We start from the raw sequence: 54,099 nt of genomic DNA on the forward strand, positions 1-54,099 counted from the left end.
AGCCTTGCCGCTCGTACCAGCGCTTCAACCCAGGAAATCGCCGCGATGGTCGCCCGCATCCAGAACAGCACCCGGGAGGCGGTCAGCAGCATGGAGGCAGGTGTGGCTCAGGTCGACAAGGGCATGGCGGTCACCGCCGACGTCGAACGCGCCATCCGAGAAATCCTCGAGGCCACGTTGAACACCACACAACTGGTCAACGACATCACCCGCACCATCGGCGAACAGAGCCAGGCCAGCAACGAGATTGCCCATCAGGTGGAGATGATCGCGGGCATGTCGGAGGGCAACAGCAAGGTGATCGGCGAGACGGCCAATACGACGGATGAGTTGTCGAGCCTGGCGGGGAGGCTGGCGCAGTCGGTGGATCGGTTTCGGTTGTGAAGGTTTCTGGAGAGCGCAGTCGAGCGGTGCCGGGAACCCTATTTGTAACAAGGGAGCGTCAGGATTCTGGATTGGAAGGAGCGGTCAAACGGCTGAAAGGCTCAAGCCAGAGCCGCTGATGGGGGTCATGTTCGGCCGCTGGCGGCCGATAAGTCCTTGAACGGATAAAGACTATCGAGTCGGGAACAGACGCGCGGGTTTGTCCTGACGTGATATTCTTCGCCCCACTTGGTTTGACCTAATTCAGTCTGGCGCGCTTTCTGCGGGCCGACCGAACCCCTGTCGCTCAAGTAGCTGAAGCCAATAATGATAAGAAGTCAGTTCAGAAGGGACATATAACTGAGGTCGACGCAGCCTGTCGGCCTTGTGTGCCCACCCGTCAAAATTGAAGTGTGCCGGAACCCGCGACGCTGGCCTGAGTGTCGCGAACAAGGGGAACTCATACGTACAACAGCGGCGGGCGGAAGGCGTTTTATCATAGGTGCAACAGATGTTTAAAAAAGTGAACACAGCCTTGCTGGGGCTGGCTTTGGCGATGGGGATGTCGTCTGCCAATGCCGAAGAAGCAAAGAAAGTCGACGTTCTGCTGATCGGCGGCGGCATCATGAGCACCACCCTGGGTGTGTGGATCAATGAGCTGGAACCGACCTGGTCGATGGAAATGGTCGAGCGCCTCGACGGCGTCGCCCTGGAGAGCTCCAACGGCTGGAACAACGCCGGTACTGGTCACTCCGCACTGGCCGAACTGAACTACACCCCGGAAGACGAGAACGGCAAAGTGTCGATCCCGAAAGCCGTCGAGATCAACGAAGCGTTCCAGGTCTCGCGTCAGTTCTGGGCCTGGCAGGTTCAGCAGGGCGTCCTGAAGGACCCTCGCTCGTTCATCAACACCACTCCGCACATGAGCTTCGTGTGGGGCGATGACAACATCAAGTTCCTGAAAAAGCGCTACGAAGCCCTGCAAGCGAGCCCGCTGTTCGCCGGCATGCAGTACTCCGAAGACCCGGCTGTGATCAAGAAATGGGTTCCGCTGATGATGGAAGGGCGTGACCCGAACCAGAAAATCGCGGCCACCTGGAGCCCGCTGGGTACCGACATGAACTTCGGCGAAATCACCCGCCAGTTCGCCGGTTACCTGCAGACCAAGCCTAACTTCAGCATGAAGCTGTCGAGCGAAGTCCAGGACATCACCAAGAACGCCGATGGCACCTGGCGCGTCAGCTACAAGAACCTGAAAGACGGCACCAAGACTGAAACCGACGCCAAGTTCGTGTTCATCGGCGCCGGCGGCGGTGCTCTGCACCTGCTGCAAAAGTCCGGTATCGAAGAAGCCAAGGAATACGCTGGCTTCCCGGTTGGTGGCTCGTTCCTGGTGACCGATAACCCGGCCATCGCCGAGCAGCATCTGGCCAAGGCCTACGGTAAGGCTTCGGTTGGCGCACCTCCGATGTCCGTTCCGCACCTGGACACCCGTGTCCTGGACGGCAAGCGCGTCATCCTGTTTGGCCCGTTCGCAACCTTCAGCACCAAGTTCCTGAAGGAAGGTTCGTACCTGGACCTGCTGACCAGCACCACCACCCACAACATCTGGCCTATGACCAAGGTCGGCATCAAGGAATACCCGCTGGTCGAGTACCTGGCCGGTCAACTGATGCTGTCGGATGAAGACCGTCTGAACGCGCTGAAGGAATACTTCCCGAACGCCAAAGCCGAAGACTGGCGCCTGTGGCAAGCCGGCCAACGCGTGCAAATCATCAAGCGTGATGAAGCCGCTGGCGGCGTGCTGAAACTGGGCACCGAAATCGTTGCTTCGAAAGACGGCTCCATCGCCGGTCTGCTGGGCGCATCGCCAGGCGCATCGACCGCTGCACCGATCATGCTGAGCGTGCTGCAGAAAGTCTTCAAAGACAAAGTCGCTACCCCTGAGTGGCAAGCCAAGCTGCACCAGATCGTTCCAAGCTACGGCACCCAGCTGAACAACGATCCAGCCAAAGTGGCTGAAGAGTGGGCTTACACCGCCAAGATCCTGCAACTGCCAACCCCACCGGTGATTGGCCAGGCTGCAGCTCCGGCGGCAGAAGCGGCTGACAAGGCTAAAGCTCCGAAAGAAAACGCTGCACGTGACATGGCTCTGTAATTCAGACGCCTGACACACAAAGCCCACTGAACCGGCGACGGTCAGTGGGCTTTTTTGTGTCCGGGTTTCAGGCTTTGGCAGCGGCCAGATAGGCGCCGAGTCGCCGCCCCATCTCCTCACCCAACGCCTGCAACCCACTCAACGGCCGCACCATCACCTCGAACTCGACAATCTTCCCCTGTTCATCGAAGCGGATCATGTCGATGCCCTTGAGTTCTTTCGACCCTACCTTTGCACTGAACTCCAGCACGACATTCAGACCGTCAGCCGTCGCCAGTTCACGGTGGTATTTGAAGTCCTCAAACACTTCGAACACGGTGTTCAGGATCATCGCGACCACGGGCGCGCCGGGGTAGGGTGTGTGGGCCATCGGCGAGCGGAATAGCGCTTTGGGATCGAGCAGCTCGGGCAGGGCCTTGAGGTTGCCGGTACGGATCATCTCGTGCCAGCGGTTCAGGGATTCGGCGGCGTTGGGGTGCAGGTTCAGGTCGGACATGGTTTCACTCCTGTATTTTTTGTTGTTCTTTGCGCGGCGCCAATGACTCTAGATCAAAGCGGCGCAATGGAAACCTTCTGTACCGATCTGAATGTCGACACATGAGTGGGCCAAATCCATCTGATCCGCTTTTTCCTGTTGAATCTGCATCTGTAACCATCTCAGCCATAGGCCCAAAATACCCTTGCCGTTCGGCCACACGCGACGAGCTTCATTCCGAAGCGCCCGGTGCGCCGGACATTCAGTATTCAGGAGGCCTTCATGGCTAAGATGGCGTTTTTCCTCGGCGGCTTTCTCGTGTTGACCATCATGATCGGCGTTCTGGCCACGATTTCTCCGGTCTGACGATCAGCAGTTGAGTACCGGCATGTAACGTTCTTCATGCTTTTTGAAATGGATCGGCGCTGTCGGGATTTTCTCTCCGTTCAGGAAGAGCTCCGGCAGCGTCAGGATGAAATCGTCCATTTCGCCGCTGCCCAGGGGTGTTCCGGGGGAATATGGATTCAGCCCTTTTTCACGCGGGTCGAAACCGGTTTTCAAGCGTTCGATGCTGACCTGGTACGACTTGCCATTGGCCAGTTGCACGGTGGCCATCGGCGAAGCCGCGCTGATCCACAGGGCCGGTTCGGGCGTGCTGTAGGCGGTTTTCCACTGTTCCGGTGTATTCAGGTTACGCATGTACGGGGGCGTATAAAAAGACGCGTACATACGCACTTCGGTATCGGTGCTGTGATGATAGTTAGGTCTAGTCGGCGTCCCCGGCAGCGCTGCATACACCAGAAGTTGCACCCAATCGAGCTCTTCTGACGTAGTCGTGTAGCTCATTGCCTGGTGAGGGCCGGGGCACGTTCTGATCAGCAACGCGTTCTGACCGACAGTCGATTGCGGGTTCAGGTAAGGGCCCGTGCTACAGGCCGAGAGCAGGGGCAGAAGCAGATAGCAGGCTAGACGTTTCAAATAATCGACTCCGTGATTGGCTGTATTCCCTTTCAAACCACCGCAGATTACCTGAAGCAGCGCCCCTGTTGCGTGTGATCTAATGCCGGGCTTTTCATCCAGCAAACGGACTTCACCCCATGGCCGAACCGCGTATCCGCGCACTTGCACTGTGTGTCTTTCAGCACAACGGCAAAATTCTGGTTAACCGCTTCCACGACCCGGTCGCAGACCAAACCTTCTACCGTCCCATTGGTGGCGGCATCGAGTTTGGCGAAACCAGTCGCGAGGCCATCGTGCGCGAAGTACAGGAAGAGTTGGGCCTTTCAATGAAAGACCTGCGCCTGCTCGGTACACTTGAAAGCCTCTTCGTCTACAACGGCAAACCGGGACATGAAATGGTTCAGGTGTATGACGCACGCTTTGACGACGCGCAGGTCTACGAGCAATTGCAGATCGTCGGTCACGAAAGCGACGGTTCTCCATTCACCGCTAGCTGGCAGGACGGCTCAAGTTTCACTGAGCAATCACCGCTGGTGCCTGTCGGTTTGCAGGCGTTGCTCAAGAACGCCGCCATCCTCGACTGAGTGCGCGAAGTCACACGATCACCCAGACAAAACCGCATTCGGTATTAGACTCCACCCACGATCTGATACCGGAACGCCTTGCCATGTCTAACCCTCCATGGACTCGCTGATCAACGCCGCCGGCCGCGCATTGGCGGCGGGGGATCCGTTGGCGGCGCTGAATTTCGTGGCCCTGCGCGAAGACCCTCCGGCCCTGGCCTTGCGCGGGATCGCCATGGCCCAGCTCGGCGATTTGGCGCGGGCCAAGGCATTGCTGCAGCGGGCGGTGAAAGCATTCGGCGCCAACGAGCCGTTGTCTCGGGCGCGCTGCGTGGTGGCCGAGGCCGAAGTCGCGCTGGCGGCGCGGGATCTGGGCTGGCCGGTGAAGGCGCTGGAGGCGGCGCGGCGGGCCTTGCACGATCACGGCGACTGGCTCAACGCGGCGCACGCGCGCTATTTGCAGATTCGTCGGTTGCTGTTGATCGGGCAGTTGGACGACGCAGATGCGCTGCTCGAAGAACTCGACCCTGCACCTTTGCCGCCAGCCCTGTACGGGGTCCATGAACTGATGACCGCCGGAATCGCGTTGCGCCGGGTGCAGGCGCACAAGGCGCAAGCGGCGCTGGCTCGTGCTCAACGGGCGGCGCAGATGGCGGCTATTCCGGCGCTGTCGGCGGAGATCGAACACGCCCGGCAAATCCTCGAAGCACCCGCTGCCCGAATGATCGTAGCCGGTCAGGTGCAAGCGGTGACACTGGCGCAGGTTGAAGCGTTGTTTGCCTCGCCGACGCTGGTGATTGATGCCTGTCGCTATAACGTTCGTGGTGCAGGAATGACGGTGGCGCTGGCCACACGGCCGGTGCTGTTTCACCTCGTTCGGCTGCTCGCTGAAGCCTGGCCCGGGGATGTGCCCCGAGAGACACTGGTCGCCAAAGCCTTTCGATTGAAACTCGATGATGAATCCCACCGCGCCCGTTTGCGGGTCGAGATCGGCCGGTTGCGTGCAGCGCTGCAACCGCTGGCCGGAATCACTGCGACTTCCCGTGGCTATGCGCTGGTTGCGCAGGACGTGGCGCTGCTGACGTTACCGCTCGAAGACAAACACGCCGCGCTGCTGGCCCTGCTCGCCGACGGCGAGGCGTGGTCGAGTTCGGCACTGGCGCTTGCGCTGGGCAGCAGCCAGCGTCAGATACAGCGGGCGCTGGAAACGTTGGCGGCGCAAGACAAGGTCCAGGCGTTCGGTGTCGGCCGTGCGCGGCGATGGCTGACGCCGCCGGTGCCGGGTTTCGCGACGATCTTGTTACTCCCGGTGTCGCTGGGCAGTGGCTAGGCTGGACTCACCCACTCAACGAGGTAGTCAGCATGAAACACGCAAACGCAGAAATCCTTCGTGAATACGGCCCGTTCGAAGGTATCGACGGTGTCCACGGCGTGACCTTTGATGGTCAGCAAGTCTGGTTCGCCAGTGACGGCCAGCTCAATGCGCTGGACCCGGCCAGCGGCGAAACCGTGCGCACGATCAAAGTCGGTGCCGATGGCGGGACAGCGTTCGACGGCAAGCACCTGTTCCAGATTGCCGACCGCCGAATCCACAAAATCGACCCGGCCACCGGGCGTGTGCTCCACACCATTCCGGCGCCCGGCGACGGCGGCGATTCGGGCATGGCCTGGGCCGAGGGCACGTTGTGGGTGGGGCAGTATCGCGACCGCAAGATTCATCAGATCGATCCGGAAACCGGGAAAATCCTCCGCACCCTCGAATCAAACCGCTTTGTCACCGGCGTGACCTGGGTCGACGGTGCGCTGTGGCATGGCACCTGGGAAGGCGAAGAGAGCGAGATCCGGCGGATCGATCCGGGCAGCGGCGAAGTCCTGGAAAGTCTGGCGTTGCCCGCCGGGATCGGCGTCTCCGGACTGGAGGCCGATGGCGGTGAGCGCTTCTACTGCGGCGGTGGCAACAGCAGCAAGGTGCGGGCCGTGCGTCGGCCGAAGTGAGGCGCTCAAGGCGCCCCGAACAGCATCGTCCAGTACACACCGTTATCGCTGCGGGCCTCACTGGCAAAACCGGCGCCGACCTGGGTGAACATCGGGTTCATCAGGTTGGCGCAATGTCCGGGGCTGGCCAGCCAGCCGGCCATGGCCTTGCTCGGGGAGCTTTGCCCGGCAGCGATGTTTTCGCCGATCTGTCGGCCACGGTAGCCGGCAGATCGGGCACGGTCGGCCGGCATATCGCCGTCCGGGTCCTGGTGAGCGAAGTAGTTGCCGTAGGCCATGGCCTTGCTGTGCCCCTGGGCGGCGGCGCCGAGGGCCGGGTTCCAGCTCAAGGGACGAGCGGCGGCGAAGCGCTGACGCCCGCACATTCGTGGCCGGGCACGGGCGGCGTTGACCTCGGCCAGCAAGGCTTTGCCGACACTGCGGTTATCGCCCATGCGGCTGTCGATCACTGGGCGCGCCAGTACCACTTGCCATTCACTTCGGGCGCGGCTGATGCCGATATCGGCGTATTGCGCATCCAGCAACGCGCCGCAATGTTCATTCTGCAATTGATCAAACGCCTCTTCGGCATCCTCGGCCCCGACGATCCGGATGCTGCGCACCGCGACCGCTGCATAACCGGAGGCCTTCAGTTGCTCGCGCATCCCGCCGCCGTATCCATAACCGATGGGCAACGCAATGTTCTGCTTCAGCGCGAGTGGCGCCAGGCGTTGTGCCGGACGCCGGTCGCAGCGTTGCGGATGGGCACGAAGGTCATTGATGGCGGCGGCCAGTTGCCGTTCTGCGCCAGCGTGGGCAGAGGAGGTGAGCAGGGGAGAAAGGATCAGCAGGCACAGCGAAACGAAGCGAGACGAACGGACGGCGTGGCGCATGGGACGCAAAGCTCTGAAAAAAGATAGCGCTGATAGGGAGTTAGCCGCGAAAGCGGCGCGAGTAGGACTGGCCTTTTTGCACTTGGTTCAGGAGGCGCCTCAGGCTTTCGCTGGTCGCCGACGAAGTGCGCAGGTGTCACTCACCGGTTCAACACATCCTTCATCCATTGCAGGTATTGCGGCCGTTCGGATATCGAGTTGTGCGCCGAGTCCTTCACCACTTTGAGCGTCGCCACCCCGTCGGGGAAACTGTGCAGCAGGCGTTCGGTGCTGGCCCGTGAAACCACCTCGTCATCGCTGGCCGCCAGCAGCAGCGTCGGCACGCTGATGTGCGCCGCATATTTACCCGACTCGAAACGATCCTTGAGCAACCACTTCACCGGCACCCACGGGTAATGCTGGACGGCGAGTTCGACAAGGCTGTTGTAAGGCGTGACCAGAATCAGCTGGGCCACCGGCCGCTGACTGGCCAGCCGCACCGCAACGCCGGAACCGAGGCTGCGTCCAACCAGTGCAATCTGTGGATGCCGGGCATACACCTGATCGAACAGTGCCAGCGCATCTTCGGCGATTGCTTCTTCGGATGGTGATCCACCGCTGCCGCCAAATCCCCGATAGTGCAGCAGATACACCGCGTAGTCGGGAAACGCCTCGGCCAACGCCGGCAGATTGCGCGACACGTCCTCGGCATTGCCACCGAAATAGATCAGCGCTTTCGCCCCGGAATGCTCGCGGACACTGACGCGGATGTCGGCGTCGGGCATCGCCAGTGTCATGCGCGATTCCGCCGTATCCATGGAGCCGGACGGCGGGAAATAGATCAGCGAGCGCTGAAAAACGAACAGCGCCGCGCACAGGATCAGGTACACGGCAACGATCAAGGCGACGAGCGACATCAGGGTTCTGGACATTCGGCTAACTTTAACGGGGTGTGAAGGTGCTCAGTCGCAGTGTAGTTGAGCCTTCCCGAGTGACCGCCGCCGAACACAAGGCGCAACAGATCCATCAAGCAGAGACGCGAGCATGAGCCACACTGAGGGTTGTTCCCGCCGCCGCCTGCTCACGCTGGCTGCCGGGGTTTCGGCGGTTTTCACGTTTGACCGGGCGTTGGCCACTGCCACGTCGCCGAGCGCCTCAGGAGGCCAGACCATGCAGACCCGCGCCATTCCTTCCAGCTCCGAGCTGCTGCCCCTGGTCGGGCTGGGTACGTATCGCGGTTTCGATGTCGCGCCCGGCGATCCGGCCTATCGGCCATTGGCGGCGGTGCTCGACGAGTTGTTCAGAAAGGGTGGCACGCTGATCGACAGCTCACCGATGTATGGCCGCGCCGAAGAAACCACCGGCGAGCTGTTGTCGATCCACGAACCCCGTTCACCGGCCTTTCTGGCGACCAAGGTGTGGACGCGCGGGCGCGAGGAGGGCATCGCGCAGATGGAAAACTCCTTCCGTCTGCTGCGCACCGAGCGCATCGACCTGATGCAGATCCACAACCTGCTGGACTGGCAGACTCATCTGCCGACCCTGCGTGAATGGAAAGAGCAGGGCCGCATCCGTTACATCGGCATCACCCATTACACGCCCTCGGCGTATGAGGAAGTGGAAGCGGTATTGAAGGCCGAGCAGCTCGACTTCCTGCAGATCAACTACGCCCTCGATGACCGGGGCGTGGAGAAGCGCATCCTGCCGTTGTGCCGCGAGCGCGGGGTGGCGGTGATCTGCAATCGCCCGTTTGGCGGCGGCGAGCTGCTGGCACGGCTAAAGGGCAAGCCGCTGCCGGGCTGGGTGTCGGATGTGCAGGTCAACAGCTGGCCGCAACTGGCACTGAAGTTCTTGCTGTCGAACACGGCGGTCACCTGTGTGATTCCCGGCACCGGCAATCCGCGCTACATGGCCGACAACGCTGGCGCCGGGTTCGGGCCGATGTTGACCGATGCGCAGCGCCAGCAATTGATTGCGCTGGTGGGTTAGCAGCGCTCACCTCTGTCTTGCAGGTGGGGCGATGAACGGTCGTTGTCGCCCTGTGAATCATCGTTCGTTTCCCCGGTCGTATCTGCGGCTGCGCGCACCTCGCCATTTCGGTGTGGGCTGCGTTGACCGTTTCCGTCGTCAAGACCTTGGTTTTAGGGAAATTCTGAATGATGCGTGCAACAACGCTGCTGCTGACTGTTTCCGCCGCCGTATTGCTGGGCGGCTGTGTGGCGGACTTTGATGATGACTACCGACATGGCCGCCATTACGACCGTGATCATGGCCGTTACTACGATCATGATCGGCGTTGGGACGACCGCGATTACGATCGCCGCGACGGGCGTCGCTACCACCGTGACCGGGATGATGATTGATCAACGCTGGACAGGCAGGTTTTGACGGGATGGACGCAGTAGTGGCTATTCAGTAGCATCGCGGCTTTTCCCGGCCTTTCCCTCAAGGATGAACATGCCAGTCACTTCGCTCCTTCGCCGTTCTTCGGCGCTTTTCGGCTTGATGGTGTCCCTCTCGGGGCTTGGTGGTTGCGCGCTGACGGGGACCTATCAGGACGCCACCGGGCCAGACGCTGCCAAGATGCGTTTCGTGGCCAACACTGACAATGCCACCGTCAATTACTTCGACGCCGAGCATTGCGACGGCCTGACCACTGGCATCCTGAACAATTTATTTGTCAGAGACAGTCCGCGGCGGGTGGGCATGACCGTGGCGCCTCCGGAAAAGGCCCGTGGTTATCTTGAAGTGAAATTGCCGCCCGAAAAGGAAGTGTTCCTGCAGGTCAATACCCAGGTGGGCTATGGCGTGTGTGGCGCGGTATTCGGTTTCAGACCCGAGCGCGCAATGGAGTATGAACTCACCTTCGAACTCAAGGGCAACCAATGCTTGACCTTGATGCAGCGCCTGCAACGGGTTGATGGCAAGGATGTACGTACGCCCGTCACCATCAGGCGCGATGGATTTGCCGCTTGTGAGGGCCGCAGCCCGATCTTTCCGAAACCACCCGCGCTGCTGCCCGATACGCCGGAGCGCACGGCGATGATGGACCGCATCATTGCCGGCAGTACGTTCGTCCGGATGACCTCCGACACGACCAGGGACAAGGTCGCGGGCAACTCGCCGGAAAAAATCGACTCACTGATCAGCGAGCGCAAGGCCAAGCTGGGCTTCAATCTGCCGGACGAATACTGGACGTTGTATCGCCAGAATCTTGAGGCGTTCGATCAGGATTTCGCCGCCAAGAAGACGCAGGTGATGCAACGCTCGACCGACGAATACCGCAAACGCCTGAGTAGCGCGGACGACAAGCAATTGAAGGCGTGGACAGGAACCGGCGAAGCCGCCAAACCCATGAACTCGGCGCCGGCGGAGCTGGAAAAAACCATGGTCATGTTCTATTTCCAGACAGACAGAGCCGTGACGGTCGAAACCATCAATCGCCACCTCGACCGCATGGCGAAAATGGAGCAGCAGTACGACGTCTGCTCGCGCTACGCCGATTGCTGGAAGCGTTGACAGTCCGTCGGCGCTGACAAAAAAGCCCACTGAGCCAAATTGGCCAGTGGGCTTTTTCATGGCCATTCCTCAAGGGAACAGCAGGTGCAGCGATTAAAAATGAGCGTTCGCCCGGACGCTGGATCGCGCAGGCACGGAGGCCTCGATGTCCAGCAAATGGGTGGCGAGTATGTCGCTCAGAAAGCGGAACTGATCGTTGAGGCCCACCACTTCATTGCTGAAATGATTGCTCGCGGCGGGCATCAGCAGATCTTCGAAATCTTCGTTGAACACCAGCGGCTGTGTCTTCAGCGACACCACGTGCTGGTCGTAATAGTTGTTGCCGAAGACCGGGAAACTCACGGCGAGGGTGACGGTATGACTCATGATGTGAACTCCTCGTGGTGTTTGTCTCGGATGGGTAAATCCTGCGCCAGACGCGTTTGATGCGGAAGGCAATCGTCGTAATGGTGAACATCGACGTCAGTGATGGTTGGGAAGAATGTTGAAATCGCCCGCCAGAATCGCAGCCTCCTACAACCGGACAAACGGCTGAAACCCGCACCTATACTCAAACCATTACCTCCAGATCTGATCCACAAAAGGACACCGCCACCGTGAACCTGCGTGCGCTGATCGTCGCCGCACTGATGTTGCTGGCCGGCTGCGCGACGACGGCGCGGGGCCCGGCGAGCGCGCCGCCGGTGGCTGTTTCACCGGCTACCTGGCAGCAGATCGACCGGGACATCGTTACGGCTTCCCGACAGTCCACCGAGCAGGTCAAGGTTTTCGCTCGCGGTTCAATGGAACATTGGCGCATTCGCGTCTATGAGCAAACTGAAGAAAAATTCATCCCGTGGTTCAGCAGTTACTGGACCCAGGAATGGCTGTCGATGAAGGTCAGTTGGTACACCATCAGCGCCGGCGGCGAGCAGGATGCTTCGTCCAAACGCCTGGCCGCCTATTTGCTGGAGCAGTATCAGGAGCGAGTCCTGGCGCCCGTCGCGGCGGAAATCGACCCGGACGCGATCCTCGGCCAGTCCACCGCGTTCTACGCGCAATTGATGGCGCAGCAGATGCCGGTCATCGCGCAGCGCTACGGCGTGCCCATTGCCCAGCTCAACGGGCACTTGCAGAAAATCCCCGCCATTGCCCTCGGCCCACCGCCGGCCCGGGATGCCTCGCTGTATCAGATCGTCAGCACTGAACCGCTGAACACCTTGCCAGCCTACGCGGCGTTGATTGACAAGATCCACATCGAAGGGGGGGCCAAGGGCATCGCCTCGACCGACGCGGGCATGGCCCCGGTGGCCAAGCGTGCCAGCCAGCGCATGGAGGCGGAAATGGCCCCGCGTGGCGCCGCCAGCGCGGTGGCGGCTGCTGCCGGCAAACTCGTCGGCGGATTGATTTCGGCCGGTGTGGCAGGCATCCGCGCAATTCTCCAGGCCAGCGATCGTCCCGACAGCGAAGCGTTGATCCGCAGCAGTCTGGGCAACACTTTCGACAAGGCCTGGCTGAAGCTGGTGCAGAACCCGACGACCGGCGTGATGGCCGGCACGCTGCACATGGCGGCGCAGGTCGAGGGCAATCTGGGCGGTGGCGATCAACCGTCGGTCGGACTGGGCGCCAATCCTGTCGAATGGCGGCCACCCGAGTCGACTACTCAGCAGATCGACCCCTAAACCCGCAGGAGAACGACCATGGCTTACATCGATGTTTTTGTCGCACCCGTGCCGAACGCCAACCGCGAACAGTACAAAAAACACTGCGAAATCGCCGAGAAGCTGTTCAAGGAATACGGCGCCCTGGAGGTGGTGCAAGGCTGGGGCGATGACGTGCCGGATGGCAAGGTCACCTCATTCCCGATGGCGGTGAAACTCAAGGAAGGCGAAACCGTGTCGGCCGGCTGGCTGGTCTGGCCGGACAAAGCCACCCGCGACGCCGGCATGGGGAAAATGATGGAAGACCCGCGCATGCAGCCGGACGTCAATCCGATGCCGTTCGATGGGCAGCGGATGATTTTCGGTGGCTTCAAGAACATTCTCGAGTCTTGAGGCAGAACGGCCGGATCACTCCGCCGACGGGGTGATCCGGCAGCCTTTACGGTTGCGAATCTGCTCGTCCGTCGGCCGCTCGCGAACAAACTCGAATCGCGGCTCACCCTCGCTGTAATGCACCAGCCAGCCCCATTCCAGTTCGTTTTCATCCTGTCCGGGATTCGGTGGCCGAGCCCACCAGGGTTCTTTGCTGAGGATCTCGCGCATGACGTCCTCCGGTTGATGGCAATCGTTGAACTATAAACCCCGTGCCGAGAGTCGCCAGGATTGGCCGTGTAGAATCGACGGATCGACACCGATAAGGGAGCGGGGCCATGACGGATGACAAACACGGCGAACAACCGTTCAAGCGGCTGTTCTTTGCCCTGGACTGCCCGCCGGCACAGCGCAAGGCGATTGCCCAGTGGCGCGGCGAACTGGGTTTGCGTACCGGCAAACCGGTGCCGGCAGACAATTTCCACCTGACGCTGCTGTTTCTCGGCGCAGTGCCGTTGGCGCAGATTGGTGAAGTCTGTGAGGCGGCGTCCAAAGTGAGTACGCCGGGCGAGGCGCTGAGGATTTCGCTGGATCGCTTGCAGGTCTGGCGCCGCGCCGGGGTGTTGTCGCTGGCGCCGGAGCAGGCACCGCAGGGATTGCTGCGACTGGTGTATGCACTGGAGCAGGCGATGTTGCCGTTCGGGTTTGAAGAGGCGACGCGTGAGTATCGTCCGCACCTGACGCTGGCCCGCGACTATCGCGCGCCGGAACCGGAATCTGCCACGCCGCCGGAGTTCTTCCTGCACGCTGAACGCTTTGCGCTGTTCGAGTCCCACAAGGGTCGCTACCGCTCGCTGGCCGATTGGCCGCTGATCTGAGCCCACAAAAAAAAGCGCCCGAGGGCGCCTGAATTCACCTGAACCGAGGAAGCCAGGTGAGGCCGTTCAGAGCAGGGGGCAGCGGTGGTAAGGCGCTGCGTGAACGGAAACTTTCAAGACTGATCGCTGACTGTCTGATCGTTCCCACGCGGACGGTTCGACGCCTCGACGTGGGAACGATCACGGTAAGGTTTATTTGCCGAGTTTTACGCGGGTCCAGCCCCGGGTCATGATCCGTTGTGTGGAAATCGGTTGATCCGGCACCGCATACAGCGTGGCCATCACTTCCTGCGACGGGTACGAGCCCGGGTCGTTGCGGATCGCTTCATCCACCAGGGGCGTCGCCGCCGAGTTGGCGTTGCTGTAACCGTTGCTGTTGGTGATTTCGGCGATGATGTCCGGACGCATCAGGAAGTCCATGAACAGGTAAGCGTTCTCGACGTTCGCCGCATCGCGTGGAATGGCGACCATGTCGTAGAAGCTGCCGGCACCTTCCTTCGGAATGCTGTAGTCGATCACTACGTTGTTGCCCGATTCCACCGCGCGGGCCTTGGCCTGCAGCACGTCGCCCGAGTAACCGACGGCGACGCAGATGTTGCCGTTGGCCAGGTCCGAAATGTATTTCGAAGAGTGGAAGTACGCCACGTTCGGGCGAATCTTCATGAACAGCGCCTCGGCTTCCTTGATGTGCGCGGTGTCCTTGTCATTCACCGGATAGCCCAGATAGTGCAGGGCAGCCGGGATCATTTCGGTCGGTGAATCGAGGAAACTGATGCCACAAGCCTTCAGCTTCTCGGCGTTCTCCGGTTTGAACAGCAGGTCCCAGGAGTTGGTCGGCGCGTTCTTGCCGAGCACTTCCTTGACCTTGGCCGGGTTGAAGCCGATGCCGATCGAGCCCCACATGTACGGGAACGCGTGGGCGTTGTCCGGATCACTGGCGGAGGCGTTTTTCAGCAGCACCGGGTTGAGGTTTTTCCAGTTTGGCAGCTTCGATTTGTCCAGGGTCTGATAGACCCCGGCCTTGATCTGCTTGGCCAGGAAACTGTTGGACGGCACCACGATGTCGTAGCCGGATTTGCCCGCGAGCAGACGCGCTTCGAGGGTTTCGTTGCTGTCGAACACGTCGTAGGTCACGCGGATGCCGGTCTCGTCCTCGAACTTCTTGACGGTGTCCGGGGCGATGTAATCCGACCAGTTGTAAACGCGCAGCACCTTGTCGTTGGCCTGGGCGCCCGTGGCGATTGCGCCCAATAAGGACAGTGTCAGCAGAGTCCTGCCAAACATTTTCATCGGTACAACTCCATTCTTTTTATTCAAAAGCTTTATTCAAAAACACAAAGCGGAATTTCAGTGAATCGGTGGCGGGGGAGAGGCTCCCTCGCCACCCGGTACTCAGGCCGTCGCTGCCACTCGTTGAGGTTGCGGTTGCTGCCACGATTCGTTGGCGGTCTGATCCATCGCTTCCTGAATCGCACGCTTGCGGTTGGCTTCTGCCTTGCGGCCGAAGTACCAGACCAGGAAGGTCACCAGCGACACCGCCAGCAGAATCAGGCTGGCCACGGCGTTGATCTCGGGCTTAACGCCCAGACGCACGGCCGAGAACACTTCCATCGGCAGGGTGGTTGAGCCAGGCCCCGACACGAAGCTCGCCAGCACCAGATCGTCCAGCGACAGGGCGAACGACATCATGCCGCCCGCCGCCAGCGACGGCGCGATCATCGGGATGGTGATCAGGAAAAACACCTTGAACGGTTTCGCGCCCAGATCCATCGCCGCTTCTTCGATCGACAGGTCCAGCTCACGCAAGCGGGCGGAGACTACCACCGCCACATAAGCGGCACAAAACGTGGTGTGGGCGATCCAGATCGTGACGATGCCACGCTCCTGCGGCCAGCCGATCAGTTGCGCCATCGCCACGAACAGCAGCAACAGCGACAGACCGGTGATCACCTCAGGCATGACCAGCGGCGCGGTGACCAGTCCACCGAACAGCGTACGACCCTTGAAGCGTGTCACGCGGGTCAGCACGAAGGCGGCGAGGGTGCCCAGCGCCACGGCGGCAATCGCGGTGTAGCAGGCGATTTCCAGCGAGCGCACCACCGAGCCCATCAGTTGCGTGTTGTCGAGCAGGCCGACGTACCACTTCACCGACCAGCCGCCCCAGACCGTCACCAGTTTCGAGGCGTTGAACGAGTAGATCACCAGAATCAGCATCGGCAGATAGATGAACATCAGGCCGAAGATCAGCATGAACTTTGAAAATCCGAAGCGTTTCATCCCCGTGCCTCCATCTCTTTGGCCTGGCTGCGGTTGAACAGCAGAATCGGCACAATCAGGATCAACAGCATCACCACCGCCAGGGCGGACGCCACCGGCCAGTCGCGGTTATTGAAGAACTCTTGCCACAGCACGCGACCGATCATCAGGGTCTCCGGGCCACCCAGCAGCTCCGGAATCACGAACTCGCCCACCACCGGAATGAACACCAGCATGCAGCCGGCGATGATCCCGTTCTTGGCCAGCGGCACGGTGATTTTCCAGAAGTTGTTGAAGTTGCTCGAACCCAGATCCTGCGCGGCTTCCAGCAGGCTGCCGTCGTGCTTCACCAGGTTGGCGTAGAGCGGCAGCACCATGAATGGCAGGTACGCGTAGACGACGCCGATATACACGGCCGTATTGGTGTTGAGGATCTCGATCGGGTGATCGGTGAGCCCGGTCCACATCAAAAATGCGTTGAGCAAACCGTTGTTGCTGAGGATGCCCATCCACGCGTAAACACGGATCAGGATCGCGGTCCAGGTCGGCATCATGATCAACAACAGCAGGACGTTTTGCGCTTCCTTGCTGGCCTTGGTGATCGCGTAAGCCATCGGGAAACCGATCACCAGGCACATCAGCGTGCTCAGCGCCGCGACCTTCAGCGAACCAAGGTAGGCCGACAGGTACAGCTCGTCTTCGCCGAGCATGGTGTAGTTGCCGATGTTCAGGAACAGCTGGAATTTCTGTTCGGCGTAGGTGTAGATCTCCGAGTACGGCGGGATCGACAGCGCGGCTTCCGAGAAGCTGATCTTCATCACCAGGAAGAACGGCAGCATGAAGAACAGGAACAGCCAGATGAACGGGATGCCGATCACCAGTTTTCGCCCGCTGGGCACCAGGCGCAGGAATTGCTGATTGAAGGTTCTCATGAGCGCAGTACCACGCCGCTGTCGTCTTCCCACCAGACGTAGACCTTGTCGTCCCAGGTCGGACGCGCGCCACGGCGTTCGGCGTTGGCCATGAACGACTGGACGATCTTGCCGCTCGGCAACTCGACGTAGAACACCGAGTGGCCGCCGAGGTAGGCGATGTCATGCACCTTGCCTTCGGACCAGTTGTAGCGGGTCTCTGGCTTGATCGTGCTGACGAGCATTTTTTCCGGGCGGATCGCGTAGGTGATCGACTTGTCCTGCACCGAGGTGCTGACGCCATGACCGACGTAGATCTTTTGCTGCAAGTCCGGGCTGTGAATGATCGCGTGACCTTCAAGGTCCTCGACCACGGTGCCGTCGAAGGCGTTCACGTTGCCGATGAATTCGCAGACCATGCGGCTGACCGGCGCTTCATAAATGTCGACCGGGCTGCCGATCTGGGCGATCCAGCCCAGGTGCATGATCGCGATGCGCTCGGCCATGGTCATGGCCTCTTCCTGGTCGTGGGTCACCATCACGCAGGTCACGCCGACGCGTTCGATGATTTCCACCAGTTCCAGCTGCATCTGCGAGCGCAGCTTTTTATCCAGTGCGCCCATCGGTTCGTCGAGCAGCAACAGCTTCGGACGCTTGGCCAGGGAGCGGGCGAGGGCCACGCGCTGACGCTGGCCGCCGGACAGTTGATGCGGGCGGCGTTTGGCGTATTGGGTCATGTGCACCAGACGCAGCATCTCTTCGACACGGGCGTCGATTTCGCTGGTCGGCAAACGGTCCTGCTTGAGGCCGAAGGCAATGTTCTGCGCGACAGTCATGTGCGGGAACAGGGCGTAGGACTGGAACATCATGTTGATCGGCCGCTCGTACGGCGGCATGTCGGTGATGTCCACACCGTCGAGCAGAATGCGTCCTTCAGTCGGCCGTTCGAAACCGGCGAGCATGCGCAGCAGGGTCGATTTGCCCGAGCCGGAGCCGCCGAGCAGAGCGAAGATTTCGCCCTGATGGATCTCCAGGGACACATCGTCCACCGCAGTGGTTTCGTCGAACTTCTTGGTGACTCGATCGACCTTCACCAGAACCTTTTTCGGTTGCTGATGACCTTCAAGAGCCTTCCTGTAAGTGCTGGAGGCGTTTGCCATGTGAAACTCCCAACAGGTTTCAGTCGCCGGGCCAACGCGGCCTGGCTTAAGAGTGGATTGCAGACCCGCACCGTGCGGGTTTTTCGGCGCCGCCGTCCTGGCTGCCGGGTGGTGCTTTTTGTTTTCGCGGTGTGTTGCTGATCGCGGATGACGGATGCGCAGGTGCGCAGCCGCCGACCCCGCGGGGGCAGTAAATGGTTGTGCAATCGTTGGGTGGCGTCAGCGCTGGTTGCGTCGCGCCGCACGCTGGCGGCAGGCCTCGCCGAATGCCTGGAAAATCCGCAGGTAGTTCGGGTTGTCCAGCACCTGCCATTCCGGGTGCCATTGCACGCCGAGGGCGAAGGTCGGGCTGTGCTCCACCGAGACCGCCTCGATCAGGCCATCCGGCGCCACGGCTTCGGCGCGCAGGCCGGGAGCGAGGCGGTCGATGCCCTGACTGTGAATCGAGTTGACCTGGAATTCACCCGGCAGCTCCAGCGCTTCGAACACGCCACCGGCCAGTACTTTCACGGCGTGAGCCGGGGCGTACTGCACGGCGACATCCGGGCTGTCGGCTTCGCGGTGATCGAGCATGCCCGGCAGCTCATGCACCTTCTGGTGCAGGCTGCCGCCGAACGCTACGTTCATTTCCTGGAAACCCCGGCAGATGCCGAGTACCGGAACGCCCGCCGCGATGGCTGCACGTAATAAAGGAAGGGTGGTGGCATCCCGCGCCGGATCGTGATCCGTGCCGGGAGCGCTGTCCGGGCCCTGATAGTGGAAAGGTTCCACGTTGGACGGCGAGCCGGTCAGCAACAGACCGTCGAGCTGACCCAGCAGGTCTTCGATTTCAGTCAGTTTGCCAAGGGATGGAATGACGACGGGCAACCCCAGCGCCGCAACGCTGACAGCGCGAACGTATTTGTCGCCGCTGATGTGGTAGGGGTGCAGGCCAATCTGTTTGACGCACGCAGTAACGCCGATCAATGGCTTGAATGCCATTTTTATTCACCTCGAAGTTTGACACTTGAACGAGCTTTTCCGGAGCTTAGCCTCGTTGATTTTAATTAACAACTCCCATGTAAAAAATTCTAAACGCCGTTCATCAAATCTTCATGATTCCCGGGCCTCTGGCGCCTGCGTTGGCACGAGAGTGTTAAAAAAGCCCGAAAAATAAACGCTGAGCGGCCCTGTGTTCGCTATTGACTTCACTTTGCCGTTCGGGTTGACTGGCTCGGCGAAACAGCAGTGAACATAATAATTAACAGCTAAATAGGTGCATCATGTCGGTCCCTCTGCGTGCCGTTCAACTCAACGAAGCAAACGCATTCCTTAAGAAACATCCTGAGGTTTTGTACGTCGACCTTCTGATTGCAGACATGAACGGTGTGGTGCGCGGCAAGCGCATCGAGCGCACCAGTCTTCATAAGGTTTACGAGAAAGGCATCAATCTGCCGGCCTCGCTCTTTGCCCTCGACATCAATGGCTCCACGGTGGAAAGCACCGGTCTGGGCCTGGACATCGGCGACTCCGACCGTATCTGCTACCCGATCCCCGGCACCCTGAGCATCGAGCCTTGGCAGAAGCGCCCGACCGCACAACTGCTGATGACCATGCACGAACTGGAAGGCGAGCCGTTCTTCGCCGACCCGCGTGAAGTGCTGGCCAACGTGGTGCGCAAATTCGACGAAATGGGCCTGACCATCTGCGCCGCATTCGAACTCGAGTTCTACCTGATCGACCAGGACAACGTGAACGGCCGTCCACAATCGCCGCGTTCGCCAGTCTCCGGCAAGCGTCCGGTATCGACCCAGGTCTACCTGATCGACGACCTCGACGAGTACGTCGACTGTCTGCAAGACATCCTCGAAGGCGCGAAAGAGCAGGGCATTCCTGCCGACGCCATCGTCAAGGAAAGCGCCCCGGCGCAGTTCGAAGTCAACCTGCATCACGTGTCCGACCCGATCAAGGCGTGCGACTACGCCGTCCTGCTCAAGCGTCTGGTGAAGAACATCGCCTACGACCACGAGATGGACACCACCTTCATGGCCAAGCCGTATCCGGGCCAGGCGGGCAACGGTCTGCACGTACACATTTCGATTCTGGACAAAGAAGGCAACAACATCTTCGCCAGCGAGGATCCCGAGCAGAACGCCGCGCTGCGCCACGCGATCGGCGGTGTGCTGGAGACCCTGCCTGCGCAAATGGCTTTCCTGTGCCCGAACGTCAACTCGTACCGCCGCTTCGGCGCGCAGTTCTACGTACCGAACTCGCCGAGCTGGGGCATCGACAACCGCACCGTGGCTGTCCGCGTGCCGACCGGTTCGGCCGATGCCGTGCGCATCGAGCATCGTGTAGCCGGCGCCGACGCCAACCCGTACCTGCTGATGGCTTCGGTGCTGGCCGGTATTCACCACGGCCTGACCAACCAGATCGAGCCGGGCGCCCCGGTGGAAGGCAACAGCTACGAGCAGAACGAACAGAGCCTGCCGAACAACCTGCGCGACGCCCTGCGTGAGCTGGACGACAGCGAAGTCATGGCCCGCTACATCGACCCGATGTACATCGACGTGTTCGTCGCGTGCAAGGAAAGCGAGCTGGCCGAGTTCGAAAACTCGATCTCTGACCTTGAGTACAACTGGTATCTGCATACCGTCTGACGCTCGAGCGCTCACCCCGCAAGCACCGCCGATTCCGTGGGAACGGCGGTCACCTCTTTCTCTGTGTGAGTCACCCCCATGACCATGACCCGCAACGACTGGGAACAACGCTTCCAGTCCCTGACCCTCGAATCCCGCGCCTTCATCAATGGCGAATACCGTCCGGCCATCAGCGGCGACACCTTCGAATGCCTGAGCCCCGTAGACGGCCGTTTCCTGGCCTCCGTCGCCAGTACCGATGAAGCCGACGCCAACCTGGCCGTCGAAGCCGCGCGCCAATCCTTCAACTCCGGCGTGTGGGCGAACAAGGCCCCGGCCGAGCGCAAGCGCATCCTGATCCGCTTCGCCGATCTGATTCTGCAACACCAGGAAGAACTGGCGCTGCTCGAAACCCTCGACATGGGTAAACCGATCAGCGACTCGATGAGCATCGACATCCCGGCGACCGCCAACGCGATCCGCTGGAGCGCCGAGGCCATCGACAAGATCTACGACGAAGTCGCCGCCACCCCGCACGATCAACTGGGTCTGGTGACTCGCGAGCCGTCCGGCGTTGTTGCTGCGATCGTGCCGTGGAACTTCCCGCTGATCATGGCCAGCTGGAAATTCGCCCCGGCGCTGGCGGCAGGTAACTCGTTCATCCTCAAGCCTTCGGAAAAATCCCCGCTGACCGCGATCCGCATCGCCCAGCTTGGACTGGATGCCGGCATTCCGAAAGGCGTGTTCAACGTCCTGCCAGGCTTCGGCCACACCGTCGGCAAGGCGCTGGCGCTGCACATGGACGTCGATGTGCTGGCCTTCACCGGCTCCACGGCGATTGCCAAGCAACTGATGATTTATGCCGGCCAAAGCAACATGAAACGCGTCTGGCTCGAAGCAGGGGGCAAGAGCCCGAACGTGGTGTTTGCCGACGCACCGGACTTGCGTGCGGCAGCACAAGCAGCGGCCGGCGCCATTGCGTTCAACCAGGGCGAAGTCTGCACCGCCGGCTCGCGCCTGCTGGTGGAGCGTTCGATCCGCGAACAATTCATCCCGCTGCTGGTGGAAGCGCTGCAAGCGTGGAAACCGGGTCACGCCCTCGATCCGGCGACCACCGTCGGCGCCGTGGTCGATCAGCGTCAACTGGACAACGTGCTGCGCTACATCAGCATCGGTCGGGAGCAGGGCGCCGAGCTGATCGCCGGCGGCCATCGCACCCTCGAAGAAACCGGCGGCAGCTACGTCGAGCCGACGATTTTCGACGGCGTGACCAACGCGATGACCATCGCCAAGGAAGAAATCTTCGGCCCTGTGTTGTCGCTGATCACCTTCGACACCGTTGAAGAGGCGCTGCACATCGCCAACGACAGCATCTTCGGTCTCGCTGCCGGGGTCTGGACAAGCAACCTGAGCAAGGCCCACACCTTCGCCCGTGGCCTGCGCGCCGGCAGCGTGTGGGTCAACCAGTATGACGGTGGCGACATGACCGCGCCGTTCGGTGGCTTCAAACAGTCGGGCAACGGTCGCGACAAATCGCTGCACGCGTTCGACAAGTACACCGAGCTGAAAGCGACCTGGATCAAGCTCTAATTCTATTTACAACGGTGGGCGCCGTTCTGCCGGCGCCCCTCGGAGAACAATAATGAAACAACAACACGTGAACAGCTACTACGCCGCCACCCGCAACGAAGTGATCGATTTCCCGATCCTCGAAGAATCGGTGGAGTGTGATGTCTGCGTCATCGGCGCCGGCTACACCGGCCTGTCCTCGGCGCTGTTCCTGACCGAAGCCGGCTACAAGGTGACGGTGCTGGAAGCGGCGAAAGTCGGCTACGGCGCCAGCGGTCGCAACGGTGGCCAACTGGTCAACTCCTACAGCCGTGACGTCGACGTGATCGAAGAGCGCTACGGCGACAAGACCGCCGAAATCCTCGGCAGCATGATCTTCGAAGGTGCCGACATCATCCGTTCGCGCATCAAGGAATACGACATCAAGTGCGACTACCGCCCGGGCGGTATCTTCGCAGCGATGAACAAGAAACAACTCAACGGCCTGGCCGAGCAGAAGCGCAATTGGGAACGCTACGGCAACCGTAATCTGAAGATGCTCGACGCTGCGGACATTCGCCGCGAAGTCGGTTCCGACGCCTACGTCGGTGGTCTGCTGGACATGCAGGGCGGTCACATCCACCCGCTGAACCTGGCCCTCGGTGAAGCTGCAGCCATCGTGCGTCTGGGCGGCAAGATCTACGAGCAATCCGCTGCGGTGGAAATCAAATACGGCGAGCCTAACGTCGTGCGCACCGCTAAAGGCCAGGTTCGCGCCAAGTACCTGCTGATCGCCGGTAACGCCTACCTGCCACAAGGCCTCGACAACCGCGTGACGGCCAAGAGCATGCCGTGCGGTTCGCAGATCTGCGTCACCGAACCGTTGACCGAGAAACAGGCCCGCAGCCTGATCACCAACAACTACTGCGTCGAAGACTGCAACTACCTGCTCGACTACTACCGCCTCACCGCCGACAACCGTCTGCTTTACGGCGGCGGCGTGGTCTACGGCGCCCGTGAACCGGACGACATCGAAACCCTGATCCGCCCGAAGATCCTCAAGACCTTCCCGCAGCTCAAGGACGTGAAAATCGACTACCGCTGGACCGGCAACTTCCTGCTGACCATGTCGCGCATGCCGCAATTCGGCCGTATCGAGAAAAACGCCTACTACATGCAGGGCTACAGCGGCCACGGCGTCACGTGCTCGCACCTGGCCGGCAAACTGATCTCGGAAATGATCCGCGGCGACGCCGAACGTTTCGACGCCTTCGCCTCCCTGCCGCACATGCCGATGCTCGGCGGCCGCACCTTCTCCGCGCCGCTGACCGCCCTCGGCGCCGTGTACTACTCGCTGCGCGACCGTTTCGGCATCTGATTTACCTCGCCGGCGGCGCCCCCAAAAAGGGCGCCGCCGGCTTTTTCATGTGCCGTCCATCGAACCTGCTGAGCAACACCGACAAACGTGATTTAATAGCCGCCTTTCACGGTTCCGGGACACGGGAGCAACGTGATCCGCGCGACCTGCGCGGCACCCGCCACCCACCCCCATTGCCCTTAAGTCGTTCTCACATAAGGCTGTCATGGATACGGGTTCTCGACTCAAACTAGTACGCGAAAGCTACAAACTCTCCCAGCGCGAGCTGGCCCGGCGTAGCGGCGTGACCAATGCCACCATCTCCCTGATCGAACAGAATCGTGTCAGTCCTTCCGTCAGCTCACTGAAAAAGCTGCTCGAAGGCATCCCGATGTCCCTGGCCGACTTCTTCACCTTCGACCAGCCCCCTCGCGAACACCAATACGTCTTCCGCGCCAACGAACAACCCGACCTAGGCCGCCACGGCCTGCGCCTGCTGCTGATCGGCGCCTCGGTCCCCAGCCGCCAGATGCGCTTGCTGCGCGAGCAATACGCGCCGGGCGCGAGTTCCGGGGAAGAGCCGATTGTTCACTCGGAAGGTGAAGAGTGTGGGTTGGTGACGCGCGGTACAGTCGAGCTGACGGTGGACGGGCAGGTGAGCGTGTTGAGTGCGGGGGATGGGTATTATTTTCCGACGACGCTGCCGCACAAGTTCCGGAATATCGGGGCGGATGAGGCGGAGATTATTAGTGCGAATACGCCGGCGAATTTTTGAATGGATTTACTAATTGGAGTATTTATTGCTCCTTGACATGGATGTTGACTCGAGGTGGCTTTTCATATGTCTCCGACCGCAAAATTTAACGGTTTATTGGCCACGATCACTGTAACGGCAATGTTTTTGCTAATTAGTTATGGTGTTCCTTACCTCAATCAGATGAGCCTGAATTATCCGCTCGCATTGACTGGAGCTGCAGTAGTTTCTTCGGCTGGGCTTTATCGAATTCTGTCTCTCGGTATGAGTTGGTGCATGGGGCGGAGTGAGAGGCTGAAAGGCTTTATTTTGGGTCCTTATTACATGCATGGCACGTGGGTAGGGTGTTTTCATGGTCATGGGGGTCATAAGCGGCTCATGGTTGAACACTATATTCAGGATTTGGAAAGTCTAGTGATAACCGGTCGGTCATTTACTGATGAAAGAAAACCGCATGGATATTGGGAGAGCGAATCTACAACAATTGATGCTAGGAAAGGGCGTATTCTTTTTACATACAAATTTGATGTTCTCACTCGGCAGTCATCGCTTTTTGGTATTCATTCCTCTCTTTTTGAACGCGACTCGGCATATTCAGCTCCTAGGTCAACATCTGGCTTTGCGCATGATTTAAATGACGAGACGCGAATCTCCGTCAGCTCAATAAAAATTTCAAGTGCTTTGCTCACTTGGGACGAAGCCTTGGCTAAAGCAGCTTCAATTTATAATGAAGCTGAAAATGGGTGACAGATTTACCCCAATAAGCTTGTCACCTGTTTGGACTTTTCATGCTTCAAGTGTGGGGAGTATTTGGTGGTTTTTAATTGCTCAAGGGGAGTTAAATAAAAAATTAACAAAATATGAAGTGTCGATGTAAGGTGTGAAATAGGTAGGTCGAATTTCTGTTTGTTTTTTGACTTGAGAGGTGTTTTGTGCCTTATCCAATTGATAGGAAGTTGGTAGTTGGAGTGGCGTCTAGCGCTCTATTCGATTTGTCTGATTCGCATAGTGTTTATTTGGAAGGCGGCGTTGAAGAGTATAGGCTTCATCAAGAAAAAAATCTTGATGTGCCTTTTCAGAAAGGCGTTGCCTTTCCGTTTATACGTCGATTTCTAAGTATAAATAAGGCTTTCCCAAAGCAGCTTCCTGTTGAAGTTGTTTTGCTGTCAAGAAATTCTCCTGAAACAGGTATGAGGGTGTTCAGGTCAATAAAGCACTATGGGTTGGATATAAGTCGCGCAGCCTTTATGACCGGACGATCACCTCATGAATATGTGCCGGCTTTCAATGCTTCGTTGTTTTTAAGTGCAAATGAAGGTGACGTTCAAAAAGCGATTGACGCAAATTATCCAGCGGGAGTTGTGTTGCCGTCTAAAGTTTACGATGACGAACTGGACGCTGAGTTACGTGTCGCGTTCGACTTTGATGGTGTAATTGCTGATGATGAAGCTGAGTCGGTATTTAAGAGAAATCATGATTTGGATGAATTTCAAGCTCATGAACATGAGCGCCAGTCGATACCGCATCAGCCAGGACCATTGGCGGACTTGTTTAGAAAGCTATCATTTATGCAAAAGTTGGAAGAGAAACGAATGAAGGATGATCCTGAATATAAAAAAATACTCAGGATATCTATAGTTACAGCAAGAAATGCACCTAGTCATGAAAGAGTTGTTACTACCCTTAAAGAATGGGGTGTTTCTGCTGATGAGTCTTTTTTTCTAGGCGGCATGGACAAGTCTAGAGTTTTGTCAATATTAAAGCCGCATATGTTTTTTGATGATCAACGTAGCCACTTGGAATCATCTGCTGGAAATATACCTATGGTTCATATTCCTTTCGGAATTGCGAACAAGTTATAGGTTGGTTCGCTTTTGGACTTGTTTGGCTCTTTGGTCAGGGGGCGGGAGTAGGGGAAGGTGGCGTGTTAGGTTGCGAATTTTATCCACGTTAAAATCCAATAGATTAACCAGTACAGTAGTGTTGATGCTCCTATAAACATCAAGCCCCATATGGTGGTGGTTTGAATTGTGCTTAACTGTGCGGCTGGAATTATGTTGACGTATTTGGCAGGCATCTCATCTGATTTGCAGTATGAGTGAATCTGACTCCATAAGATGGGAGGGAAGTATAGGTAGGAGATGTTTATTTGCTCTCCGGGTACCAATGTTGGAATTAGTATTTCGGCAGCGTTATTTGAGCCTTTGATAATTTCATGTGCAAGTTGTGGATTTATTTGGAATGCAGGAAGAAATTGATGGCCTATTCGAATGTTGTTGGCCGTCTTTTTGCCTGCGTTTCGGACCACTATGCTGTGAAAGTTTACCTTTGATTTTTGTTCGTCTCCTAAAGGCACTTCTGAAGAGTGAACTAAATAGGTTATAAGCTTCGGTTTTTTTTTTCTAAAAGGCGCTTTACGATAAATGCGATTGCTGAGATGGTCGGTGCCAGCAGCTTTGCGATAACGTCAATATCGAAACTCATTTTTGTGCCCTAGTTTGATTGGACGGCAAAAATAAAATACTAAATTTTCTATTGAGCCTAGCCAAAAAACCGCAATGCTGCGGCTTTTTTTAGATATGAGTGGATGTTGTCAGGCTAGACAAGTAGAGCTTTGGTTTTCAATCGCCCGAAATACATCACTTACGTCTTGCACCATGATCCTGGCGATGGTGGTAACGGTGTTGATGTCATGTTCGGCGTGATCGGACAAGTGGATGCAGGCCATCAGATCCAAGTATTTCAGAACAGCATTGAGCCGCTCCCTGAGGCAGGCGTGAAGATCGCTCAGTGGGGCGTCGGCGTCAATATGCAGGACAGGGTAGTCAGTAGCGGGGTGGGACATTTTCGCGTAACGGTGGAGCGGCGTTTTGATCGTCATATTGAAAGGTCTCTTGGTAAAGATGAGCCACCTTTCTGCTGCGAAACAAAATGGGTGGCAGATGTGTGCGGGTTCGCAGACCGAGGAAGAGACCAAACCCGGCAGACCCGTAAGTCTCCCGCACACAACTGCCGTAAAACGTAATGCTGGCGAATTTTGCCAGAATTGTAGTTTGACGGTGTTAGTCAATTTCCTTAGGGCTGCGAAACCCTATCGCCAAATTCGTTCGGCGACAGACCCACTCTAGGCACCGCTCCCAACTGTCGCAATCAGCCTGTAGGACGTGAAAGCACCACATGTGGCCAGCGATTTTGCTCCCGGTCAGCGGCGCAACCGGCGTAAATCAAGGGCTGCGGAGTGTCAGGGGAAAATGACTTGCCGGGTTTGGAACCGCTTCTCAGCCCCGTGAGAACAAGCTCCCTCACCACGCGCAGTCATTTCCTACGCGTTTTTCAGATCCAAAAATCCAGCCCCCATCCCGCTCCGGAACTTTCCTCAAAAACGATGTCAATTTGATGGCGTGTCGCGACGCTCATTTGAACGGATCAACCAGTGCCAGGCTGTTTCCTGGCAAGCCAAGGAAGTGTGAGATGAAACTGATTCTTGCGATGTTGTTGATGTTCAGCGGTTACGCGTTCGCCGGTTGCGGCAGCATCAGTGATCCTGATCAGCGGGCCTATTGCGAGGGTACGAACGGCGGTACCTGTGGGCGGATCAGCAATATGGATCTGCGTGCGTCCTGCGAATCGCAGAGGAGCGGCGGCAGCTGCGGCACCATTAACGATATGGACATGCGCGCTTATTGTGAAGCCAGAGCCCGGGGTGGCAGTTGCGGGACCATCAACAACATGGATATGCGCGCGGCATGCGATGCAGAGACGCACGGCGGCACTTGCGGAACTATCAATGACATGGACCAACGCGCACTGTGCGAGGCCAGGAAGGGCGGCAGCTGCGGAAGCATCAACAACATGGATCTGCGTAACCAGTGCGAAGCCATGAAGCGATGATTTGTGTGTGACCTGGATCAACCAGTACCAGGCTGTTTCCCGGCAAGCCAAGGAAGTGTGAGATGAAACTGATTCTTGCGATTTTGTTGATGTTCAGCGGCTACACGTATGCCAGTTGCTCCGGTATTCAGGATTCCGATCAACGCAACTATTGTCAGGCTTTGCAGGAGGGCAGCACGTGCGGGGCCATTCACGATCGTGACCTGAAGGCCTCCTGCGAGGCGCAGAAGGGCAGTACTTGCGGTGGCATCTATGATCATGATTTGCGCAACTATTGTGAGGCCATGAAGGGAAGTACCTGCGGAAGTATCAATAACTCGGATTTACGCGCAGCGTGCGAGGCTGAAAAAGGCAGTACATGCGCGTCCATCAATGACCACGATCAGCGAGCATTCTGCGAGGCCAAGAAGGGCAGCACCTGCGCAGGGATCAATAATTCGGATCTGCGCAACCAGTGCGAAGCCATGAAACGCTGATCCATCGGCCTGAATCCAAGCGTAAAAAGGGACACCCTACGGTGTCCCTTTTTTGTGGTCGACTGAAACGGATTTCCCGGACCACCCAGTCAAGCTTTTCACTTGCCACGCCCCGGTTCATCACCAAAGGTTCCCCCCACCAGCACCACGTCGTAGACTGCGAAACAAGTTGTAACGCCTCTCCCACGGACGGAACCGCGCATGATTCAGATCGGCAGCCGCAACAACGCCCCCACGCCGCAGCATAAAACCCAAGACATCTATATCTTCAGCATCGACCTGTCCCGCCCGACAACGCCGTTCTGCTTCGAGCAATCGATCGGCGGCGGGCATGCCAATCAGGGTGGTGCGCGCTGGTTGGCGCTGGATGAGCTGGAGGCGTGGCCGGGCGAGTGGCGGGAGCATTTGAAGAAGGCCAATTGCGCCTGGGTGGCCGAGTTGATGGACGCGCATTCGGGGGCGGATCAGGCTGATCTGGTTTCGCTGATCCTCCAGCAATACGCCGAGCCGGCGCAGCCAACCGGCCGTTTGCAGGCGATTGGCCGCTGGCTCAAACGCAACATTCACGTCGGCGGCCGGTACGGCGTCTAACCCGAGGAAACGCCCATGACTCAGACTCTGGAACGCGCCATCGCGATCGCCGCCACGGCCCACGCGGGGCAGGTGGACAAGGGCGGTGCGCCGTACATTTTGCATCCGCTGAAGGTCATGTTGCGCATGAGCAGCCCGGAAGAGCGCATCGTCGCGGTGCTGCACGATGTGGTCGAGGACTGCGGCATCAGCCTGGATGATTTGCGCAAGGAAGGCTTCAGCGAAGAAGTCTTGTCAGCCATCGAATCGGTGACCAAGGTGCCGGGCGAATCCTACGAGGATTTCGTCGAGCGTGCGGCGCAGAACCCGATCGGGCGGGTGGTGAAACTGGCGGATCTGGAAGAAAACAGCGACCTGTCGCGGATTGCCTCGCCGAGTTGGGAGGATCTGGAGCGGATCGAGAAATATCGGCGTGCGATCGGAAGGTTGCGCGCCTGACTCAATTTGAATAGCCAGGAAGGCGACCATGAAATCCATTCTGTGTTTGTTGATCGCTGCCGGATTCGGCGCGCTGTTGCAGTTCGAGGGCGTGCCCCACGGTTTGCTGTTGGGCTCGATCCTCGTCACCGCACTTGTCGTCACCCGGTTCGGCTTCGTGCCTGCGACGCCTTATGGGCTGGGTTACATCCAGGTCACGCTGGGCATCGCCACCGGACTGATGTTCGAAGCGTGGGACAGTGCGACCGTTTCGACGATGTTGCCAAGCCTCGGCGTGTTGCTGCTGTGCCTGACGGTGCAGGTCGCGCTGTCCGCCTGGTGGCTGGCGCGAGGGGCCGGGTGGAACCGCACGGATGCATTGCTGGCGGTGTATCCGGGGGCGCTGGCGGCGGTGTTCGATTTGCTGGAATCGCATCAGGCATCGAGCAAGGTCATCATCGTGCACCTGATGCGGTTGCTGCTGATCACGGTGCTGGTGAGTTTCCTGATTCCCGGGCCGGTATCGGTCGCCGTCGCCGAAGCCGATCCGCTGTCGACAGGCATGGCGCTGACCGTGCTGTCGGTGATCTTCCTCAGCGTGGTGGTCGGGCGATTGCTGCTGGCGATGGGTGTGCCGGCACCGTTCATGTTGACGGCAATCATCATCACCGCCGTGTTCGTGAAATCGGGATGGCTGCACGGCTTTCACATGCCGGACTGGAGTTTGAATCTGGCGGCGTTGATTCTCGGGGCGCGGATCGGCTCACGGTTCCAGGGCCTCGGTTTTAAGGAACTGGCCCGTCATGGCCGCACGGCGTTGGTCTCGGTGGGTTTGATGATCCTGGTTGCGGCCGGGTTTGCCGAAATGGCGGCGCGGTTGCTGGGGAGTGATGCGTTGTCGCTGTGGCTGGCGTACATGCCGGGAGCGATCGAGACCATCGCCATCGTGGCATTTGGTGGCGGGTTGAACGTGGTGTTTATCCTGACTCACCATCTGGTGCGAATGGTGGTGCTGCACTTTGCGCCGGCATTGTTGGTGCAGGTGCGTAGAGCGCGGGAAGAGGTGTGATTTGTGCGTCGTTCACTTATTTGTGTCTTGAGGTAGGTCATGGGGTCATGGGTTCGGTGCAAATGTGATGAGCTGGTTCACAAAAACTGGTTTTGCGGGACAGGTGTGTCTCTGGTGGCTTCAGAGGATGCGCTTGATCTGCCGGATGGAAATGAAATGTCCGCCAATCAACTCGTCGACAAGCTTTTTGCAGAGTCCGACATGCTTCTCAAATGTTGGAATTGCTCTCGGATCATTTTGTTGAACGAGCGGGGCGGGGAGTTTGATATCAGGTTTTTCGCCCCCGAGCCTGATTGATCTGCGGTGTCCTGCTTTCGCTGGGCTGCTGTGCAGCCCAGCGAAAGCAGGTCGAGCAACACTAGAGGATGTGCGTCGCGAATCCCTCAAGTCCCGGCGCAATCCCGTCCTTCAACGTCAGCGCCGGAATCTCATAATCCCCGCCATTCTGCCGTCGAAACCCGATCGGCCGGGTACTCCACAACTCATCCAGTCTCAGCCCCAGCTCTTCACACGTCCGGGCAAACCGCGCCTCATCCATTTTCCCCGTGCGATACACCACGAACGGCGGCAGCACTTCGAATCCGGGGTAGTAGAGAATCCCGTGATGAATCGGGAACAGCAGATCATCGATCGGCCCGTTGATCCCGCGCGGGCTGTAGTGCGATTCCCAGCCGCCGGCCGTGACCATCAGCATCGCCCGTTTGCCTTTCAACGTGCCTTCGCCATAGCGATCGCCCCAACGGGTGTCGGAATGTTCGCCGACGCCGTAGGCAAATCCGTAGGCGTACACGCGCTCGACCCAGCCCTTGAGGATCGCCGGCATGGAAAACCACCAGAGCGGAAATTGCAGGATCAGGGTGTCGGCCCACAGCAGTTTTGCCTGTTCGGCGGCGATGTCGGCGGCTTGCCGGCCTTGTTCGAACGCGAGTTTGGAGTCGAGGGAGGCGTCGAATGGCCGGCTGCTGTCGCGACCGGGGCTGTCGTCGGCGTCGAGGCTGGCTTTCCAGTTCATCGCGTAGAGGTCGGAAACCTGCACGCTGTGGCCGGCGGCTTGCAGGCGTTGGACGGTGAAGTCTTTCAACGCGCCGTTGAGGGAGTGAGGTTCGGGGTGGGCGTAGACCAGTAGCACATTCATGGTGAGGCTCCGTTGCTGAGTGACAGCAGGATCGGCGCTCGACAGGTATATTGGAAATGAATGTCTGATATGTCTGGTATAGCTATGAATAATTTACGTCGCCTGGATATCAACCTGCTGCTGACCCTCGACGTGCTGCTGTCGGAGCACAACGTCACCCGCGCCGCGCAGCGGCTGAACCTGTCGCAGCCGTCGGTCAGTGTGCATCTGGCCAAATTGCGCGACATCTTTGGCGATCCGTTGCTGCTGCCCGGCCCACGGGGCATGCGCCCGACAGCACGGGCCGATGAATTGCGCGAGCCGTTGCGCGAGGCACTGGAAGCGCTGGAACGGGCGGTGGCGCCGGCCAGTGCGTTCGACCCGGCACAGGCGACGAACACCTGGAAAGTTGCGGCATCGGACTACGGCGAATCGACCGTAATCCTGTCGGCGCTGGCCGGATTACGCACCCAGGCGCCGGGTTCGCGCCTGGCGGTGCTCGACCTGTCGCCGCAGCATCTGGTGAAGCAGGCGGAGCAGGGCGTGATCGATCTGGCGCTGCACACCAGCGAAGACGCGCCGCTGGCGTTGCATCGTCGGGCGCTGTTCAGCGAGCGCTACGTGCTGGCGGGACGGGTGGGGCATCCGGGGTTGCAGCGCAAACTGACGCGCGAGCAATTCTGCGAGCTTGAGCATGTGCTGGTGTCGCCGGAGGGCGGAGGTTTTTTCGGGGTGACGGACAAGGCGTTGGCGGAGGTGGGGCTGAGCAGGAAAGTCGTGCTGTCGGTGCCGCACTTTCTGCTGCTGATGTCGGTGCTGGCGAGTACCGATCTGGTGGCGATGCTGCCGTCGCGGCTGGTGCGCGGCCATTCAGCTCTGCAAGTGGTCGAGCCGCCGCTTACGGTGCCGGGTTACGAAATGGCGATGCTCTGGGCCGAGCGCTCGCATCGTGATCCGGCTCACAAATGGTTTCGCGAACATCTGGCGGCGTCCGTGTGAATCACGCATGCCCCAGGGCAATCGCAAACGACACGACGATCATGCACGCAAACGCAAAATTGAGATTCATGGGGTGTTCATCCTGGGCCTTATTAAAGTGGTGCCATTGTGAACAGGCCCGATGCAAAGAAAAAATTCGGCTTCATGATTTCAATGATCGAAACAATTGATACCAGCCGGTTTGTGTTTGCCCGAGGCTTTGGTTAGTCTCGTTAAACCTGCAATTACAAGCACAAACAGGCATAACCATGCACGATCATTCCGTTGCCGAGCTCCCCTCCCTGCGTCGGCAGAAAATCCTCCTGATTCTCGAACGTGACGGCAAGGTCATGGCTTCCGAGTTGAGCCAGCACTTTGCGGTGTCCGAAGACACCATCCGCCGCGATCTGGCGGAACTGGACAACGCCGGCCTGGTGCAGCGGGTGCACGGCGGGGCGCTGCCGCGACCGAAGGATACCGGCAAGGATTACTTCACGCGGATCAGTGAAACCGACGAGGTGAAAACCAGCCTCGCGCAACTCGCGGCTGGCAGGGTGAAGAATGGTCAGATCGTGCTGTTCGATTCCGGCACCACCACGTTGCAGATCGCCCGTTCGCTGCCCTCGGATATCTCGATCACGGCTGTGACCACATCACCGATGACGGCGATCACCCTGGCCGAATACAAGGGCATCAAAGTGATTCTGGCGGGCGGCCAGCTCAATCTGGCGACGATGTCGGTCAGTGGCCACGAAACGGTGCGACTGCTGCAAAGCATCAAGGCGGATGTGCTGTTTACCGGGGTTTGCGCGATTCATCCGGAAGTGGGGCTGAGTTCGCTGTATTTCGATGAGGTGCCGGTGAAGCAGGCGTTGTTCGACAGCGCGGCGCAGGTGATTGCCGTGACCACGGCGGACAAGCTGGGGGCGGTGGAGCCGTTCGTGGTTGCGCCGTGCAATCGGGTGCATACCTTGATCACCGAGCGGCATCTGGCGTCGGGTAGCGCCGAAGATTACCGGCGGTTGGGGATTGAGGTGGAGCAGTTGCAGGACTGACGTTTTAGAGCGAAACAAAAGGCCCCACCGCTCGCGATGGGGCCCGTTCAATCAGCGCAGTTTTTCCAGCATCTGGTAGTACCACATGCCGGCCGCCAGCATCGGATTCCCCAGCAGATCCCCCATCGGCACCCGAATGTGCGAGCACGCGGCAAACGTGTCGAACTGCTGCATCTGCCCGGTGATCGCCCGGCTCATGATTTCACCCATGATGTGGGTCGTGGCGATGCCGTGGCCGGAGTAGCCCTGGCAATACCAGACGTTGTCCGAAAGCTTGCCCAGTTGCGGGATGCGGTTGATGACGATGCCCATCGCGCAGCTCCACTGGTAGTCGATCTTCACCCCTTTGAGCGCCGGGAAGGTCTGTTCGATGCACGGCCGCAGTTCGCCGGCGATGTCCCGTGAGTCCTTGCCGCTGTAGTTGGCGCCGCCGCCAAACAGCAGGCGGCCGTCAGCGGTTAGGCGGTAGTAATCGAGGACAAAGCGGCAGTCATAAACGGCGAGGTCTTCAGGGTTGATCTGCTTTGCCAGATTCCCCAGCGGTTCGGTGGTGACGATGCCGCCCATGGCCGGGAAGATCTTGCCCTTGAGCTGGCCCGGCTCGAGCTTGTGGTAGACGTCGCCGGCCAGCAGCACCTGATTGGCGTCGATCCGGCCGTGGGCGGTGCGCACGCCCGGGCTGTCGCCGTGAATGATCTCCAGCACTTCGCTGTTTTCGAAGATCAGTGCGCCGAGGCTTTCCGCTGCCCGCGCCTCGCCGATGCACAGATTGAGCGGGTGCAGGTGCATGTTGCGAGTGTTCTTGATTGCGCCGTGATAGAGCTCGCTTTGCAGCAGGTCGCGCACCTGGCTGCGGTCGAGCAGGCTGACCTCGTCGCCCATGCCGCGACGCACGGCTTCGTCGTAATCACTGCGCAAACCGGCCATGTGGCTCGGCTTGTACGCCGCGTGCAAGTGGCCGTGCTTGAGGTCGCAATCGATCCCGTATTTCTCGACCCGTTGCTGGATGATTTCGTGCCCACGCCAGCGCAGGTGCCAGATGAAATCGTCGACCTCATCGCCCAGTGTGTTGCGCATCTGTTTGCGCATCGCGCCGTCGCCGGACAGGCTGCCGGTGACCTGGCCGCCGTTGCGCCCGGTGGCGCCCCAGCCGATTTTGTGGCTTTCGACGATGGCGACTTTCAGGCCTTTTTCGGCCAGTTCGACGGCCGTGGCGACGCCAGTGAAACCGCCGCCGATGATCACCACATCGACCTTGTGCCGGCCTTGCAGCGTCGGGTAGTCGGTGTCGCGGTTGAGGGTCGCGGTGTAGTAGGAATTGCTGCGTTCAGTCATGTCGGTATCCAAGGCAAAAAGAGGAAAAGAGGATCAGGCTTCGGTCAGGTACCAGCGCCAGTCCTGCTCACCCACTTCGGCCATGAACTGCCGGTATTCCGCACGCTTCACTGCCAGATACACCCCAAGAAATTCCTGTCCCAGCGCATCCCGCGCCCACACCGATTGTTCCAGCGCCGTGAGCGACGTCAGCCAGTCGGTCGGCAGCAATTCTTTCGCCTGCGCATAGCCATTGCCTTGCACCGGTTCACCCGGATCGATGTCTTCTTTTATCCCGCGATGAATACCGGCAAGGATTGCTGCCGCCGCCAGATACGGGTTGGCATCCGCGCCGCAGATGCGGTGTTCGATGTGCCGGGTGTTGGCCGGGCCGCCGGGCACGCGCAGGCTGACGGTGCGGTTGTCGACGCCCCAGGTCGGCGCCAGTGGCGCGTAGCTGTTGGCCTGAAAGCGGCGGTAGGAGTTGGCGTTCGGGCAGAACAGCAGCAGCGAATCAAGCAACGAGGCGAGCATCCCGCCAATCGCCGTGCGCAGCAGCGGGGTGCCGGCCGGGTCTTCGGAGGCAAACAGATTGCGCCCCTCGGCATCGGCGAGGCTGACGTGCATGTGCATGCCGGTGCCGGCCAGGTGATCGAACGGCTTGGCCATGAACGTCGCCTGCATCCCGTGCTTGTGCGCCACGGCTTTGACCAGCCGTTTGTAGCGCACCGCCTGATCCATCGCCTCCAGTGCATCGCCGTGTTCGAGGGTGATTTCCACCTGAGCCGGTGCGTATTCCGAGATCGCCGTGCGCGCCGGAATGCCGTGCAGCTTGCAGGCGCTGTAGAGGTCGGCGAGGAACGGTTCGATCTGCTCCAGCTCACGCAAACCGTAGACCTGCGTGTGCCTCGGTCGACCGCCGTCGGCATCCAGCGCCGGTTGCGGACGACCGTTGTGATCGCGTTTGGCGTCGAGCAGATAGAACTCCAGCTCGCAGGCCATCACCGGGTGGTAACCCTCGGCTTTCAAGCGTTCGATCACCTTGATCAACAGGTGACGCGGGTCGGCGATGCTCGCCGGCATGCCTTGTTCCGGGTGCATGCTGACCTGCACCGCCGCAGTCGGAATCTGCCGCCACGGCAGGCGCACCAGACTGCCTTCCAGCGGGTAGGCGCGGCAGTCGATGTCGCCGACGTCCCACACCAGACCGGAGTTTTCCACATCTTCGCCGTGCACGGTCAGGCCGAGGATGGTGCTCGGCAGCGGGCGACCGCTTTCGTACACGGCGAGCAGCTCTTCGCGGTGCAACAGCTTGCCGCGTGGCACGCCGTTGGCGTCGAGGATGAACAGCTCGATCATGTCGATGTCGGGGTTTTGATCGAGAAAATGACGGGCGTCTTCAATGGCTGCGAATTTCATAATCAATCACTCACGATGGCGCCGCACAGGCGCGCAGATTCGGGCCGGACGCAGCTCGGCAATAGGCGCGGGCGTCCTGGCAGGGATATCGAAAAAAGAGGGGAGACTGTCGCGGTTTTTAACGGCGCGATCAGACGGGCAGGCAGATATCCGGCGGGCGTGCGGAGTGACGCAGCTTGGAACGGCTCAGGGCCATGGGGAGATTGACGATGCGATTCATGCGCGGCCCCTGTGAAGGAGGGCGCACAGTGCAGAGACGTTCAACGATTCTGATTGTTGTAGTGACGTGCTCATGACGCGTGTTTCCGTTGGCGGAAAACGTCGGCGGCGGGAGTGTCCCGCCATGCCGGTGTGGCTGGATAGTAAGGGGGAACTCGCGGATAAGTAAACGCCTGATTCCGAAGGGCGTGGCGAGCCACCGATTCAGCGCAACAGGTGAAACCCCAGCCCGACGAGGGCGCAAACGATCAACACCTCGATCACCCCGCGCTTGAAAACAAACAGTGCGAGGGTTGCCGCCAGTGCGAGCAACAGCGCAAAAAAGTCAGGTTGCCCGGCAAACCCCTGGGGCCAGAACACGTGGTAAGCAAAGAAGCACGCCAGATTGAGGATCACCCCGACCACGGCTGCGGTAATCGCCGTCAGCGATGCGGTGAACTTCAGTTCGTTGTGAGTCGACTCCACCAACGGCCCACCAGCGAGGATGAACAGGAACGAAGGCAGGAAGGTAAACCAGGTCACCAGCGTCGCCGCCAGCGCACCGGCGGCGAACGCATGTTCCGGGCCGAACGTCGGTTGCACGTAAGCCCCGACGAACCCGACGAATGCCACGACCATGATCAGCGGCCCCGGCGTGGTTTCGCCCAGGGCCAGGCCGTCGATCATCTGTGTCGGCGTCAGCCAGCCGTAATGCCCGACCGCGCCTTGATACACATAGGGCAGCACGGCGTAGGCGCCGCCGAAGGTGAGCAGCGCCGCTTTGGTGAAGAACCAGCCCATCTGCGTGAAGGTGCCGTCCCAGCCGAACAACGCGGTCAGCAACGCCATTGGCAGACACCACAGCAACGCACCAACCAGCATCAGACGCAGCAGTCGTGGCAGGCTGAATCGCACATGTTCGGGCGGTGGCGTGTCGTCATCGATCAGCGCCGGGCCGAAGGACTTTTCGCTGCCACGATGACCGCCATTGTTGAACCGCTGCGGCGCCCAGCGTCCGCCGAAATACCCGATCAATGCCGCGCCGAGCACGATCAGCGGAAACGGCACGTTGAAGGCGAAAATCGCCACGAACGCTGCCCCGGCAATCGCCCACAGCCAGCTGTTCCTCAAGGCCCGCGAGCCGATGCGATGAGCCGCGTGCAACACAATCGCGGTCACCGCCGGTTTGATCCCGTAAAACACCCCGGCCACCACCGGCACGTCGCCAAGCGCAATATAAATCCAGGAAAGGGCAATCAGGATCAGCAGCGACGGCAGCACAAACAGCGCCCCGGCCAGCACGCCGCCGCCCGTGCGGTGCAGCAGCCAGCCGATGTAGGTCGCCAGTTGCTGGGCCTCGGGGCCGGGGAGCAACATGCAGTAGTTGAAGGCATGCAGAAAGCGTCGTTCTGAGATCCAGCGCCGGCGCTCCACCAGTTCCTGATGCATGATCGCGATCTGCCCGGCGGGGCCGCCGAAGCCGATGCAGCCGAGTTTGAGCCAGAAGGGCCAGGCCTGGCGCAGGCTGACAGGCTGGGGGCGGGGCAAATCCTCGGGGGGCGTTGTGCTCAAGTGCGGCTCCACGTTCCAATCGGCGGGAGCTGCTATCTAATCAGGCTTTTGTTGCAGCCGACAGTGCCCCGTCAGGCATGCGCCAGACTCCAGCGAAACGCCGCATTCTGATCACTCTCCCGCGCCTCAACCCAATGCGAACCCTCAGGCGTGGACTCACGCTTCCAAAACGGGGCGCGCGTCTTCAGCACGTCCATGATGAACGCACAGGCTTCAAACGCCGCGTGCCGGTGTTTGCTGCTGACGCCGACAAACACGATCGGCTCGGTCACTGACAATGCGCCGACCCGATGCACAATCTCCACCGCCAGCAACGGCCAGCGCTCGCGGGCCTGTTCAGCTATCTGTTCCAAAGCCTTCTCGGTCATGCCCGGATAGTGCTCCAGAAACAGCTCGGTCACCGACTGCCCGACGTTCAGATCCCGCACATAACCAATGAAATTCACCACCGCGCCCACCCGTGGATTGCGCGCATGCAAATCCGCAATCAACTGACCGGCATCGAAGCTTTTACGCTGGACTCGAACACCCATGATTCAACCCCCCGTGACCGGTGGGAAAAATGCGATCTCGTCGAAATCTTCGATGACCTGATCCGGCTGGCACAACTCCTGATTCACCGCGCACATCAGGTTGCCGGCGCCGAGCACTTCACGCCACACATCGCCACGCTGCATCAGCATCTGCCGCACGTCCTCGACACAGGCGAGGGCGCTGCTGGCCGGAATCTTTTCACCGCCCAGATTGAGCCGGTCACGGTAGCTGGCGAAGTAGTTGATCAGAATCATTGCTGGTTCTCCCATTGAAAGTGGCCCGAGCGGCCGCCCTGTTTGCTCAGCAGGCGGATGTCGCCGATGACCATCGCCCGGTCCACCGCTTTGCACATGTCATAGATCGTCAGCGCGGCGACGCTGGCGGCGGTCAGGGCTTCGAGTTCGACCCCGGTCTGGCCGGTGAGGCGGCAGGTGCTGGTGATCTGTACGCGGTCCGGTTCGCAGGCCTTGAGTTCGACGTGGATCGAGCTGAGTAGCAGCGCATGACACAGTGGAATCAACTCGTGGGTGCGCTTGGCCGCCTGAATCCCGGCAATCCGCGCCACGGCGAAGACATCGCCCTTGGGGTGGCCGTTGGACTGAATCATTTGCAGGGTTTCAGGACGCATCTGCACCCAGGCCTGGGCGGTGGCTTCGCGGCGCGTCGCGGCTTTGTCGCTGACGTCGACCATGTTGGCGCGGCCCTGATCGTCGAGGTGGGTGAGGGTGTCGCTCATGGGGTTTGCTCCTGGATCGGGCTGTAGATTCGGGGGGCGTTGCGGTGCGGGACGTGGATCAGGTTCAAGCGGTGCTTGAGCGCCCAACGCACGGTCAATGCAGTGGGTGCGGACAGGCTGACGAGGGTGCCAAGGCGGGCGCGCACCGCTTTGTGGATCAGTTCGAGGCTGCAACGGCTGGTGACCACGACGAAGCCCTGACGCGCATCGAGGTTTTCGAATTGCAGGGCGCCGATCAGCTTGTCGAGGGCGTTGTGGCGGCCGATGTCTTCGCGGCACAGCAGCGCTTCACCGTCGGCGTCGAAGTACAGCGCCGCGTGCAGGGCGCCGCTGCTGCGGGCCAGTTGCTGGGCCTGTTCGATGCGTTGGCGGATACCGTCGAAATGCGCGGCCGGTGGCAACCGCGTCGGGGTCAGGATCTCCAGTTGCGGCAGCGCCTGCTCCAGGGCTTCCACACCGCAGAGGCCACAACCGCTGGTGCCCGCCATCTGCCGGCGATGATCTTTCAGGGCCCAGAACGCACGGCTGGAAATCTGCACGTCGGCCTGGCAAGCCTGGTCGAAATGGGTCAGGCGGATGTCGTGGATATCGTCGAGGCTGTCGACGATGGCGTTGCTCAGACTGAAGCCGCGAATGAAGTCTTCGATGTTGCCTGGCGAGACCATCATCACGGCCTGGTTCAGGCCGTTGTAACTGATGGCCAGTGCGATTTCGGCCGCCAGCGCCGCGTGGGATACAGGCGCGTCGTCAAGGTATTCGCGATAAGCCACTGACGCAGGTTGTGGCGCGGGGGCGTTGGCGTCGCCCGGTTCGATGAGTTGTTCAACTTGGCACAGCATCTTGAAAGTCCCCGAAGCGCTGAAGTGAGTTCAGGCTACGGGGCAGCGAAAAGTGCGTCCAATCGCTTGTTCCGATGCAGTGATTGGATTGGTCGATCACTCAAGGCGAAGTTGAAAGCGTTGCACCGAAGTGCAACGTTTCAGGCTGCTTGAGGGGGGGTTAAACGGCAGGCGCCTCGATCCCGAACATCTTGCGCGCCTCGGCAAAACACTTCTCGGCAATCGCCGAGCGCGGTTCGGTCTTGCGCATCACCAGGCCCAGCGGCGCGAGTACGCTCGCATCCGGCAGGTTGATGAAGGCCAGGTGTTCGATCGGCTCTTGCAGACCGCTGTCCAGCGGCATGATCGAGCAGCAGAAACCCTGGTGAATCGCCTGCAACAGTTGATAGGTCGAGTCGCTTTCCATGATCGGCTGCGGGTTGAGGCCGCGACTGCGGAAACTCAGGTCGATGGATTTGCGGTAATGCATGCCGGTGGTAATCATCCCCAGCGGCAGTTCGGCGGCGTCTTCCCAGCTCATTTCCGGGCCTTCGAAATGGAAATGGCGGGTGTCGTAGAGCAGGCCGACGCGGGTTTCGCCGATCTCGAAGAAATCGAAGTAGTTCGGGTTGACGTGATCCAGATAACACACGCCCAGGTCCAGCTGATTGTTGCCCAGGCCTTCGATGATCTCGTTGGAACTCAGCGACGACAGGCTGTATTTCAGCTCCGGATAGATCGCGGACAAACCCTGAATGTAATTGACCGGATTGAAGTTGCTCAGCGGCACCAGCCCCAGGCGCAGACTGCCGACCAGTTGCCCCCGGCAGGCAGCGGCTTCGGCGAACAACCCGTCGTGGGCGGCCAGCAGCGTGCGGGCCCAGGCCAGTACGCGTTCGCCGGCCTGGGTGAAACCTTCGAAGCGCTGGCCGCGATTGACCAGCACCAGATCCAGCTCGTCTTCCAGATTACGCAGGCGCATCGACAGGGTCGGCTGGGTGATGTGGCAACGCGCGGCGGCCTGGCCGAAGTGACGGGTTTCGTCCAGCGCGATCAGGAACTTGAGTTGTTTGATGTCCACGATGGCACCTGCTCGATTGAGAATTTTGATTGAGTATTGACGCAGATGCGTACGGCGCACGGAAAGCGCAGGGGGTGACGATCCCATTGATCGCGTTTTACGTCCAATCGGAAGCGTTTAAGAGGCTATCGAGGGTTTCGATGATGGCCGGTTTCATTGGCGCGAACGGTAGTCGACATGCGTAGAAAAATGACCGATAGAGCGGGTCGATAATGCGGTTGGTTAGAGTGATTAGACAGTCTTGATAAGTGGCACTTAGGCTCTGGCCCAATTGAATTGGCGAATGCCGGAGAGTGCCATGAGTGTTAAAACGGATGCCTTGTTTGTTCCCTTGAATATTGCCGTGCTGACGGTCAGCGATACCCGCGATTACGCCAGCGATACCTCCGGCCAGTTGTTGGTCAGCCGTCTGCTCGAAGCCGGCCACACGTTGAGCGAACGCAACCTGCTCAAGGACGACCTGTACAAGATCCGCGCCCAGGTTGCGCAGTGGATTGCCGACGACGGCATTCAAGTGGTGCTGATCACTGGTGGCACTGGATTCACCGGCCGCGACAGCACCCCGGAAGCGGTGGCGTGCCTGCTGGACAAACAGATCGACGGTTTCGGCGAACTGTTCCGCGCCATCTCGATTCTCGACATCGGCACCTCCACCGTCCAAAGCCGCGCGCTGGCGGGCCTGTCCAACGGCACGCTGGTCTGTTGCCTGCCGGGCTCTACCGGCGCGTGCCGCACGGCGTGGGAAGGCATCCTCGCCGAGCAACTGGATAACCGTCACCGCCCGTGTAACTTCGTCCCGCACCTCAAACCGGTGCAAGCCTGCGGGCCACGCGGATGAGCAAGGCCGCACTGATGCCGGTCGAGGAAGCCCTCGATCAATTGCTGGCGATGGCCAACGAGCAACGTCTGCCGGACAGCGAGTCGGTGCCGCTCAATGAGGCACGCGGACGAGTGCTGGCCAGCGATCTGGTCGCCACCCTCGACCTGCCGCCATGGCCGAACAGCGCCATGGACGGCTACGCCTTGAACCTCGCCGATCTGCACCGCCAGCCGCTGAGCGTGTCGCAACGGGTCTATGCGGGGCTGGCGCCGGACGCCTTGCTGCCCGGCACCTGCGCGCGAATCTTCACTGGCGCACCATTGCCGCCGGGCGCCAATTGCGTGGAGATGCAGGAAAACGTCGAAGTGCTGGAGGACGGCCGAGTACGTTTTCTGCAACCGCTGAAGGTCGGCCAGAACATCCGTGCCCAGGGCCAGGAGAACCGCGTCGGCGACACTCTGCTGCGCGCCGGCAAACGCCTTGGTCCGTTCGAACTGGCGGTCGCCGCAGGGCAGGGCATGACCCATTTGCCGTTGGTGCGTCGTCCGCGCGTGGCATTGCTGTCGACCGGTGATGAGCTGGTGGAACCGGGCCAGCCGTTGCGTCCCGGCAGCATCTACAACAGCAATCGCACCTTGCTTGACCATTGGTTGCGCGAACTGGGTTGCGAGGTGATCGACGCCGGGATTCTTCCGGATCGCCCGGCGCAGACCCGGCTCAAGCTTGAGCAGCTGCAAGTGGCAGCCGATCTGATTCTGACCACGGGCGGCGTGTCTGCCGGCGATGCCGACTGCCTCGGCCAGGTGCTGCGCGACAACGGCAAACCGCTGTTGTGGAAACTCGCGATCAAACCCGGCAAACCGTTGACGGTTGGCCATTTCGGCACGGTGCCGGTGATCGGTCTACCAGGCAATCCGACCTCGGCGCTGGTGACGTTCGGCCTGTTGGCGCGCCCGTACCTGCTGCGCATTCAAGGCGTGGAAGAGGTGATGCCGCTGAGCTTTACCGTCAACGCGGGGTTCGACTGGCCGAAACCCGGCAGCCGCCGCGAGTACCTGCGGGTGCGTCTGGAAGGCGGGCAGGCGGCGCTGTATCCGAACCAGAGTTCCGGCGTATTGCTCGGCGCCACCTGGGCAGACGGGCTGGTGGAGATTCCGGAGAACAGCACCTTGCAGCTCGGTGATCCGCTGCGCTTCATTCCGTTCAGCGAGCTGTTCTGACCGCGATCAGAAGCTGTAGGCCACCTGTCCGACGACGGAGGTCTGCATCCGGCGCTCGACAATCGGGCTGTCCGCTGCTTCGTTGCCCAGATACTGCACCGCCAGGACTGTCGACACACTCCATTGTTCGTCCAGTGGCAACGACCAGGTCAGATCCGCCCCGCGACTGACCAGACCACCCCGGGCCTTGTACGCCCGGAATTGACTGCGTGAGGCCTGGGCATCGCTGACACCGTACCAGGTGCGCATGTAGTTGCTGTCACCGAACTGGCTGTTGAGGCCGCCGACCAGCTTGCCGAACCGCCCTTCGTAGAACGGCGCGCTGATGCTCAGCTTGAGGCGGTTCCAGGCCGAACCGGTGTCGTGGTCATCGTCATCCTTTTCCAGCGCATGTTCGAAGCTCGCGCCGAGAATGATCGGGCCCATGTGATACGTCCCGTCGAGCCCGATCACCGGGCGCGATTTGATCGAGCCCATGCCGTTGAGCTCATCCGAGCCTTTGAATCCGGTCTTGCGATCCTTGCGCACGTCGCTGGCACCGACGTAGACGCTGAGCCCGAAATCCTCTTCGTCGAATCCCCAGCCGAGGCCCTTGTTGCTGTCGAGAAAAATCCCGTAGGGACTGACGATCTCGAGACCTACCAGTGGCGCTGTCACGCGCTCATCGCTGCCGCTGTAGCGCGGCGCACTGGCCGCGCCGGCACGCAAGGTGGTTTTCCATTCGTCGGCACGCAGAGAATCGCTCGCAAGCAACAGGCAAAGAGAGGTCAGGGAAAACGAAAGGGTACGTAACGAAACCGGCATGGGGCACCTGATAGGGATTTGGATGCGCCCATGCTAGTGAGGTGCCGTCCGGCAATCTTTGGCAGCTTTGTCGAGAAACTGTCAAAGACTGTGAAGGCGGCTATCGGCTCAACCCCAGCCGTTCGTGCCATTGCGCGATGGATTCTTCGGGGTAGACCTCGAATTGTTGATCCTTCGCGCTCGCCTGCACTTCGACCCACGGGGCTTTCGAGCCGAGCATCAGGTGGGTGTGTTCCGGCGGCACCGGTAGCGGCGTGTCGATGGCCGAGGCGAACGGGTGGATCAGCTCCGGCCACTCCGGGCTGAACAGCCACAGACCGCTGCCACACAACGAGCAGAAGTGCCGTTCGGCGGTGCTGCGGTGGGCGCGTGTATCGCCTTCGTCTTTCATTTTCGCGTGGTAGATCGTGATGTGTTTGCGCCCGCGCACCTTGAAGCTGGCCGCGTCGCCGCCGAGGTTGATCGCATAGCCGCCACCGCCCTGGGTCTTGCGGCAGATCGAGCAGTAGCAGCGTTGATAAGGGTAGGGGTGGGCACTGGTGAGCGTGAATGAAACCGCGCCGCAGTGGCAGGAGCCTTCGAGGTGCATGGTGGCCTCCGGTGGGGCTGTGTCGATGCGGTTCAGCCTAGAAGAGATGTCGCGCCTGTGCCGCCGCTATGGACGCCCGCGCAAAGCCCGGTCAGCATGGCGCAAAAAATCGGGATCAAAACCCATGCGCCGACTACCTTCTCTGGCTGCATTGCGAACCTTCGAATGCGCCGCCCGCCACGCGCATTTCGGCCGGGCCGCAGCAGAGCTGTGCGTCACCGACAGTGCCGTCAGCCATCAGATCCGCCAGCTCGAAGAGCAACTGGGCGTGTCGCTGTTCATCCGCGAGGGCCGGCAGATTCGCCCGACCATCGCCGCCGGGCGCCTGATGCAGAGCCTGCAGCAAGCCTTCGAACTGATCGGCGATGCCTGCGACGAGTTGCGCGATCCGTCCTCGCTCGCCGTTCTGCGGCTGGCAGTCACGGCAGAACTCGCGCAGAAGTGGCTGATGAACCGTCTCACCGATTTCTACGCGCGTTATCCGCACATCACCTTGCACCTCTACGAACAGCCGATCGAGGCCACCGCACCCGGCGAAGATATCGATCTGGCAATCACTTACGGCACCGGCCCGGTGGACAGCAGCGCGTATTTCGTCCGCCCGTTGCCGGCGTTGCAGTTTTTCCCGGTGTGCAGCCCCGGCCTGTTCAACCAGGGCAACCTGAAAACCCCGAAGGACCTGGCCCGGCATTGCCTGCTGCACGACGATCAGGACGGCAAGACCTGGACCGCGTGGCTGACCAGCCATGCTGGCGACCTGCGCCCGGAGCGTCAGTTGTATTTCGCCCACGCCGGCCTGGCGCTGGAAGCAGCGGCGCAAGGGCAGGGCGTGGCGATGGGCGACAACCTCACGGCGCAGGAGGATTTGCAGAGCGGGCGTCTGGTGCGACCGTTCACCTCCAGCATGACCGCGCTGGGCCAGTACGCACTGGTCTGCGAGCGAGTGCGGCTGGAGCGTCCGGCGGTGGCGCAGATGCTGGAATGGTTCAACGATCAACTGGCGGATTGATGAGTTGAATTCAACTGTTCCGAAATAATCATCGTTGGCGGCGCGACGGCCCGCGACCGTAGCCTGAGGTCATTCCCATCCCGATGACGAGGTTTGACCATGGCACGTTTGCTCGACACCACCCCGAAACAGGACGGCTTCCGTCTGCCCGGCGAATTCGAAGCCAAGTCCGGTTGCTGGCTCGGCTGGCCGGAGCGCACCGACGTCTGGCGCAACGGTGCCAAGCCTGCGCAGAAAGTCTGGGTGCAGATCGTCACCGCGATCTCCCACAGCGAACCGGTGACGGTCTGCGCTTCGGCGGCTCAGTTCGCCACCGCTCGCCGCCAGTTGCCGCCGCAAGTGCGCGTGGTGGAAATGACCTGCAACGACACCTGGTTCCGCGACAGCGGCCCGTGCTTTGTGGTCAATGATCAGAGCGGTGAAGTGCGTGGCGTCGATTTTGAATTCAACGCCTACGGCGGCCTCGATGGCGGCCTCTACTACCCGTGGGACAAGGACGATCAGATCGCCAGCAAGATCCTCGAAATCGAACGTTTCGACCGTTATCGCGCGCCATTGATTGCCGAACTCGGCGGCATTCAGAGTGACGGCCAGGGCAGCATCCTCACCACCGAGCAATGCCTGCTCAACCGCAATCGCAACCAGCATCTGGGCAAGGACGAAGTCACCCGCCGACTCACCGATTACCTCGGCGCCGAGCAAGTGATCTGGCTGCCGCGCGGTTGCAAGTTCGACGAAACCGACGGCCATGTCGACGACCTCGCGTGCTTCGTGCGCCCCGGCGAAGTGGTGCTGCAATGGACCGACAACCGTGACGATCCGCAATGGGAAATCTATCAGGAGGCCTACGACATCCTGCGCAGCACCCGCGACAGCCGTGGCCGCGAGCTGATCGTGCACAAGCTTCCGCAACCGGACGTGCTGGAGTGGACCGCCGAAGAAGCCGAAGGCCTCGATCAGCAGGACAGCACCCACACCCGTCAGGCCGGCACCAAGATCTGTGCGTCGTACATCAACTACTACGCCGGCAACAGCTCGATCGTGGTGCCGTTGTTCGGTGATCGCAACGATCAGGTGGCGCTGGCGACCCTCGCCGAACTGTTCCCGCAGCACAAGATCGTCGGCATCGAAAACTCCCGGGAAATCCTGCTCGGTGGCGGCAACGTCGCGTGCATCACCATGCCGCAATACGCCGGCCAGAAAAAAGGAGCCTGACCTTGGGCCTGCACAAACTGAGTAAAGCGTTATTGCTGGTGCTTGCACCCCTGTGTGTGCAGGCCGCCGAAACGGCGAAACCGGTGGTCAACCTGTACATCTGGGGCGAGTACCTGGCCCCGGATACCCTGAAGAATTTCGAGGCGAAAACCGGAATTCGGGTGGTCGCCGATCACTTCGACTCGCTGGAAACCGTCGAGACCAAATTGCTCACCGGCCGCAGCGGCTACGACCTGGTACTGACCGCCGGCCAGCACCTGTCGCGGGCCATCGAGAGCGGCGCGATCCAGACTTTGAACAAGCAGCAGCTCCCGCACTTTGCCGGGGTCGGCGACGAGTTCCGTCAGCACATGGCGGTGTTCGATCCGGGCAACCGCTACGCCGGGATTTACGCCTGGGGCACCACCGGCGTCGGCTATCAGGAGGAAGCCGTGAAGCAGCGCTTGCCGGAGGCGCCACGGGACAGTTGGGCGATGCTGTTCGATCCGGCGGTGGTGTCGAAATTCGCCGATTGCGGGGTGAGCCTGCTCAACGATCCGAACGAAGTGTTCGCGGCGGTCATGAAGTACATGGGCCTGGACATCAACCGTCAGAGCCTCGACGACCTGAAACTCGCCGAACAGCAACTGGCGAAGATCCGTCCGTACATCCGCTACTTCGACAACGACCTGAACATCAGCGACCTGGCCAACGGCAACACCTGCGTGGCGATGTCGTGGAACGGCAACGTCGCCATCGCAGCGGGCCAGGCCGAAGCGGCCCACAAGCCGTTCAAGTTGAATTACCGGATTCCGAAAGAGGGCACGCTGATCTGGTTCGATGCCATGGTCATTCCCAAGGATGCACCGCACCCCGAGGCCGGATTGGCATTGATGGATTACCTGATGACGCCTGAGGTGATCGCGCCGATCACTGACACCATTCACTACGCCAATGCGATTACGGCGGCGGACGGGTTGATTGATCCTGCGATTCGTAATGATCCGGGGACTTATCCGCCGGAGGCGGTGAGGGCTTCGTTGTATAGCAAGAATGATAATGGCAAGGCGTTCAACCGGGCGTTGGTGAGGGCGTTCAGTCGGTTGAAATCGGGCCTTTGAAAGCCGCCCTCACTTACGGTGAGGGCGCTTTTGGCACCCGCCACAAATACCAAGCCGCCACCGTCCGAAACGGGCTCCAAGCCAACCCGATCTCGATCATCTGCTTGCGCGTCGGCTGCACCTCCAACCCCTTCAACCGCCGATACCCCTCGCGCACACCAAAGTCATCCGCCGGCAAAATATCGGGTCGCTCCAGGCTATAGATCAGCAACATTTCGACGGTCCATCGGCCAACCCCGCGCAAACTGACCAAACGCTCGATCAGCGCCTCATCCTCCATCGCCAGCGCGGTCGAGTAATCCGGCACCACGCCATCCAGGGCTGCCTGGGCAATCCCCTGAATCGTCGCAATCTTGCCCGCCGAAAAACCGCAACCGCGCAACCGATCGAAGTCCGTCATCAGAATCTGCTCCGGACGCGGAAACGATTGCCCGGGAAACAACCCCACCAACCGCCCGACAATCGCGTCGCCCGCCTTGGCGTGCAGTTGCTGATAGGCAATCGCCCGCACCAGCGATTCATAGGGATCACGCGCCGGATGCGGCTGATGCAGGCAAGGGCCGACCGCAGCGATGTGGCGCTGCCAGTCGGCGTCGAGGCTGGCCAGAAACTCGCTGGCCGGTTGGTAGGGATCGAGCATGGCTTACTTCAGCAGACCGTTGACTTCGCCATAGGTGAAGGCCTTTAGGTCGTGGGTATCGAGCTTGCCGCTGGCGAGGAAACTTTTCACCAGTGAGCCCATCGCGCCATACATGAATTCGGCGATGCCGGAGCCGGCGCTCAGGCGGCGTACACCGAGGGTTTTCAACTCATCGGGCGAGGGCAGGCCGGCGAAGCCCAGGACGTTGACCGGCAACGTCGTGCCTTTGCAGATGGCTTCGATTTCATAGGCGGAAGTTGCCCCGGCGGCGAACAGGCCATCGGCCCCGGCTGCCTGATACAGCGCCGCGCGGTGCAGGGTTTCGGCGACGCGATCCTCGGCCGGCACCAGACTTTTGAGGTAAACGTCGGTGCGGGCATTGATAAACAGTTTCACATCGCGCTTGTCGGCGACTTGCCGCGCGACTTCGATCTTGCGCGCCAGCAGTTCCGGCGTGCCGTTGCCGTCTTCGATGTTGATCCCGACCGCGCCTGCTGCGACAACCGCATCGATCACTTCGGCGACCCGATCGAGGTCATCGGAATAACCGGCCTCGATGTCCACGCTCAACGGTACCTTGATGACCCGGGCAATTGATTCCACGGTGCTGATCAAACGCTCCAGCGGCAGGGTGTTGCCGTCCGGATAACCGTGGGCCCAGGCCACCGCGGCGCTGCTGGTGGCGACCGCTTTGCCGCCGAGTTGCTCGACCAGCCGCGCGCCCGTGGCGTCGGCAACGTTGGTCAGGATCAGCAGGCCATCGTGGTGCAACTGGTGAAACTGTGTGTCGAGCGCGTTCATCGAGATCCCTTCTTGTCGGTTTGTCAGAAAGCCAACGGTTGCGTCAGCTGCACGGCTGCGTTTTCCAGCCTGAGCAAAAACGCCTTGCGCGGTTGCCCACCACCATAGCCGGTCAGCGAGCCGTCCGCACCGATCACCCGATGGCAAGGCACCACGATCGACAGCCGATTGTGCCCGTTGGCCAGACCCACGGCGCGACTGGCGCCGGGTTTGCCCAGACGTGCGGCGATGCTGCCGTACGTGCTGGTGTGGCCGTAGGGGATTTGCCGCAGTTCGCTCCAGACCTGCCGGGCAAACTCGCTGCCCGGCAGGTGCAACGGCACGCTGAACTCGCTCAGCTTGCCGGCGAAATACAGCGCCAGCTCGTTTTCGATCAGTTGCAAATGGGCGTTGTGTCCCGGCGCGACCACGTAGCCGTATCGGTTTTGCAATTCTTCGACTTCCCGGGTCAGCGCCGGGCGGTCGAGAAATTCCAGCAGTACCAGCCCGCGTCGCTCGGCCATGGCGATCATCGGCCCCAGCGGCGTGGTCAGCCGGGTGAACAGTAGCGGCTCGCTGGTTGCTGCGCGCCCCGGCGTGATGTGGAACGACTTCTGAAATGCATCGCGAAAACCGCTGAGGGATTCATAACCGGAGTCGAACGCCGCATGGTCGATGGAGGTGCCTTGCTTGATCCCGCCCAACGCCATGCCGAGCCGACGGGTGCGCAGCCACGCATGAAAGGTCATGCCGAAATGCTGCTTGAACCAGCGCCGCAGCTTCAGCGGTTCGTTGCCCTCGGCGAGCAATTGCGCATCGCTCCAGCGTAGCTCCGGATCGGCGTCGACGGCTTTCAATAGCCGTTGCACCCAGTCCGGCGCGATGGCTGCGGCGTCCAGCGGTTTGCAGCGCAGGCAGGCGCGGTAACCGGCGGACAGGCAGTCGTCAGCGTGGGCAAAGAACTCGACGTTTTCCGGTTTCGGCTTGCGCGCCGTGCAGGTCGGGCGGCAAAAGATCCCGGTGGTTTTCACGGCCGTGAAGAACACGCCTTCATAGGCAGTGTCGCTTGCGAGCATGGCGCGAACCATTTCGGCGTGAGGGGGCAGGGCAGCGGTCTGTATGTTCATGGGCCGAGGATAAAACCAGTTATTCGATGGCTCCACCGAAAAATCGACAGTGAATTTTCGGGCCGCTGCACTACAGTGATCGGGTCGCTACAACTCGGGAAATGAAGGTATGCCACCGTTCACGATTCACCACATCGATCACATCGTGCTGCGCGTTGCCGATCTGCAACGCAGCATTGATTTCTACGACCGGGTCTTCGGTGCCGAAGTGGTCAAGCGCAACGAAAAGTTCGGTCTGGTGCACTTGCGCGCCGGCACGTCGATGATCGACCTGGTCGACCTCGACGGCGAAATCGGCCGCAAGGGCGGCGCGGCTGCCGGCAGCGAGCGGCGCAATGTCGATCATTTCTGCCTGCGCATCGAGCCGTTCGATGAAGAGGCATTGGTCAGCCATTTGCAATCCTGCGGCCTGACCGTCGACAAGGCCGCCACCCGTTTCGGCGCCGAGGGCAATGGCCTGTCGCTGTACTGCTTCGATCCGGACGGCAATCAGGTCGAGCTCAAAGGCCCGTCCGAAGCTTAGGCCCGTTTGGCCATCAACAACACCGAAGCCGCCGCCGACAACAGCCCTGCGCAGCAACGGTTGAAAATCCGTTTGCCGCGCGGCTCGGCGAACCAGCGGCGCATATGCAGCCCCATGTAGGCGTAGGCGCTGATGGCGATCCATTCCAGCAGCAGGAACAGCGCGCCCAGCAGCATGAATTGCGGGGTGATGGCGCGGGCCGGGTCGACGAATTGCGGCAGGAAGGCGGTGAAGATCAGGATTGCCTTGGGGTTGCCTGCGGCCACCAGAAATTCCTGACGAGCCAGCGCCAGCAGCCCACTTGCCGGCGCAGTAACGGCGTCTTCTGCGGCAGGATTGGCCCGCCACAGCTGCCACGCCAGATACAACAGATACCCCGCGCCGACAATCTTGATCCCGTAGAACAGCAACTCGGACGTTTGCAGCACCACCGCCAGCCCCGCCGCCGCGAGAGCGATCATCCCGGCAAACGCCAGCAACCGACCGACACCCGCCACGCAGGCGCGACGATAGCCGTAACGGGTGGCGTTGCTGACCGACAGCAGGTTGTTCGGGCCGGGTGCCATGTTCAAGGCGAAACAGGCGGGCAGAAACAGGGAAAGGGTGGCGAGATCCATGACGCGGGCTCCGGTGGCGGGACGGCTATTTTTATCATGTTGATGGCGGGCCGGAACCGTACAGTCAGGCTGCGGAGTCGCGGTACAGCGATTTTCGGGAGTGAATCCGTTCGAACTTTCTTCCGCCCCGTCAACTCTGAAACCTTCACAGGGTGATGAATCCGCCAGAAAAACCATCTGCCGGGTCAGAAAGGACAATTGCCGTGTAAGCTTTCGCGCCATGCTTTTCCATCCCCACATGGCCCCAGGCGGCCCACTGTACGAGCGACTACATGCAAGCAAAGGCCCGCGAGGTTCATGTACCACCGGTATTGCAGGACCTGCGCGCCGGCACGGCCGAACTGCACATTGCACTGGAAAAACGCCTTCCTTTCTTCTCCGACACTCTTGATCTGCACGCTTTCGAGCGATTGATGCGCGCCTATTACGGCTTTTATCAGCCACTGGAAAATGCATTGCAGGACAGCGGCGAGATCCCTGCCGATTTCGATCTGATTTCACGCCTCAAGGCGCCGACCCTGCAACGCGACCTGCAAGCGTTGGGCGCAAACGACGAGGACTTTTCGATCTGCCGCCAGTTGCCCGTCATCGACTCTGCCGCCGCGTGCCTGGGCGTGCTGTACGTGCTGGAAGGCGCAACTCTCGGCGGGCAGATCCTGCGCCGGGAAATCGCCACACGTCTGAGCCTGGGCGCGGACAACGGCGCGGCGTTTCTGGACATCTACGGCGCTGCCACCGGCCGGCGCTGGCGCGATTTCATCGAATACCTGGGCAGTCGCTCGATGGACGCCGACGAGCGCGAAGCCGTCGTGGCGGCCGCCCACACCACATTCAGCTGTTTCGAGCGCTGGCTCGAAAGCCAGGAGGTTCTGGTATGACCCCGCAAGACAAAGAAGCCTTTGAAGAGTTGCTGGCCAACTGCGCCGACGAGCCGATCCGTTTTCCCGGCGCGATCCAGCCTCACGGGTTGCTGCTGACCCTGAGCGAGCCGGACCTTTCGATCATTCAGATCAGCGCCAACGTCGAGACGTTGCTCGCCCGTCCGGCGCAAGAGCTGATCGGCCAGCCACTGCAAAGCCTGATCGGCGATGCCCACGCCGCCCAGGTTCGCGAGGCCTTGCAGCAGCCGACCTTGTCCGATGCGCCGCCGCTGCACTTTCGACTCAACGGCACCGCGTTCGAAGGATTGCTGCACCGGCATCAGGATGTGCTGATTCTGGAGCTGGAAATCCACGTCGAAAACTTCCAGCCGCGCAACGTCGCCGGCACTGAAACCCACCTCGGGCGGATGCTCGCGCGCCTGCAAAAGGCCCAGAGCCTGCAGGCGCTGTACGACATCAGCGTCAAGGAAATCCAGGCCATGACCGGTTACGACCGGGTGCTGATCTATCGCTTCGAAGAGGAGGGCCACGGTCAGGTCATCGCCGAAGCGTCCGATCCGTCGATGGAAGTCTTCAACGGCTTGTTCTTCCCTGCATCTGATATCCCCGAGCAGGCCCGCGAGCTGTACCGCACCAACTGGCTGCGGATCATCCCCAATGCCGACTACCAACCGGTGCCGCTGGTGCCCAAGTTGCGCCCTGACACTCAGACCCCGCTGGATCTGAGCTTCGCCACACTGCGCAGTGTGTCGCCGATCCACTGCCAGTACATGAAGAATATGGGCGTGCTGTCCTCGATGAGCATTTCCCTGCTCAAGGGCGACCGGCTCTGGGGTCTGATCAGTTGCGGCAACCGTCAGCCGCTGCACGTACCCCATGAGTTGCGCACGGCCTGCCAGACCATCGGCCAGGTGCTGTCGCTACAGATCAGCGCGATGGAAGCGCTGGAAGTCAGCCGTCAGCGCGAAGAAAAGGTCGATGCGCTGGCGTTGCTCAATCAAGCGATGATCGATTCGCCGCAGAACGTCTTCGATGGCCTGGCCAACCAGCCACAAGTCCTGATGGCGCTGGCCAATGCCGGCGGTATTGCGATCATCGAAGACAAGCAATTGCACCGTTACGGCAACTGCCCG

At 60.3% G+C, this 54,099-nt stretch carries 60 protein-coding genes (2 of these 60 running past the window's edge); 32 read left to right on the forward strand and 28 right to left on the reverse strand.

Annotated features, from left to right (window positions below; genetic code table 11):
* Positions 1-384 carry the 3' portion of a methyl-accepting chemotaxis protein gene (locus tag AC07VV_RS00540; RefSeq protein ID WP_371858303.1) on the forward strand. The gene continues 342 nt to the left of window position 1, outside the view, so 384 of the gene's 726 nt are visible here — the last part of the coding sequence; the start codon falls outside the window, past its left edge; the stop codon is at positions 382-384.
* A gap of 490 nt (positions 385-874) precedes the next feature.
* Positions 875-2,521, forward strand: coding sequence for a malate dehydrogenase (quinone) (mqo, locus tag AC07VV_RS00545; protein WP_096822874.1), 1,647 nt, complete (start codon positions 875-877; stop codon positions 2,519-2,521).
* A gap of 67 nt (positions 2,522-2,588) precedes the next feature.
* On the opposite strand, the gene AC07VV_RS00550 is transcribed toward mqo, so the two are convergent.
* Entirely contained in the window at positions 2,589-3,017 is a 429-nt protein-coding gene (locus tag AC07VV_RS00550) for a nuclear transport factor 2 family protein (protein ID WP_495034819.1), read from the reverse strand.
* Positions 3,018-3,365: 348 nt separating this feature from the next.
* Positions 3,366-3,974 carry a hypothetical protein gene (locus AC07VV_RS00555; RefSeq protein ID WP_495034820.1) on the reverse strand — a complete coding sequence of 203 codons (609 nt, stop codon included), beginning with the start codon at positions 3,972-3,974 and terminating at the stop codon, positions 3,366-3,368.
* A 119-nt stretch (positions 3,975-4,093) separates the two neighbouring features.
* Between AC07VV_RS00555 and AC07VV_RS00560 the strand changes: the two genes are divergently transcribed.
* The 3 genes from AC07VV_RS00560 (at position 4,094) to AC07VV_RS00570 (ending at position 6,514) form a co-directional block, all read left to right on the forward strand.
* Positions 4,094-4,540, forward strand: coding sequence for an NUDIX hydrolase (locus AC07VV_RS00560; RefSeq protein ID WP_495034821.1), 447 nt, complete (start codon positions 4,094-4,096; stop codon positions 4,538-4,540).
* A 97-nt stretch (positions 4,541-4,637) separates the two neighbouring features.
* The gene (locus tag AC07VV_RS00565; RefSeq protein ID WP_495034822.1) at positions 4,638-5,849 is read left to right on the forward strand and encodes a helix-turn-helix domain-containing protein; all 1,212 of its coding nucleotides are present in this window, start codon (positions 4,638-4,640) and stop codon (positions 5,847-5,849) included.
* A 32-nt stretch (positions 5,850-5,881) separates the two neighbouring features.
* Entirely contained in the window at positions 5,882-6,514 is a 633-nt protein-coding gene (locus AC07VV_RS00570) for a Vgb family protein (RefSeq protein WP_495034823.1), read from the forward strand.
* Positions 6,515-6,519: 5 nt separating this feature from the next.
* On the opposite strand, the gene AC07VV_RS00575 is transcribed toward AC07VV_RS00570, so the two are convergent.
* Positions 6,520-7,386, reverse strand: a complete 867-nt coding sequence (locus AC07VV_RS00575) for a CAP domain-containing protein (protein WP_495034824.1) — start codon at positions 7,384-7,386, stop codon at positions 6,520-6,522.
* Positions 7,387-7,526: 140 nt separating this feature from the next.
* Entirely contained in the window at positions 7,527-8,297 is a 771-nt protein-coding gene (locus AC07VV_RS00580) for an alpha/beta hydrolase (protein WP_495034825.1), read from the reverse strand.
* A 112-nt stretch (positions 8,298-8,409) separates the two neighbouring features.
* Between AC07VV_RS00580 and AC07VV_RS00585 the strand changes: the two genes are divergently transcribed.
* From AC07VV_RS00585 to AC07VV_RS00595, 3 genes are all read left to right on the forward strand, one after another.
* Positions 8,410-9,354, forward strand: coding sequence for an aldo/keto reductase (locus AC07VV_RS00585; RefSeq protein WP_495034826.1), 945 nt, complete (start codon positions 8,410-8,412; stop codon positions 9,352-9,354).
* Positions 9,355-9,521: 167 nt separating this feature from the next.
* Positions 9,522-9,728 carry a hypothetical protein gene (locus AC07VV_RS00590; RefSeq protein WP_096822865.1) on the forward strand — a complete coding sequence of 69 codons (207 nt, stop codon included), beginning with the start codon at positions 9,522-9,524 and terminating at the stop codon, positions 9,726-9,728.
* A gap of 94 nt (positions 9,729-9,822) precedes the next feature.
* Entirely contained in the window at positions 9,823-10,884 is a 1,062-nt protein-coding gene (locus AC07VV_RS00595) for a hypothetical protein (RefSeq protein WP_495034827.1), read from the forward strand.
* Between the two features lie 93 nt (positions 10,885-10,977).
* Here the strand turns inward: AC07VV_RS00595 and AC07VV_RS00600 are convergent, their stop codons facing one another.
* Positions 10,978-11,250 carry a hypothetical protein gene (locus AC07VV_RS00600; protein ID WP_096822863.1) on the reverse strand — a complete coding sequence of 91 codons (273 nt, stop codon included), beginning with the start codon at positions 11,248-11,250 and terminating at the stop codon, positions 10,978-10,980.
* A gap of 230 nt (positions 11,251-11,480) precedes the next feature.
* Between AC07VV_RS00600 and AC07VV_RS00605 the strand changes: the two genes are divergently transcribed.
* Both AC07VV_RS00605 and AC07VV_RS00610 read left to right on the forward strand, forming a co-directional pair.
* A complete protein-coding gene (locus tag AC07VV_RS00605; RefSeq protein WP_495034828.1) occupies positions 11,481-12,545 on the forward strand; it encodes a hypothetical protein in 1,065 nt (354 codons plus the stop codon).
* A gap of 18 nt (positions 12,546-12,563) precedes the next feature.
* Entirely contained in the window at positions 12,564-12,917 is a 354-nt protein-coding gene (locus tag AC07VV_RS00610; protein ID WP_096822861.1) for a DUF1428 domain-containing protein, read from the forward strand.
* Between the two features lie 15 nt (positions 12,918-12,932).
* Here the strand turns inward: AC07VV_RS00610 and AC07VV_RS00615 are convergent, their stop codons facing one another.
* Complete coding sequence (locus tag AC07VV_RS00615; RefSeq protein ID WP_096822860.1) at positions 12,933-13,127, reverse strand: hypothetical protein; 195 nt, start codon at positions 13,125-13,127, stop codon at positions 12,933-12,935.
* Positions 13,128-13,234: 107 nt separating this feature from the next.
* On the opposite strand from AC07VV_RS00615, the gene thpR reads away from it, so the two are divergent.
* Positions 13,235-13,774 carry an RNA 2',3'-cyclic phosphodiesterase gene (gene thpR, locus AC07VV_RS00620; RefSeq protein ID WP_495034829.1) on the forward strand — a complete coding sequence of 180 codons (540 nt, stop codon included), beginning with the start codon at positions 13,235-13,237 and terminating at the stop codon, positions 13,772-13,774.
* Positions 13,775-13,966: 192 nt separating this feature from the next.
* On the opposite strand, the gene AC07VV_RS00625 is transcribed toward thpR, so the two are convergent.
* The 5 genes from AC07VV_RS00625 to AC07VV_RS00645 all read right to left on the reverse strand — a co-directional run bounded on the left by AC07VV_RS00625 (position 13,967) and on the right by AC07VV_RS00645 (position 19,082).
* Entirely contained in the window at positions 13,967-15,064 is a 1,098-nt protein-coding gene (locus AC07VV_RS00625) for a polyamine ABC transporter substrate-binding protein (protein ID WP_096822858.1), read from the reverse strand.
* Positions 15,065-15,166: 102 nt separating this feature from the next.
* Positions 15,167-16,051, reverse strand: a complete 885-nt coding sequence (locus tag AC07VV_RS00630; RefSeq protein WP_011333555.1) for an ABC transporter permease subunit — start codon at positions 16,049-16,051, stop codon at positions 15,167-15,169.
* The gene (locus AC07VV_RS00635) at positions 16,048-16,929 is read right to left on the reverse strand and encodes an ABC transporter permease subunit (RefSeq protein WP_495035913.1); all 882 of its coding nucleotides are present in this window, start codon (positions 16,927-16,929) and stop codon (positions 16,048-16,050) included. The genes AC07VV_RS00630 and AC07VV_RS00635 overlap by 4 nt, the downstream gene beginning before the upstream one ends.
* 29 nt (positions 16,930-16,958) lie before the next feature.
* Complete coding sequence (potA, locus tag AC07VV_RS00640) at positions 16,959-18,101, reverse strand: polyamine ABC transporter ATP-binding protein (protein ID WP_096822856.1); 1,143 nt, start codon at positions 18,099-18,101, stop codon at positions 16,959-16,961.
* A gap of 219 nt (positions 18,102-18,320) precedes the next feature.
* Positions 18,321-19,082, reverse strand: coding sequence for a gamma-glutamyl-gamma-aminobutyrate hydrolase family protein (locus AC07VV_RS00645; protein ID WP_495034830.1), 762 nt, complete (start codon positions 19,080-19,082; stop codon positions 18,321-18,323).
* A gap of 281 nt (positions 19,083-19,363) precedes the next feature.
* On the opposite strand from AC07VV_RS00645, the gene AC07VV_RS00650 reads away from it, so the two are divergent.
* The 6 genes from AC07VV_RS00650 to AC07VV_RS00675 all read left to right on the forward strand — a co-directional run bounded on the left by AC07VV_RS00650 (position 19,364) and on the right by AC07VV_RS00675 (position 26,240).
* Positions 19,364-20,740: a glutamine synthetase family protein gene (locus tag AC07VV_RS00650; RefSeq protein WP_495034831.1), complete on the forward strand. Its 1,377-nt coding sequence runs from the start codon at positions 19,364-19,366 to the stop codon at positions 20,738-20,740.
* Between the two features lie 78 nt (positions 20,741-20,818).
* Complete coding sequence (locus AC07VV_RS00655) at positions 20,819-22,309, forward strand: aldehyde dehydrogenase (RefSeq protein WP_495034832.1); 1,491 nt, start codon at positions 20,819-20,821, stop codon at positions 22,307-22,309.
* A 52-nt stretch (positions 22,310-22,361) separates the two neighbouring features.
* Positions 22,362-23,645, forward strand: coding sequence for an NAD(P)/FAD-dependent oxidoreductase (locus AC07VV_RS00660; protein ID WP_495034833.1), 1,284 nt, complete (start codon positions 22,362-22,364; stop codon positions 23,643-23,645).
* Positions 23,646-23,850: 205 nt separating this feature from the next.
* Positions 23,851-24,399, forward strand: coding sequence for a cupin domain-containing protein (locus tag AC07VV_RS00665; protein ID WP_007957093.1), 549 nt, complete (start codon positions 23,851-23,853; stop codon positions 24,397-24,399).
* A gap of 66 nt (positions 24,400-24,465) precedes the next feature.
* Entirely contained in the window at positions 24,466-25,125 is a 660-nt protein-coding gene (locus AC07VV_RS00670; RefSeq protein ID WP_495034834.1) for a hypothetical protein, read from the forward strand.
* 185 nt (positions 25,126-25,310) lie between these two features.
* The gene (locus AC07VV_RS00675; RefSeq protein ID WP_495034835.1) at positions 25,311-26,240 is read left to right on the forward strand and encodes a 5'-nucleotidase; all 930 of its coding nucleotides are present in this window, start codon (positions 25,311-25,313) and stop codon (positions 26,238-26,240) included.
* A 65-nt stretch (positions 26,241-26,305) separates the two neighbouring features.
* Here the strand turns inward: AC07VV_RS00675 and AC07VV_RS00680 are convergent, their stop codons facing one another.
* Together AC07VV_RS00680 and AC07VV_RS00685 are read right to left on the reverse strand one after the other, a co-directional pair.
* Positions 26,306-26,734, reverse strand: a complete 429-nt coding sequence (locus tag AC07VV_RS00680; RefSeq protein ID WP_495034836.1) for a DUF8453 domain-containing protein — start codon at positions 26,732-26,734, stop codon at positions 26,306-26,308.
* A 237-nt stretch (positions 26,735-26,971) separates the two neighbouring features.
* The gene (locus AC07VV_RS00685; RefSeq protein WP_495034837.1) at positions 26,972-27,259 is read right to left on the reverse strand and encodes a fructose-bisphosphate aldolase; all 288 of its coding nucleotides are present in this window, start codon (positions 27,257-27,259) and stop codon (positions 26,972-26,974) included.
* A gap of 590 nt (positions 27,260-27,849) precedes the next feature.
* On the opposite strand from AC07VV_RS00685, the gene AC07VV_RS00690 reads away from it, so the two are divergent.
* The 5 genes from AC07VV_RS00690 to AC07VV_RS00710 all read left to right on the forward strand — a co-directional run bounded on the left by AC07VV_RS00690 (position 27,850) and on the right by AC07VV_RS00710 (position 30,822).
* Positions 27,850-28,269 (forward strand): hypothetical protein, encoded by a 420-nt coding sequence (locus tag AC07VV_RS00690; protein WP_169429851.1) that lies wholly within the window; start codon positions 27,850-27,852, stop codon positions 28,267-28,269.
* A gap of 62 nt (positions 28,270-28,331) precedes the next feature.
* Positions 28,332-28,745, forward strand: coding sequence for a hypothetical protein (locus tag AC07VV_RS00695; protein WP_495034838.1), 414 nt, complete (start codon positions 28,332-28,334; stop codon positions 28,743-28,745).
* Between the two features lie 201 nt (positions 28,746-28,946).
* Positions 28,947-29,336, forward strand: coding sequence for a hypothetical protein (locus tag AC07VV_RS00700; protein WP_495034839.1), 390 nt, complete (start codon positions 28,947-28,949; stop codon positions 29,334-29,336).
* Positions 29,337-29,351: 15 nt separating this feature from the next.
* On the forward strand, positions 29,352-29,774 hold the full coding sequence (locus tag AC07VV_RS00705) for an HD domain-containing protein (RefSeq protein ID WP_495034840.1): 423 nt from the start codon (positions 29,352-29,354) through the stop codon (positions 29,772-29,774).
* A 28-nt stretch (positions 29,775-29,802) separates the two neighbouring features.
* Complete coding sequence (locus AC07VV_RS00710) at positions 29,803-30,822, forward strand: AbrB family transcriptional regulator (RefSeq protein WP_495034841.1); 1,020 nt, start codon at positions 29,803-29,805, stop codon at positions 30,820-30,822.
* 358 nt (positions 30,823-31,180) lie between these two features.
* Here AC07VV_RS00710 and AC07VV_RS00715 read toward each other — a convergent pair whose 3' ends face one another.
* Positions 31,181-31,957 (reverse strand): NAD(P)H-dependent oxidoreductase, encoded by a 777-nt coding sequence (locus AC07VV_RS00715; protein WP_495034842.1) that lies wholly within the window; start codon positions 31,955-31,957, stop codon positions 31,181-31,183.
* An 84-nt stretch (positions 31,958-32,041) separates the two neighbouring features.
* On the opposite strand from AC07VV_RS00715, the gene AC07VV_RS00720 reads away from it, so the two are divergent.
* Positions 32,042-32,935, forward strand: coding sequence for a LysR family transcriptional regulator (locus AC07VV_RS00720; RefSeq protein WP_495034843.1), 894 nt, complete (start codon positions 32,042-32,044; stop codon positions 32,933-32,935).
* 248 nt (positions 32,936-33,183) lie between these two features.
* Positions 33,184-33,969, forward strand: coding sequence for a DeoR/GlpR family DNA-binding transcription regulator (locus AC07VV_RS00725; protein WP_493066109.1), 786 nt, complete (start codon positions 33,184-33,186; stop codon positions 33,967-33,969).
* A gap of 51 nt (positions 33,970-34,020) precedes the next feature.
* Here the strand turns inward: AC07VV_RS00725 and AC07VV_RS00730 are convergent, their stop codons facing one another.
* The 8 genes from AC07VV_RS00730 to AC07VV_RS00765 form a co-directional block, all read right to left on the reverse strand.
* Positions 34,021-35,304: an NAD(P)/FAD-dependent oxidoreductase gene (locus AC07VV_RS00730; RefSeq protein ID WP_495034844.1), complete on the reverse strand. Its 1,284-nt coding sequence runs from the start codon at positions 35,302-35,304 to the stop codon at positions 34,021-34,023.
* 33 nt (positions 35,305-35,337) lie between these two features.
* Positions 35,338-36,702 carry a glutamine synthetase family protein gene (locus tag AC07VV_RS00735; protein ID WP_495034845.1) on the reverse strand — a complete coding sequence of 455 codons (1,365 nt, stop codon included), beginning with the start codon at positions 36,700-36,702 and terminating at the stop codon, positions 35,338-35,340.
* 423 nt (positions 36,703-37,125) lie between these two features.
* The gene (gene chrA, locus AC07VV_RS00740) at positions 37,126-38,472 is read right to left on the reverse strand and encodes a chromate efflux transporter (protein WP_495034846.1); all 1,347 of its coding nucleotides are present in this window, start codon (positions 38,470-38,472) and stop codon (positions 37,126-37,128) included.
* A gap of 71 nt (positions 38,473-38,543) precedes the next feature.
* The gene (gene moaE, locus AC07VV_RS00745; protein WP_495034847.1) at positions 38,544-39,005 is read right to left on the reverse strand and encodes a molybdopterin synthase catalytic subunit MoaE; all 462 of its coding nucleotides are present in this window, start codon (positions 39,003-39,005) and stop codon (positions 38,544-38,546) included.
* 3 nt (positions 39,006-39,008) lie between these two features.
* Positions 39,009-39,260 (reverse strand): MoaD/ThiS family protein, encoded by a 252-nt coding sequence (locus AC07VV_RS00750; protein WP_249490237.1) that lies wholly within the window; start codon positions 39,258-39,260, stop codon positions 39,009-39,011.
* The gene (moaC, locus tag AC07VV_RS00755) at positions 39,257-39,742 is read right to left on the reverse strand and encodes a cyclic pyranopterin monophosphate synthase MoaC (RefSeq protein WP_495034848.1); all 486 of its coding nucleotides are present in this window, start codon (positions 39,740-39,742) and stop codon (positions 39,257-39,259) included. The genes AC07VV_RS00750 and moaC overlap by 4 nt, the downstream gene beginning before the upstream one ends.
* Positions 39,739-40,581 carry a formate dehydrogenase accessory sulfurtransferase FdhD gene (fdhD, locus tag AC07VV_RS00760; protein ID WP_495034849.1) on the reverse strand — a complete coding sequence of 281 codons (843 nt, stop codon included), beginning with the start codon at positions 40,579-40,581 and terminating at the stop codon, positions 39,739-39,741. The genes moaC and fdhD overlap by 4 nt, the downstream gene beginning before the upstream one ends.
* 160 nt (positions 40,582-40,741) lie before the next feature.
* Positions 40,742-41,641: a LysR family transcriptional regulator gene (locus AC07VV_RS00765; RefSeq protein WP_096820498.1), complete on the reverse strand. Its 900-nt coding sequence runs from the start codon at positions 41,639-41,641 to the stop codon at positions 40,742-40,744.
* A 298-nt stretch (positions 41,642-41,939) separates the two neighbouring features.
* On the opposite strand from AC07VV_RS00765, the gene moaB reads away from it, so the two are divergent.
* Both moaB and AC07VV_RS00775 read left to right on the forward strand, forming a co-directional pair.
* Entirely contained in the window at positions 41,940-42,479 is a 540-nt protein-coding gene (gene moaB / locus AC07VV_RS00770; RefSeq protein ID WP_495034850.1) for a molybdenum cofactor biosynthesis protein B, read from the forward strand.
* Positions 42,476-43,681, forward strand: a complete 1,206-nt coding sequence (locus AC07VV_RS00775; protein WP_495034851.1) for a molybdopterin molybdotransferase MoeA — start codon at positions 42,476-42,478, stop codon at positions 43,679-43,681. Before moaB ends, AC07VV_RS00775 begins: the two co-directional genes overlap by 4 nt.
* Before the next feature lie 6 nt (positions 43,682-43,687).
* Here AC07VV_RS00775 and AC07VV_RS00780 read toward each other — a convergent pair whose 3' ends face one another.
* Both AC07VV_RS00780 and AC07VV_RS00785 read right to left on the reverse strand, forming a co-directional pair.
* The gene (locus AC07VV_RS00780) at positions 43,688-44,485 is read right to left on the reverse strand and encodes a MipA/OmpV family protein (RefSeq protein ID WP_495034852.1); all 798 of its coding nucleotides are present in this window, start codon (positions 44,483-44,485) and stop codon (positions 43,688-43,690) included.
* A gap of 100 nt (positions 44,486-44,585) precedes the next feature.
* Positions 44,586-45,074 (reverse strand): GFA family protein, encoded by a 489-nt coding sequence (locus AC07VV_RS00785; protein ID WP_495034853.1) that lies wholly within the window; start codon positions 45,072-45,074, stop codon positions 44,586-44,588.
* 124 nt (positions 45,075-45,198) lie between these two features.
* Here AC07VV_RS00785 and AC07VV_RS00790 point away from each other — a divergent pair, with 124 nt between their 5' ends.
* From AC07VV_RS00790 to AC07VV_RS00800, 3 genes are all read left to right on the forward strand, one after another.
* Entirely contained in the window at positions 45,199-46,083 is an 885-nt protein-coding gene (locus AC07VV_RS00790) for a LysR substrate-binding domain-containing protein (RefSeq protein ID WP_495034854.1), read from the forward strand.
* A 99-nt stretch (positions 46,084-46,182) separates the two neighbouring features.
* Positions 46,183-47,298 carry an agmatine deiminase gene (gene aguA, locus AC07VV_RS00795; RefSeq protein WP_273537208.1) on the forward strand — a complete coding sequence of 372 codons (1,116 nt, stop codon included), beginning with the start codon at positions 46,183-46,185 and terminating at the stop codon, positions 47,296-47,298.
* Between the two features lie 2 nt (positions 47,299-47,300).
* Positions 47,301-48,398, forward strand: a complete 1,098-nt coding sequence (locus tag AC07VV_RS00800) for an extracellular solute-binding protein (protein ID WP_495034855.1) — start codon at positions 47,301-47,303, stop codon at positions 48,396-48,398.
* Positions 48,399-48,411: 13 nt separating this feature from the next.
* On the opposite strand, the gene AC07VV_RS00805 is transcribed toward AC07VV_RS00800, so the two are convergent.
* From AC07VV_RS00805 to AC07VV_RS00815, 3 genes are read right to left on the reverse strand one after another with little or no spacing between them, the layout of a single operon-like run.
* Positions 48,412-49,038 (reverse strand): DNA-3-methyladenine glycosylase family protein, encoded by a 627-nt coding sequence (locus AC07VV_RS00805; RefSeq protein ID WP_495034856.1) that lies wholly within the window; start codon positions 49,036-49,038, stop codon positions 48,412-48,414.
* A 3-nt stretch (positions 49,039-49,041) separates the two neighbouring features.
* The gene (locus tag AC07VV_RS00810; RefSeq protein WP_495034857.1) at positions 49,042-49,839 is read right to left on the reverse strand and encodes an isocitrate lyase/PEP mutase family protein; all 798 of its coding nucleotides are present in this window, start codon (positions 49,837-49,839) and stop codon (positions 49,042-49,044) included.
* 23 nt (positions 49,840-49,862) lie between these two features.
* On the reverse strand, positions 49,863-50,945 hold the full coding sequence (locus tag AC07VV_RS00815) for a bifunctional transcriptional activator/DNA repair enzyme AdaA (protein WP_495034858.1): 1,083 nt from the start codon (positions 50,943-50,945) through the stop codon (positions 49,863-49,865).
* Positions 50,946-51,054: 109 nt separating this feature from the next.
* Here AC07VV_RS00815 and AC07VV_RS00820 point away from each other — a divergent pair, with 109 nt between their 5' ends.
* Positions 51,055-51,468, forward strand: coding sequence for a VOC family protein (locus tag AC07VV_RS00820; protein WP_493091688.1), 414 nt, complete (start codon positions 51,055-51,057; stop codon positions 51,466-51,468).
* Here AC07VV_RS00820 and AC07VV_RS00825 read toward each other — a convergent pair.
* The gene (locus tag AC07VV_RS00825; protein ID WP_495034859.1) at positions 51,465-52,085 is read right to left on the reverse strand and encodes a LysE family translocator; all 621 of its coding nucleotides are present in this window, start codon (positions 52,083-52,085) and stop codon (positions 51,465-51,467) included. The genes AC07VV_RS00820 and AC07VV_RS00825 overlap by 4 nt on opposite strands.
* A gap of 272 nt (positions 52,086-52,357) precedes the next feature.
* Here AC07VV_RS00825 and AC07VV_RS00830 point away from each other — a divergent pair, with 272 nt between their 5' ends.
* Positions 52,358-52,963 carry a biliverdin-producing heme oxygenase gene (locus AC07VV_RS00830; RefSeq protein ID WP_495034860.1) on the forward strand — a complete coding sequence of 202 codons (606 nt, stop codon included), beginning with the start codon at positions 52,358-52,360 and terminating at the stop codon, positions 52,961-52,963.
* A protein-coding gene (locus AC07VV_RS00835; RefSeq protein WP_495034861.1) for an ATP-binding protein crosses the window boundary here: on the forward strand, positions 52,960-54,099 show its 5' portion. The gene runs 1,098 nt beyond the window's last position; 1,140 of the gene's 2,238 nt are visible here — the first part of the coding sequence; its start codon is at positions 52,960-52,962; the stop codon falls past the right edge of the window. Before AC07VV_RS00830 ends, AC07VV_RS00835 begins: the two co-directional genes overlap by 4 nt.

This window comes from Pseudomonas sp. GW821-FHT02C04 (assembly GCF_059421845.1).

Bases quoted from the DNA above. Each gene is read 5' to 3' on its own strand.
- AC07VV_RS00810 (WP_495034857.1), bottom strand. From the start codon at position 49,839: ATGAACGCGCTCGACACACAGTTTCACCAGTTGCACCACGATGGCCTG.
- aguA (WP_273537208.1), top strand. From the start codon at position 46,183: ATGGCACGTTTGCTCGACACCACCCCGAAACAGGACGGCTTCCGTCTG.
- AC07VV_RS00590 (WP_096822865.1), top strand. From the start codon at position 9,522: ATGATGCGTGCAACAACGCTGCTGCTGACTGTTTCCGCCGCCGTATTG.
- AC07VV_RS00665 (WP_007957093.1), top strand. From the start codon at position 23,851: ATGGATACGGGTTCTCGACTCAAACTAGTACGCGAAAGCTACAAACTC.
- AC07VV_RS00660 (WP_495034833.1), top strand. From the start codon at position 22,362: ATGAAACAACAACACGTGAACAGCTACTACGCCGCCACCCGCAACGAA.
- AC07VV_RS00775 (WP_495034851.1), top strand. From the start codon at position 42,476: ATGAGCAAGGCCGCACTGATGCCGGTCGAGGAAGCCCTCGATCAATTG.
- moaC (WP_495034848.1), bottom strand. From the start codon at position 39,742: ATGAGCGACACCCTCACCCACCTCGACGATCAGGGCCGCGCCAACATG.
- AC07VV_RS00715 (WP_495034842.1), bottom strand. From the start codon at position 31,957: ATGAATGTGCTACTGGTCTACGCCCACCCCGAACCTCACTCCCTCAAC.
- AC07VV_RS00570 (WP_495034823.1), top strand. From the start codon at position 5,882: ATGAAACACGCAAACGCAGAAATCCTTCGTGAATACGGCCCGTTCGAA.
- AC07VV_RS00805 (WP_495034856.1), bottom strand. From the start codon at position 49,038: ATGCTCGATCCCTACCAACCGGCCAGCGAGTTTCTGGCCAGCCTCGAC.
- AC07VV_RS00750 (WP_249490237.1), bottom strand. From the start codon at position 39,260: ATGATTCTGATCAACTACTTCGCCAGCTACCGTGACCGGCTCAATCTG.
- AC07VV_RS00820 (WP_493091688.1), top strand. From the start codon at position 51,055: ATGCCACCGTTCACGATTCACCACATCGATCACATCGTGCTGCGCGTT.
- AC07VV_RS00630 (WP_011333555.1), bottom strand. From the start codon at position 16,051: ATGAAACGCTTCGGATTTTCAAAGTTCATGCTGATCTTCGGCCTGATG.
- AC07VV_RS00730 (WP_495034844.1), bottom strand. From the start codon at position 35,304: ATGACTGAACGCAGCAATTCCTACTACACCGCGACCCTCAACCGCGAC.
- AC07VV_RS00780 (WP_495034852.1), bottom strand. From the start codon at position 44,485: ATGCCGGTTTCGTTACGTACCCTTTCGTTTTCCCTGACCTCTCTTTGC.
- AC07VV_RS00655 (WP_495034832.1), top strand. From the start codon at position 20,819: ATGACCATGACCCGCAACGACTGGGAACAACGCTTCCAGTCCCTGACC.
- AC07VV_RS00600 (WP_096822863.1), bottom strand. From the start codon at position 11,250: ATGAGTCATACCGTCACCCTCGCCGTGAGTTTCCCGGTCTTCGGCAAC.
- AC07VV_RS00650 (WP_495034831.1), top strand. From the start codon at position 19,364: ATGTCGGTCCCTCTGCGTGCCGTTCAACTCAACGAAGCAAACGCATTC.
- fdhD (WP_495034849.1), bottom strand. From the start codon at position 40,581: ATGCTGTGCCAAGTTGAACAACTCATCGAACCGGGCGACGCCAACGCC.
- thpR (WP_495034829.1), top strand. From the start codon at position 13,235: ATGACGGATGACAAACACGGCGAACAACCGTTCAAGCGGCTGTTCTTT.
- AC07VV_RS00575 (WP_495034824.1), bottom strand. From the start codon at position 7,386: ATGCGCCACGCCGTCCGTTCGTCTCGCTTCGTTTCGCTGTGCCTGCTG.
- AC07VV_RS00690 (WP_169429851.1), top strand. From the start codon at position 27,850: ATGAAACTGATTCTTGCGATGTTGTTGATGTTCAGCGGTTACGCGTTC.
- mqo (WP_096822874.1), top strand. From the start codon at position 875: ATGTTTAAAAAAGTGAACACAGCCTTGCTGGGGCTGGCTTTGGCGATG.
- AC07VV_RS00815 (WP_495034858.1), bottom strand. From the start codon at position 50,945: ATGAACATACAGACCGCTGCCCTGCCCCCTCACGCCGAAATGGTTCGC.
- AC07VV_RS00550 (WP_495034819.1), bottom strand. From the start codon at position 3,017: ATGTCCGACCTGAACCTGCACCCCAACGCCGCCGAATCCCTGAACCGC.
- AC07VV_RS00645 (WP_495034830.1), bottom strand. From the start codon at position 19,082: ATGGCATTCAAGCCATTGATCGGCGTTACTGCGTGCGTCAAACAGATT.
- AC07VV_RS00610 (WP_096822861.1), top strand. From the start codon at position 12,564: ATGGCTTACATCGATGTTTTTGTCGCACCCGTGCCGAACGCCAACCGC.
- AC07VV_RS00560 (WP_495034821.1), top strand. From the start codon at position 4,094: ATGGCCGAACCGCGTATCCGCGCACTTGCACTGTGTGTCTTTCAGCAC.
- moaB (WP_495034850.1), top strand. From the start codon at position 41,940: ATGAGTGTTAAAACGGATGCCTTGTTTGTTCCCTTGAATATTGCCGTG.
- AC07VV_RS00595 (WP_495034827.1), top strand. From the start codon at position 9,823: ATGCCAGTCACTTCGCTCCTTCGCCGTTCTTCGGCGCTTTTCGGCTTG.
- AC07VV_RS00830 (WP_495034860.1), top strand. From the start codon at position 52,358: ATGCAAGCAAAGGCCCGCGAGGTTCATGTACCACCGGTATTGCAGGAC.
- AC07VV_RS00585 (WP_495034826.1), top strand. From the start codon at position 8,410: ATGAGCCACACTGAGGGTTGTTCCCGCCGCCGCCTGCTCACGCTGGCT.
- AC07VV_RS00705 (WP_495034840.1), top strand. From the start codon at position 29,352: ATGACTCAGACTCTGGAACGCGCCATCGCGATCGCCGCCACGGCCCAC.
- AC07VV_RS00725 (WP_493066109.1), top strand. From the start codon at position 33,184: ATGCACGATCATTCCGTTGCCGAGCTCCCCTCCCTGCGTCGGCAGAAA.
- AC07VV_RS00615 (WP_096822860.1), bottom strand. From the start codon at position 13,127: ATGCGCGAGATCCTCAGCAAAGAACCCTGGTGGGCTCGGCCACCGAAT.
- AC07VV_RS00565 (WP_495034822.1), top strand. From the start codon at position 4,638: ATGGACTCGCTGATCAACGCCGCCGGCCGCGCATTGGCGGCGGGGGAT.
- AC07VV_RS00825 (WP_495034859.1), bottom strand. From the start codon at position 52,085: ATGGATCTCGCCACCCTTTCCCTGTTTCTGCCCGCCTGTTTCGCCTTG.
- AC07VV_RS00625 (WP_096822858.1), bottom strand. From the start codon at position 15,064: ATGAAAATGTTTGGCAGGACTCTGCTGACACTGTCCTTATTGGGCGCA.
- AC07VV_RS00580 (WP_495034825.1), bottom strand. From the start codon at position 8,297: ATGTCCAGAACCCTGATGTCGCTCGTCGCCTTGATCGTTGCCGTGTAC.
- AC07VV_RS00785 (WP_495034853.1), bottom strand. From the start codon at position 45,074: ATGCACCTCGAAGGCTCCTGCCACTGCGGCGCGGTTTCATTCACGCTC.
- AC07VV_RS00710 (WP_495034841.1), top strand. From the start codon at position 29,803: ATGAAATCCATTCTGTGTTTGTTGATCGCTGCCGGATTCGGCGCGCTG.
- potA (WP_096822856.1), bottom strand. From the start codon at position 18,101: ATGGCAAACGCCTCCAGCACTTACAGGAAGGCTCTTGAAGGTCATCAG.
- moaE (WP_495034847.1), bottom strand. From the start codon at position 39,005: ATGGGTGTTCGAGTCCAGCGTAAAAGCTTCGATGCCGGTCAGTTGATT.
- AC07VV_RS00720 (WP_495034843.1), top strand. From the start codon at position 32,042: ATGAATAATTTACGTCGCCTGGATATCAACCTGCTGCTGACCCTCGAC.
- AC07VV_RS00790 (WP_495034854.1), top strand. From the start codon at position 45,199: ATGCGCCGACTACCTTCTCTGGCTGCATTGCGAACCTTCGAATGCGCC.
- AC07VV_RS00685 (WP_495034837.1), bottom strand. From the start codon at position 27,259: ATGACGATCAAAACGCCGCTCCACCGTTACGCGAAAATGTCCCACCCC.
- AC07VV_RS00670 (WP_495034834.1), top strand. From the start codon at position 24,466: ATGTCTCCGACCGCAAAATTTAACGGTTTATTGGCCACGATCACTGTA.
- AC07VV_RS00735 (WP_495034845.1), bottom strand. From the start codon at position 36,702: ATGAAATTCGCAGCCATTGAAGACGCCCGTCATTTTCTCGATCAAAAC.
- AC07VV_RS00700 (WP_495034839.1), top strand. From the start codon at position 28,947: ATGATTCAGATCGGCAGCCGCAACAACGCCCCCACGCCGCAGCATAAA.
- AC07VV_RS00695 (WP_495034838.1), top strand. From the start codon at position 28,332: ATGAAACTGATTCTTGCGATTTTGTTGATGTTCAGCGGCTACACGTAT.